Source organism: Enterobacter sp. EC_64, from assembly GCF_019584165.1.
In the GTDB taxonomy this organism is placed as follows: domain Bacteria; phylum Pseudomonadota; class Gammaproteobacteria; order Enterobacterales; family Enterobacteriaceae; genus Enterobacter; species Enterobacter roggenkampii.
Window position 1 is genome coordinate 1 of sequence record NZ_VDAS01000025.1, and the last position, 56,763, is coordinate 56,763.

A 56,763-nucleotide genomic window follows, 5' to 3' on the forward strand; every position below is an offset into this window, starting at 1 on the left:
GTCTAAATAGGCTGATTCAAGGCATTTACGGGAGAAAAAATCGGCTCAAACATGAAGAAATGAAATGACTGAGTCAGCCGAGAAGAATTTCCCCGCTTATTCGCACCTTCCCTAGATGCCGACCAAAATATAAAATGTGGGTATCATCATGCTAAGAAATATTAGTGTCCGAACCTTTATTATCGGGTTCCTTTTATCGCTATTTTTGGTAAACGCAGGTGTCGTTGTTCTAATTTCCAGCAAGCCCTCTCTCTTTATTTCCCTTAACGCTATCAATTTCGTTGCGCTATTTTTGCTTTGGGTCTATATGACCCGGTATCTTGTGACGCCGATCAATACGGTGAAGAAAAGTATTGAAGAGGTGACTGCCGGCAACCTGGGGGTTTCTATCCCGGAGTTTGGCAATAACTGTGCGGGGCGACTCATTCCCGGGATCAACAGCCTGTCCGGCAACATTGCGACGCTGGTGCGTGAGATCAGGGCGTCATCGCAAACCGCCATGACCTTATCGGATCAGCTCTCGACACGTAGCGCTCAGCTCTCGGTCAAAACCGAACAGCAGTCTGCGTCTTTAGTGCAAACCGCAGCCAGCATGGAGCAAATGGCGGCGAGCACTAAAAATAACGCCGATAACACCCGCCTGGCGAGTGAACAGGCGAATATGGCGACGCTGCAGGCGCGTAAAGGCGGGGAGCTGATGGGGCAGGTTGCCAACAATATGCAGTCCATTACCGAATGCGCCCAGCAGATGACGGAGATTATTTCGCTGATTGACGGCATTGCGTTCCAGACCAATATTCTGGCGCTCAACGCGGCCGTTGAGGCGGCAAGAGCGGGCGACCATGGAAAAGGTTTTTCTGTCGTTGCGGAAGAGGTCAGAAACCTGGCGCACCGCAGCGCAGAGGCCGCGAAGAATATCAAAGCGCTGATTGAAGTCACCAGCAGTAACGTCACGCAGGGCGCGACCGTGGTGTCGCAGGCAGAGAAGAATATGCATGAAATCGTGACGGGCTCGGGAAACGTCAGTCGCTTAATGGATGAAATCTCCGCGTCGACGTCTGAGCAGGAGAAAGGTATTTCCCAGATCACGCTGGCGCTATCGGAGCTGGAGCGGGTCACGCAAAGCAACGTGGCGATGGCGGAGGAACTCAACGGCTCCTCGGATGTACTGCGCAATCAGGTGATTGAACTCCAGGCCCGCACGCGGAATTTCAGATTGGATCACGGGTCTTCGTCTCCATTACCGACCGGCTCACCCTCCTTCCTCCAGCAGCCAGAGCACTCTCTCTGAAAGCGACACAAAGCCTGGCATGCCAGGCTTTTTTCATACATCTGCCCACCCAGCTCAATTCCCGAGCGATTTCAGCGCGATGGAATACATAGTTGTTGCTTAACCCCTCGTGAAAGCTAGACTGACACCGAAAGAGTTAAAAAGGTGGAGGTGCTGTGGAAAGCATTAAAGGATCTGAACTTAACGTTCCTGACGCAGTTTTTGCGTGGGTGCTGGACGGCCGCGGCGGTGCCCGACCGCTGGAAGATAATGATGTGATCGACAGTGCGCATCCCTGCTGGCTGCATCTGAACTATACCCATCCGGACAGCGCTGACTGGCTGGCGTCGACCCCGCTCTTGCCCAATAACGTGCGCGATGCGCTGGCGGGTGAAAGTCTGCGGCCCCGCGTAAGCCGCATGGGTGACGGGACGCTGATTACCCTCCGCTGTATTAACGGCAGCACGGATGAACGTCCGGATCAGCTGGTGGCGATGCGGGTCTATATGGACGATGGGCTGATTGTCTCCACCCGACAGCGTAAGGTCCTGGCGCTGGATGACATCGTCAACGATCTGAAAGAGGGCACCGGGCCGATCGACTGCGGCAGCTGGCTGGTGGACGTCTGTGACGCGCTTACCGATCACGCCAGTGAGTTTATTGAAGAGCTGCACGACAAAATCATCGACCTGGAAGATAACCTGCTCGATCAGCAGATCCCGCCGCGCGGTTTTCTGGCCTTATTGCGCAAGCAGCTGATTGTTATGCGCCGCTACATGACGCCGCAGCGCGACGTGTATGCGCGGCTGGCCAGCGAAAGGCTCGCCTGGATGAACGACGACCATCGGCGCAGAATGCAGGATATTGCCGACAGGCTGGGCCGCGGGCTGGATGAAATTGATTCCTGTATTGCCAGAACGGCGGTGATGGCGGACGAAATCGCGCAGGTGATGCAGGAGTCGCTGGCGCGAAGAACCTATACGATGTCCCTGATGGCGATGGTGTTTTTACCGAGCACGTTTCTGACCGGGTTGTTTGGCGTCAACCTGGGCGGAATTCCGGGTGGCGCTTATCGCTACGGTTTTACGGCGTTTTGCGTGATGTTAGTTGTTTTGATTGGGGGTGTTGCATGGTGGTTGCATCGTAGTAAATGGCTGTAAATTTACGCTTTTTTCATCTTTTTCCGGGATTAAAACGCTCTTTTAATTGAGCGAAGTCAATAAACATCTACCCCGTAAGGTGCAATATTACTCCCGCAGGTGAATGCAACGTCAAGCGATGGGCGTTGCGCTCCATATTGTCTTACTTCCTTTTTTGAATTACTGCATAGCACAATTGATTCGTACGACGCCGACTTCATAGTCGGCTTTTTTTTGCCTCCTGATTCTGAGCGTCTACCCTAAAAGGGATGACAGCAAATTATGGAGGGAATGATGAGCATCCTTAACGCTCTGCTACTGCCACAATCGCGTCAATCCGATCCTATCCCCAGCGATCCGGTACCTATGCCCGATCCCATCCCGCGTCCCCAGCCGATGCCCGACCCGCCGCCCGATGAAGAACCGATTAAATTGTCGCATCGGACCGCGAGATCTGCGAGGATACGCGCCATCTGACCGCAAAGATCACCACGAGAGACAATTGTGACCGCTTTTTCTACCCTGAATGTTCTGCCCGATGCCCAACTCGCTAACCTCAACGAGTTGGGATACCTCACGATGACGCCTGTTCAGGCGGCCGCCTTACCCGCCATTCTTGAGGGCCGTGACGTGCGCGTGCAGGCGAAAACGGGCAGTGGGAAAACGGCGGCCTTTGGCCTTGGCCTGTTGCAGCATATCGATGCGGCGCTTTTTCAGACCCAGTCTTTGGTGCTGTGTCCGACCCGCGAGCTGGCAGACCAGGTTGCGGGTGAACTGCGTCGCCTGGCACGTTTCCTGCCAAACACCAAGATTTTAACCCTCTGCGGCGGGCAGCCGTTCGGTGCCCAGCGTGATTCGCTGCAGCATGCGCCGCACATTATTGTCGCGACGCCGGGACGCCTGCTCGATCACCTGCAAAAAGGCACGGTCTCACTGGATGCGCTACAAACGCTGGTGATGGATGAGGCCGATCGGATGCTGGATATGGGCTTCAGCGAGGCCATTGACGAAGTGATCCGTTTCGCACCAGCCGATCGCCAGACGCTTCTGTTCTCCGCAACCTGGCCGGAAGCTATCGCCGCCATCAGCGGGCGCGTGCAGAAAAATCCTCTTACCATTGAAATCGACAGCGTAGATGCGCTGCCGGCCATCGAACAGCAGTTCTTTGAAACTTCGCAGCAGGGGAAGATCCCGCTCCTGCAGAAATTACTGAGCCAGCATCAGCCTGCCTCCTGCGTGGTGTTCTGTAACACCAAAAAAGACTGTCAGTCGGTTTGTGATGCCCTGAATGCCGCCGGGCAGAGCGCACTGTCGCTGCATGGCGATCTTGAACAGCGCGATCGCGATCAGACGCTGGTCCGTTTCGCCAACGGCAGCGCCCGCGTGCTGGTGGCGACCGACGTCGCCGCGCGCGGCCTGGATATCAAATCGCTTGAGCTGGTGGTGAACTTTGAGCTGGCGTGGGATCCGGAAGTACACGTGCACCGTATTGGCCGTACCGCGCGCGCAGGAAACAGCGGTCTGGCGATCAGCTTCTGCGCACCTGAAGAGGCGCAGCGCGCCAATATTCTCTCTGAGATGCTGCAGATTAAGCTGAACTGGATGAATCCCCCAACCGGCGTCAGCCTTGTGCCGCTGGAGGCCGAAATGGCGACCCTGTGCATTGATGGCGGTAAAAAAGCCAAGATGCGTCCTGGTGATGTACTCGGTGCACTGACCGGGGATGTAGGGCTGGACGGGGCGGATATCGGTAAGATTGCGGTCCATCCGGCGCATGTCTATGTCGCGGTTCGCCAGGCGGTTGCCCATAAGGCATGGAAGCAGCTGCAAAACGGGAAAATTAAGGGTAAAACCTGCCGCGTACGTCTGCTGAAATAAAGCATGAAGCGTCTCAGAAGGTGTCTCTGAGACGCTAACCGCTTACTTCACTTCAAGCACGTTCAGACGCAACGCTTCAAACTGATTGTCATCGTCTTCCGGCTGCCAGCCTGCTGGCTGCATCGGGATCTCTTCCCTGTCAAACGCAAGATCGCCGCCGTTCACGACTTCTGACTCGTGATTGATGCCTTTAAAGTCGAACAGTTCCACATCCGCGAGATGGGAAGGGACGACGTTCTGCATGGCGCTGAACATGGTTTCGATACGACCCGGATAGCGCTTATCCCAGTCTCGCAGCATGTCGCCAATCACCTGACGCTGCAGGTTCGGCTGAGAGCCGCAGAGGTTACATGGAATGATCGGGAACCCTTTCGCCTGAGAGAAACGCTCAATGTCTTTTTCACGACAGTAGGCAAGCGGGCGGATCACAATATGTTTACCGTCATCACTCATCAGCTTAGGCGGCATACCTTTCATCTTGCCGCCGTAGAACATATTGAGGAACAGCGTTTGCAGGATATCGTCGCGGTGATGGCCCAGGGCAATTTTGGTCGCGCCCAGCTCGGTCGCGGTGCGATACAGAATACCGCGGCGCAGACGAGAGCACAGAGAGCAGGTGGTTTTCCCTTCAGGGATTTTCTCTTTCACAATACCGTAGGTATTTTCTTCGACAATTTTGTACTCAACGCCCAGATTTTCGAGGTATTCCGGCAGAATGTGCTCCGGGAAGCCCGGCTGTTTCTGGTCAAGGTTGACCGCCACCAGGGAAAAATTCACCGGCGCGCTTTGCTGAAGATTACGCAGGATCTCCAGCATGGTGTAGCTGTCTTTACCCCCTGACAGGCAAACCATGATGCGGTCGCCTTCTTCAATCATGTTGAAGTCTGCAATGGCTTCGCCCACGTTACGGCGCAGTCGCTTTTGCAGTTTATTCAGGTTGTATTGCTCTTTTTTGTTAATCTCTTGATTCTGTTGCATTGAGTACTACCTTCGGAGCCAGCAGGGGCAAAAATTGTATGCCGCGTATGGTACGGATTCCGGCGGCGAATGCCAGCACGTTTTACTGCTGCGTGAAATCTGGCGCCGATGCGTGATAAAGGGTAGCGTTCAGACGTTTGGATACGATAGCGACTTTACGGCAAACGGCCCAGTTGTGGCGCAATCATCTCCGCCAGTATCAATGTTGAAGATTAGCAGTAAGCATGCTGTAATGAGCTTACGTAATTTGAGGGTAACTTGAGCTTAGATTTTAAAAATGATAAAAACTTCTACTCTTTTCCTTTGTATTTCCTTATTTTCAAGCATGGCTTTTGCAGAAAATCACTACATACCTCTACTTTATAACTTATCGACTATGTTTGATTTCAATCCAGTTAAGGGGGCTGTTAAATCCTTAGATACTGATGTTGAGGAGAATGGAAAAATTACTTATAAAATCTCCATCAGACTGAATAAAAATGGTTGTGTTGATAGCTTAAACCTTGATAATGTTTCTTCTGGGCATGAAACCATTCTAAAATATACAAATGGAAGTCTTATTGGCCATAGAGATGGCAAGCCTTTCTCAATACAACTTGATGAAAAGTGTCACATTTTGAGTAAAAATGAAAACGGTGACGAGTTGCGTTACACTCTTTACCCGAATGGATTAATTAAAGACACCTATTTTTTAGGCAAAAAAATATCTGAACATTTTTATGATGAAGACGATAATTTGACGCGCTCTGAATTTTATAGTTCAGAAAGCATTATGTCTAAAAATGAAATATCTTATGTTGATAAAAAAAGAAAGCCTCTTGATTATAAACTAATAAACTCATCAGTTTTCTCGGAGGGGTATACAGCAACCAGTTCTTGTCATTATAACGAAATGCTTGTGCCTGAAATATGTAATGCCACAGTACAGAACGCAGGTAATCCGGCGCCGAAACCAGTTTCAATGACAGCGCAAACGAAAGTTGAATTCTACTAGATTAAAACGATTCCAATAAGCTACCTCCGGCGTCAGGTTATTCAGGCATTCATGAGGACGCTCGCTGTTGTATTCATTCAGCCAGCGTTCAGTGATTTCCCGTGCTTCATTCAGCGTTCAGAACAGGTAAAAATCCAGGATTTCTGTCCGGTACGTCCCGTGAACCGTTCGATAAACGCATTCTGCGTCGGCTTACCCGGCTTGACTTGCTGATCGGATAAACCATTACAATGTTCATCTGCGGTTGGGCTTGATAATGGCTAACTCCATTTAAACGATGCGTTTTCTTTATTGAATGTTATTGATGCATTACTCCATTCCTTGCCATCAAGTAACATTTCCACACACTGGGTAGGGTAGAGGTCATCGGCTGGCTGGAACCGCTCATATTCGGAGTCAGGGTTAAGCATCACATCATGATTAACGTTGACTATCCATCCATCGGGGTTTTCAGGATCGGATTGGCGAGTGCATAGCAGTCTGGCCTGGTAGAAGTCATCCGGGAGCCCTTCCAGCATGCAACCGGTAGCCCACTGGATAAGCTGTTCATTTGAATATTTCTGAGGAGCGGTATGTGTTTCTTGCTGTTTGCTTATTAATCGCTTAAATGTGTTCAGAAAGGGGAACATGCCATTTTCCTTTAGCTTGTAAGTTAAGCATTGTAGGGCAATTAGCGAGATTAGATCCATTCAATGGTTAATATCACCGCTAGCGCATAACGCCATTGATTTTCCTTCCATGGGAGAAAGCAGTCATTATTTGATATAAAATCTTCGACAAGACGTAAACCAAAGCACAAGCCCTGCGCCACCCATGATCCCTGTGTGCCAGAGCGGAAGTAACTTACATTGTGCTAGGGTGTTTTATCGGGACGAGTTCAACGAAGGTCCTGGCTGAATGCAAGAGGAATTTAAGATGAATGTAGAAACGGTCCGCTTAATCCTGGAACCCTTTAATGATTCACATTATGAAGGCTTAAGGGTAATGGATAGTGATGCTGAGGTGATGCGCTATATCAATAAGGGTATCGTTAAAACGCCCGAAGAAACCTGGGAGGGCATCAGAAGGGTGCAGGCTCGCTGGGATAAGTATCACTTCTCGTGGTGGGCTATCAGAGAGAAATCTTCTGGTGCGATCGTTGGTGCAGCATGCCTCCAGCACCTGGCGAACGTGGAGGGGGCACCATTAGAGATTGGCTGGCGCCTCGTTCCTGAACACAATGGCAAAGGCTATGCTACAGAGGCAGCGAAAGCGATCGTTGATTACGCTGTAGAACGGGTGGGAGCATCTTATCTGGTGGCCTTGGCCGATCCAGAAAATATCGCATCGCAGCGTGTAATGAAAAGGTTAGGTATGTCTTATAAAGCCATAGAGCGGCATTACGATACGGAATGCGTTGTGTATGAGCTTAACATGAGTAAGCCTGCTTAATTTAGCGACATATCTCTGCCACTTTATCTCAGCTTACAGCACCTCAACCAATTCAAATTCTTCTGCGATCAGTTCCATATCTTCAGAAAAATGGCCTTCGCGGAAGAAAAATCGCTGATGCTCTTTCCGCCAGTATTCAAGGCTTAAATCACCTTCACCCTCTTTGCGAGCGAATTCCTCATTAACATCGCAAAAACGAACCAGCCGCATGGAAACCAGCCGGATCACACAGACCGGGACATTCTGACCATCAAGGATTATGTTGTAGCTTCCTATCCGTGGAGCAGATACATCCTGCGAGTGGCTTTGTTGAATAAATCAGATTTCGGGTAAGTCTCCCCCGTAGCGGGTTGTGTTTTCAGGCAATACGCACGCTTTCAGGCATACCTGCTTTCGTCATTTTGTTCAGCGCTCGTACCAGGGCCATAGCCTCCGCAACCTGACCATCGTAGTCACGCAGCGTCAGTGAACCCCCGAACAGCTGTTTTACCCGGTACATCGCCGTTTCCGCTATCGAGCGACGGTTGTAATCTGTTGTCCATTTCCACCGCGCATTACTCCCGGTCATTCGCTGATTAGCCACTGCACGGTTACGGTCTGCATATTCACCGGGCCAGTAACCCGCACCTTTTCGGGGAGGGATAAGCGCGCTGATTTTCTTACGCCGCAGTTCATCGTGACAGAGCCGGGTGTCGTAAGCGCCGTCTGCCGATGCTGCCCTGATTTTTCTGTGAGTCTGCCGGATAAGCCCCGGGAAGGCTTCTGAGTCCGTCACATTGTTCAGCGACAGGTCTGCACAGATGATTTCATGTGTGTTGCTGTCAACTGCCAGATGTAACTTTCGCCATATACGACGGCGTTCCTGGCCATGTTTTTTGACTTTCCATTCGCCTTCACCAAAGACCTTCAGCCCGGTGGAATCAATCACCAGATGCGCGATTTCACCCCGGGTAAACGTTTTGAAACTGACATTAACCGACTTTGCGCGCCTGCTGACACTGGTGTAATCCGGGCAGCGCAACGGAACATTCATCAGTGTAAAAATGGAATCAATAAAACCCTGTGCAGCCCGCAGGGTCAGCCTGAACACGCGTTTAATGACCAGAACGGTGGTGATGGCGAGATCAGAATAGCGCTGAGGTCTTCCCCGTGATGAAGGCGTTGTCGACTCATACCAGTCCTGAATAGCTTCATCATCCAGCCAGAAAGTTATGGAGCCACGGTTGATGAGGGCTTGATTGTAGGTGGGCCAGTTGGTGATTTTGAACTTTTGCTTTGCCACGGAACGGTCTGCGTTGTCGGGAAGATGCGTGATCTGATCCTTCAACTCAGCAAAAGTTCGATTTATTCAACAAAGCCCCTGCGAGTACGAGGCAAAAGATCCGCAGGTGGCCGTTTTGAGCCCTTTTTTAATCAGGTCCGCAAGCGCGTTCGCCAGTTCCGGGCTGTCACCCATTTGCCAGGCCGCTGCGCCTGGGTACTTCATTTTTAATTCCTCAACCTTAACCATTGAAATCCCTTCTCAACCCTTGACCATAAGAAACATAATAGCGGTTTTAGCATAAACTCCCTCGATATTTGAAGCGTAATCGGCTTTCCTTCTACTTTTGTACACAGGCTGGCTGGAATACATAGGGTTGCATGCATTGGTTGTGTAAATATATTCTTATGGGGGTATCTGTGTGGTGTATCTGCTGCCTGCACCCCGGCGCGTGACGTTATAATCAGTAACGAGTCATCGGGATGCTATCGGCACCACGCATTTTCTGTAACTTTTATCCCATTGGAAGGGGTTAGCGTGTTCAAGCTTAATACATCTCTACTGGCGGTTTTGCTGCTGTCAGGCTGTAGCTCCGATCTGGTTCTCAACCCACCTAAGCAACCTGAATACAAGTCGATGCCTGAAATAACGCAGTCTGTGACGCCATCACAACAGCGTGCAATCATGGCTGGCGAGCGGCCTGACTGGTCAGAAAGAACGCCGGTCAAGACAATAAAGCAATACTAATAAGCACTTAACAACCAGGGCTGCCGTTCGGCGGCCTTTTTATTTACCCATTTGAGAAGGTGCAAAGACGGAGCCTGGTTTGGGGAAAATTTCTGACGGCGGACATGGTATTTCTTTCTTTATCAACCATGCTTAAGGCGAAGATAATTCAATCACTTCAGCATCACCGAAGCGGCAACGTCACTCGAGTCGAGAACCCTGAATGCGCAATGCACCTATCTCCATAGCTGCAGCCACGGCAATTTTTGTGCTGGGCGTTTTTATCATCAATATCCAGGTCTGGTACTCGGCGCGGGCTGACAGCCTTGCCGGGGCGCACTACGTCGTCAGGAATATGCACGTCATTCTTACAGAAGCGCATCATGCGACCCAGGTTGCAATGCGGCTTGCTGAGAATGAGTGTGATGCTGAAGGACAGTATCGGCTCGGCACTGAAGCGGCATTACAACCCCATCTGAGAACGATCGTTATTCTGAAAAAAGATGTGGTCTGGTGTTCCTCCTTGCCGGGAAACCGCTTGTTGTTGGTTAACGGGTCAGCGCTGCCTGAAGCGCCATTGTTACTTGTTCCATCGAAAAGTACGGTCAACGGCCTGCCGGTTCTCTTATACCAGACAAATCATGCCGGAAGCCGAATCATGGTGAGCATCAGCGACAGCCATATCCGGGATGCGCTGAATATGCCACTACGTGGCGTGGCGTATTCGCTGCTGGTCGGCAATCGTCGTTTAGGCCAATCTGGCGATGTCTTGACGGCAGCCCATTCAAACAACGATGTTCTGACGGTAAAAGACGTTGATTATGCCTTCGCGATTCAATTTAACGCTCCGCCTCTTTTTAGCCTAACGCGATTATTCGACCAGGCCGGTGGAGTGGTGTTATTTCTACTGCTCGTTTCCTCTCTTTCTGCTTATCTTCTGCAGCGATATCTGTCTAAGGATATTTCACCGGAAGAATCGCTGCGTACCGCCATCTACAGAAATGAAATTATTCCCTATTACCAGCCCGTCGTGAGCGGAAAAGAGGGCACCTTGCGCGGTGTAGAGGTGCTGGCAAGATGGAAGCATCCGCAATCCGGGTTTATTTCTCCCTCGTCATTTATTCCTCTTGCTGAAAAAACAGGGCTAATAATTCCACTAACCCAAAGCTTAATGCGTCAGGTTGCAACGCAGATGAATGCAATTTCTACGCTGCTGCCGGAAGGATTTCATGTCGGGATTAACTTCAGTGCGTCTCATATCGTTGCCTCTACCTTTTTTGAAGAGTGTCTGAATTACAAGCGCAGCTTTGTTCAACAGGATCTTAATCTCGTTGTGGAGGTGACCGAGCGTGAACCTCTCCACGTAGATGAACATCTCGTTAAGACCCTGAATGGGCTGCATAACAAGGGATTTGCAATCGCGCTGGATGATTTTGGAACGGGATATTCTGGCCTGTCCTACCTGCAGGACCTGCATATTGATTACATCAAAATCGACCAAAGCTTTGTTGCCAGGGTTAATGCCAATGAGGATTCCACCCTGATCCTGGATTCGGTACTGGAACTGGCAAAAAAACTGTCAATCCGTATTGTGGCGGAAGGGGTTGAAACCCAGGAACAGCTTGATTACCTCATGCGCAATAACATCACGTTTTTACAGGGCTACTTCTTCTACAAACCCGTTCCTTTTAAGGAGTTGATAAAAATTCTGTTATCGAAGCCAAAGGTTAAAGTGAGGGTGGAGTGACGTTTGTCCTGTTGTCAGCCATTCCCGCCCGATACATTCATAAGTAGCGTATAATGCGGCGTCGAAAACCGCTCAACACTTCTCTGGCCAGTACTATGACCCTCAATCGCGTTTGTTATTTACTTCTGATCTTTGCTGCGATCGGCAGTCTTTTTACCTCGAGCCCTTTGGCTATGTGGTTTCTGCTGATCAATATGCTGACGTTGGTCATGTATGGTGCCGATAAAATGGCGGCGCGGAAAGGCATGCGCAGGGTTCCGGAAGCCACGCTGCTGGTATTTGGCGTAACGGGCGGCTGGCCTGGCGCGATTGTAGGCCAACAGCTCTTTCGCCATAAAACACAAAAGCAGCCGTTTAAAACCTACTTCTTCTTAAGCATTGTCGTTAGCATCGCCGTGATGGCGGCGGTTTACCATTTCTCGCCTGTTTCTTCTTTATGGCCGTTTTGACATCAAGTTAACCTGAGTTTTTCAGATGCCAGCACTACGTTGATAAGAACGGTCATTCGGATAGTGCGTCGTGAATAAATCCTCCATCACTGCCAATAGTAGTAGGACTATTCTTAAGTTGTTGCTGTTTTTTGCACAATCTGAATAATACGTGCAACAACACGGACGACAACATCCCATGAAAATAGTCTCTATTACGCTGGCAGCGCTGGTGCTTTATTCTGCACCTGCCTGGTCCGCTTTTCAGGAGCGGGAATATAATACCTGGTATATGAAAAATGCGGTGCTTTATGATATGACGCAGACCTCGGAAGGTTTTCCCGTCATGGTAAGCGTATCCCAGCCTGGGAGAAAATCCGCTAATTTGCTGGTGTCATATATTACGGAAGGCCGCTGTGGTGAGAATAATCTACCGCTTAATGTGAATGGTAAAGTGCTGCCCGCCAAATATAATTGTGTCCAAATAGGGAAGAACAGAATTGAACATTTTTCAGTGGTGGATGCGGACAGCGTCAATGGCATGGTGACGCATCTGAAATCTGATTTCACTATTCTCCTGCAAAACGATATCAAAATTTGGGCAGCAAATATCAAAGCGCCAAAATACGGGCTAACCCCGCGCTTTTAAAATCATGCTACGCTTGTTTGTTGTATCAGGAGCATGAGTATGAAGAACAAAGACGAACAAACAGGATTAGTGGGGCTGGCGATTGGGGCGGCCGTTATTGGGCTGGTTTCTGCCCAGAAACCAATCGATCGCGACAGCATTGTTGATGAGCTGGTCAGGCTCGGCAGGCAGAAAGGCGATGGTGTAGAAGATGAGGTTTTCGTCAAGGCTGCTGACCTGGTGAGGAAGGGGATCTAGCCATGGCTGATATTCGTCATGCGCAGTGCCATTGTGGCGCGGTGGCCTTTACCGTTGCGCTAACGGATGGCCTGAATACCGCGCGGCGCTGCAGTTGTTCCTTTTGTCGCATGCGGGGTGCGGTCGTCGTCTCTGCGCCGCTGTCAGGGATTACCGTGACCAAAGGTGAGGATAAGCTCACGGAGTACCGCTTCAATACGGGAACAGCACGACACTTTTTCTGCTCGGTGTGCGGAATTTACACGTTCCATCAGCGGCGTTCTAATCCAAACGAATACGGCGTGAATGTGGCCTGCTTTGATAACGTCTCACCGTTCGATTTCCCTGAAGTGACGGTGATGGACGGGGTTAACCATCCCTCGGATGGAGATAGCGGGGTGTTTGGCTACCTCTCTTTTCGCAAGAAAGGAACAGGTCAGGCGTAATTGCCGCCTGGCCACTCTGTAATCAGCCTGGCTATAGTGGAGGGTGGTTATCTGAAACAGGAGAAACTATGCTTTGTGTTGAAAAAGACGATCCGCGTGAGGCCCCTGAATCAGGTGATAAAAAGCCTCAACCCGTAAAAAAATAACGCAACCTGTGCGTTTTCCCGCCACCGGCACTGCTGGTGGCTTTTCATTTCTCAGGGAATACTGTTAACCGCCATCCAGGTGGTTCAACACAGCGCTGAGATGCCCGACAATATCAGCAAAATCAAAAATTAACGCCATCCAGATGAGCGCTAAAAGAGTTAGTACGACAACGGATACACGACCAAACAACGCTGTTATCCTTAGTGATGGAAAGGCTATCACCTGAGTTTAAACAGCTTTACCTCAACTTACCCTCAACCACGTGATTTCAGAACCTGCTTTTTGTGACGAACGTCAAGAGATGGGTGAGCCCGCATACTGATGCGGGCTCTGGCAATCAGAACTGGTAAACCAGGCCCAGTGCCACGACATCATCCGTGCCGATGCCGTTGTTTTTGTAGAAGCTGTCATCTTCATCCAGCAGGTTGATTTTGTAATCAACGTAGGTGGACATGTTTTTGTTGAAGTAATAGGTTGCGCCGACGTCAGCGTACTTAACCAGATCCTGGTCGCCCTGGCCGTTGCCAAGGTCCTTGCCTTTAGACTGCAGGTAGGAAAGGGACGGACGCAGGCCGAAGTCGAACTGGTACTGTGCGGTCACTTCGAAGTTCTGGGTTTTGTTGGCAATACCGCCGCCTGAAGTGCTGTCACTGGAACCGTATGGCGTCATATTGCGGGTTTCAGAGTACATTGCCGCCAGGTAGATATTGTTAGCGTCATATTTCAGACCCGCGGTCCATGCGTCCGCTTTATCGCCGCCAGCATATTGAGATGCTGCACCGGTGCCTGCGATCACCTGGTCATTAGTACGATCTGAAGAGGTATACGCTGCACCCGCAGTAATCCCCATGCCAAAGTCATAGGTTGTGGAGATACCGAAACCGTCACCGTTTTGGTTACGAATGTTGTTATCAGAACGGTTGTTCGTTCCTTCCTGAGAACAACCATTCTCGTCACAGTTGCTGCCTTCATTTTTGCCCTGATACTGCAGCGCAAAGTTCAGACCCTGCACCAGACCATAGAAGTCGGTGTTACGGTAGGTTGCTACGCCATTGGCGCGGCCGGTCATGAAGTTGTCGGCTTTGGTGTAGGAGTCGCCGCCGAACTCAGGCAGCATATCGGTCCAGCCTTCCACGTCGTACAGTACGCCATAGTTACGACCGTAATCGAAGGAACCGTAGTCACCCACTTTGATACCGGCGAAGGCCAGACGCGTCCAGGACTGGTTATCAGACCCTTCGGTGTTATTGGCCTGGATGTTGTATTCCCACTGTGCGTAGCCAGTCATCATGTCGTTGATCTGGGTTTCGCCTTTAAAGCCCAGACGCATGTAGGTTTGATCCCCGTCAGCGCCTTTATCATCGGAGAAATAGTGCAGACCATCTACTTTTCCGTACAGATCTAATTTGTTACCGTCTTTATTATAAATCTCTGCTGCATGAGTTGCGCCAGCCATTAACAGAGCCGGAATCATCAGGGCCAGTACTTTTCTTTGCATTTTGATATTCCTTTGCGGTTGTTTTTATTTAATTACCTGTTGAACTTTCCGAATGCGAAAGTTGTCTCATGCTAAATCACTCCCGTGTAAGAGTAATAAATTATAATTGTTACGAACTAAGTAAAATCTAAACTGAATACATCAACGGTAATGGTCATTGGTTTGGTGAATGCTTTAAGGCTAAACATAATAAATTAAAATTATTAATCAGGTATGAATTAAGCTATTCTTGATGGCGTTATATGCCTTTAAGATTTTTTATCCATAATTCGCATGAATAATATTTAGGGAACTAAATAGATATTTAATGATTATCTGGATTCGCCCGGTGTGAATACACCGGGTTTTTTTATGGCAAAAAAATGCCCGGACGCGCCGGGCAGAGAGACTAGTCGCTGGTCGATTTTTCGGCTTTACCCGCCAGCTGCGCCAGGAAGTCATACCGTTTTTGCAGATCCGCCGCAGCGTCTTTCCACAGCTGTTCGGCCACTTCCGGCTGCTGCGCGTTAAGGCGACGGAAGCGCTGTTCCTGCATTAACGTCTCGGCCAGAGCATCTGACGGCGGACGCGAATCCAGCGCCAGCGGTAATTTACCCTCGTCCGCACGGCGCGGATCGAACCGGTACAGCGGCCAGAAGCCGGTCGCGGTTAGCTGTCGCATCTGATCGTGGCTGAGTGCCAGGTCGTAGCCATGCTCTTCACACGGGCTGTAGGCAATGATCAGCGACGGGCCGGGATACGCTTCCGCCTCCTGGATCGCCTTCACCGTCTGGTTAAGCTGTGCCCCCAGCGAGATTTGCGCGACGTAAACGTGACCGTACATCATCATGCTCACCCCGAGATCTTTGCGTGCCTTGCGTTTCCCGTGCTCACCGAATTTCGTGACGGCACCCAGCGGCGTGGCTTTCGACGCCTGACCACCGGTGTTGGAATAACACTGCGTATCCAGCACCAGGATATTGACGTTTTCGGTCAGGCTTAGCACGTGGTCCAGCCCGCCAAAGCCGATGTCATAAGCCCAGCCGTCGCCGCCAATCAGCCAGATCGATTTTTCGACCAGGGCATCTGCGTCGGTCAGCAGCTGTTCAGCGCCCGCCACGCCCTGAAGCGCCTGACGCAGCTCTGCAACCTGCTCACGACGTACCTCTGGCGTCGCGTCGGCGTGAAGCGCGTCATTGAGCCCGGCGGGGATCTGCCCGGCAAACTGCTCCAGCAGGCGCATCACGCGCGCGCGGTGCTGGTCAACGGTCAGGCGGAAGCCCAGACCAAATTCGGCGTTATCCTCGAACAGCGAGTTGGCCCACGCGGGACCGCGGCCGTTGGCGTCAGTGGTATACGGCGTGGAGGGCAGGTTGCCGCCATAGATAGACGAACAGCCGGTGGCGTTGGCAATCAGCATCCTGTCACCGTACAGCTGGGTAAGCAGCTTGATATACGGTGTTTCACCGCAGCCCGAGCAGGCGCCGGAGTATTCAAACAGCGGCGTGATCAGCTGCGAAGTGCGAATATCAATGCGTTCCAGTTTGCTGCGATCGATTTCCGGCAGATTCAGGAAGAAGTCATAATTCACTTTCTCTTCTTCGACGTGCTCCAGACGCGACATCATATTGATGGCTTTAATCTCCGGGTTCTGCCTGTCTTTCGCCGGACAAACCTCGACGCACAGGTTACAGCCGGTGCAGTCTTCCGGCGCGACCTGCAGAACGTATTTCTGTCCGCGCATATCGCGGGATTTTACATCCAGGGAATGCAGGCTGGTCGGGGCGGCCTCCATCTCTTCCGGCGACACTACTTTGGCACGAATGGCAGAGTGCGGGCAGGCCGCCACGCAGTGGTTGCACTGGGTACACAGATCTTCTTTCCAGATGGGGATCGCTTCGGCGATGTTGCGTTTTTCCCAGCGGGTGGTGCCCATCGGCCAGGTGCCATCCGGCGGTAGGGCAGAGACGGGCAGGGCATCACCCAGCCCGGCCAGCATCGCCGCCGTCACGGTCTTCACGAAATCAGGTGCCGCATCAGACACCACCGGAGGGCGGTTCGGGCTTGCGGCGTTGACCGGCTGCAGCGGGACCTCAAACAGCGACTCGCGCGCCAGGGCCAGCGCCTGCCAGTTACGCTCGACCAGCTCCTGGCCCTTGCTGCTGTAGCTTTTGGCAATCGCGCCCTGCAGTTCCGCCAGCGCGCTGTCGCCCGGCAGGATATTCGTCAGATGGAAGAAGGCCATCTGCATAACGGTATTAATACGCGCGGCAAGGCCACATTCGCGGGCAATTTTCGCCGCGTTAACCACATAGAAACGGGCTTTTTTCTGGTTCAGCACCGCCTGCACTTCCTGCGGCAGGCGCGACCAGACTTCATCCGCGCTGTATGGCGTATTCAGGAGGAAAATACCGCCAGGCTTCAGGCGCTCGGCCATCTGGTACTTATCAATGAACTGCAGCTGGTGACAGCCAACAAAATCAGCCTGAGAAATTAGATACGCAGAGCGGATGGGCTGTTCGCTCACCCGCAGGTGGGAAACGGTCAGACCGCCGGCTTTCTTGGAGTCATAGACGAAGTACCCCTGGGCGTACCACGGCGTGGAGTTCCCGATGATTTTGATGTTGTTCTTGGTCGCGGAGACGCTGCCGTCACTGCCCAGACCATAGAACAGCGCCTCGAGTTTGGCGGTCGAGGGCAGGGTGTTTTCCGGCAACGTCAGGGACAGATTCGTCACATCATCATAAATGCCGACGGTAAAGCGCGGCTTGGGCTTCGCTTCGCTGAGCTCGTTGAAGACCGCCAGCACGCAGTCCGGTCCGAACTCTTTGGAGGACAAACCGTAACGCCCCCCGATCACGCGCGGCAGCGTTTCACGTTCGCCATGATTAAAGGCCTCGGCCAGGGCGGTCATCACATCCAGATACAGCGGCTCCGCCTGCGCGCCCGGCTCTTTGGTGCGATCGAGCACCGCAACGGTACGCGCGCTTTCCGGCAGCGCAGAGAGGAGATGTTTCGCCGAGAATGGCCGATAAAGACGCACTTTCAGCACGCCAACTTTTTCGCCGCGCGTCAGCAGCTCATCAGCAACTTCCTCGCAGGTGCCAATGGCCGATCCCATCAGCACAATGACCCGTTCCGCCTGGGGATGGCCGTAATACTCAAAGGGTTTGTATTCCCGACCCGTTGCGGCAGCAAAGTCATTCATCGCCTGTTCAACATGGTCGTAAACCGCGTTGTACCATGGGTTGGTGGCCTCGCGGGACTGGAAATAGGTATCCGGGTTCGCCGACGTGCCGCGAATCACCGGGTGTTCCGGATTCAGAGCGCGGGCGCGATGCGCGTCAATGTCCGCCTGCGGAAGCAGATTCAGAATTGTCTCGTCAGCCAGCGGAACGATTTTGTTAATTTCGTGGGACGTACGGAAACCATCAAAGAAATGAATAAACGGCACCCGGCTTTTGAGCGTGGCGATATGCGAAATCAGGGCAAAGTCTTGGGCTTCCTGAACGCTGCTGGCGCACAGCATTGCGCAGCCGGTCTGGCGAACGGCCATCACGTCAGAATGATCGCCAAAGATAGAGAGCGCGTGGGTGGCAACGGTACGCGCAGCGACGTGCAGAACGAAGGGAGTCAGTTGTCCGGCAAGTTTGTACAGCGTCGGGATCATTAATAACAATCCCTGGGAAGAGGTAAACGACGTGGAAAGCGCGCCGGTCTGAAGCGCGCCGTGGACCGTGGCAATCGCACCGGCTTCCGACTGCATTTCAACCACTCGCGGGACATCGCCCCAGACGTTTTTTAACCCGTTACCCGCCCAGGCGTCCGCCTGCTCAGCCATGGTAGAACTTGGCGTAATCGGGTAGATGGCGATAACTTCACTGGTGCGAAACGCGACTGAGGCAACTGCACCATTACCGTCAATAGTTTGCATAGGACAACACCCTTACATTGCGCAAAAAAATAGGGGTCTGTATTACGGCAACAAACCCTGAATATTATCTGTGTATTCTAGCAAACGGGGGATTTTTCGATTTTCGCTTTTGTGTCCTCGTTATTCCTGCCATCAATGAGTAGATCAAACTTTTGGCAGAAAAATTGCGAGAAATTGTTTCAGGAGCGCATAAATACGCACTTCCGCTCTCGACGACACGGGATGGGATGCCTATTATGCATAGGTTTCGCATTATTCATGGGGGAGAGAGCATGCGCTCAGCATTTTTGGTAGGGTGTGCCGCATTATTGTTGTCGGCATGCAGCAGTGAACCTGTCCAGCAGGCAACGGCCGCGCACGTGGTGCCGGGTATGAAAGCCGCGATGTCCAGCTCCGGTCAGGCCAACTGCGCGATGATTGGCGGTTCGCTGTCGGTAGCTCGCCAGCTTGATGGTTCAGCTATTGGGATGTGCGCCTTGCCAAACGGCAAACGCTGCAGTGAACAGTCGCTTGCCGTTGGAACCTGCGGTAACTACTGATTACTCTGCACGCTTAAACATCAGCGTTTTATCGGCTGTCGCCAGCGTTAACTGGTCTTCAGTCAGGTCGACCTGCGCGCCTTTGCGCAGCATGTCGCCGATGGCCTGATCCAGCTCGTTAAGCTGCCGCTCACTACAGAGCTTGCGCGTCATGGCCAGCGTTTTCACCTTCAGCTCGCCTTCGGACAATTTCCCCTGTCCGTTGAAGCGGTTACACATCTGACCAGAAACGCTCATGTTATTCACCTGGCTGATATCTGGCAGTGCGCTAAAACCGATCTCAGGTTGCGTTGTCGCGGTCTTCACGGCCTTACCGTCCACACTTTCCAGCACAAAGCGGTGGTTCTTAAGTTGCTCCGGCTGAACGGAGGCTTTACCCGGATTAACGCAGCCGGTAAGGACAAGACTGATAACACTTAACGCAATGAGCTTTTTCATTTTTCTTCTCAAACTATAAACACTGTGAATCTTTTTCCAGTGTAACGATACTCTGCCATGCGTTAATGGGGTTTATCTGAAAGTGCGGGGAGGAGCCGGGCAACGCAGCGGTTGCCCGGGATGACGTTAATGTGATTTAAACCCTGCCGCCGTCATCAGCATACGGAAGAGCATACTGACCGCAGCCAGCGCCAGTACGCTGCCGCCCCAGATAATGGCCAGCCACAGTAATCTTTTCCAGACCGGTTGTTGCATCAGTGATAACCCTCCCCATGCTGAACTTTGCCGCGAAAAACGTAGTAACTCCAGAAGGTGTAGACCAGAATAACGGGAATGATCAACAGCGCGCCGACCAGCATAAAGCCCTGGCTTTGCGTCGGTGCGGCGGCCTGCCACAGGGTGATTGACGGTGGAATGATGTGCGGCCAGATGCTGATCCCAAGCCCGCTAAAGCCGAGGAAAATCAGCCCCAGCGTCAGGATAAACGGTCGGCTATGGCTGTCGGGATTATTCAGGCAGCGCCACTGATACAAACTAAAAATCACCACCAGGGCCGGGACGGGCAGCAGATAGAACAGGTTCGGCAGCGTAAACCAGCGCGCCGCGATGGCCGGCTGCGCCAGCGGTGTCCAGAGGCTGATCGCCGCAACAAACGCCAGCAGCACGATTAACAGGGTCTTCGATACCTGACGCATCCGCTGTTGCAATGCATTTTCGCTTTTCATTACCAGCCAGGTCGAGCCTAACAGCGCGTAGGCCACCACCAGGCCCGCGCCGCAAAACAGATTAAACGCGGTAAACCAGTCAAAGGGGCCGCCGGTATAGGCCCGGCCGGTGACGCTAAAGCCGTTAATGACGGCGCCCACCGTCACGCCCTGGGTAAACGTCGCCAGAATGGAACCGCCTATAAAGGCCTTATCCCAGAAAGGACGGTGTGCTGGCGTGGCTTTAAAGCGAAACTCAAACGCTACGCCACGAAAAATAAGACCGATCAGCATTAATGTGAGCGGAATGGTGAGGGCATCGATAATCACGGCGTAGGCCAGCGGAAAGGCGCCGAACAGGGCGGCCCCGCCAAGCACCAGCCAGGTTTCATTCCCGTCCCAGACCGGCGCGACGCTGTTAACCATCACATCGCGATCGTCGGCGTTCTGCGTGGACGGGAACAGAATGCCAATCCCCAGATCAAAACCGTCCATCACGATATACATCAGCGTGGCAAAGACGATGATCACAAACCAGATAATGGAAAGATCGATACCCATTACGGCTGCTCCTTATGTTCAGTTGTGACGGCAGAAAGCGGGCGCGCCGGACGTCCGTCGGACTCGGTGGCGAAAGATTCATGCGGCTGCGGGCCTTTTCGGATGAGGCGCACCATATAGCTGTAACCCACGCCAAATACCGAGGTGTAAACGACGAAGAAGGCCAGCAGGCTCACGCTCATATGCAAATCGCCATGGGCAGAAACCGCATCCTTCGTGCGCTGGAGCCCATAGACCACCCACGGCTGGCGGCCCACTTCGGTGGTGATCCACCCGGCCAGAATAGCAATCAGCCCGGAGGGCCCCATCAGCAGGGCAAACCACAGGAAAGGACGGGAAGAATAAATGCGCTTTTTATAGCGCAGCCAGAGTGCCGTCACCCCAAGCAGCAGCATCAGCATGCCCAGGCCCGCCATAATGCGGAACGACCAGAAGACGATGGTGGAATTTGGGCGGTCTTCCTTTGGAAACTCTTTGAGCGCCGGAACCTGTTTATCCAGACTGTGTGTCAGAATAAGGCTTCCCAGCGCTGGGATCTCCAGCCCAAAGCGGGTGCGCTCCTGTTCCATATCCGGCCAGCCAAACAGCAGTAGCGGGGTCGGCTCGCCCGGTGGATTTTCCCAGTGCCCTTCAATGGCGGCAATTTTCGCGGGCTGGTGCTTTAAGGTGTTCAGCCCGTGCATATCACCCACCATGGCCTGGAGGGGCGCGACAATCAGCGTCATCCACAGCGCCATTGAAAACATTGCCCGGATGGCGGGGGTATTATTCCCGCGCAGCAGATGCCATGCCGCGGATGCGCCAACAAACAGGGCGCTGCTCAGGAACGCGGCTATCGACATATGCAGCAGGCGGTAAGGGAAGGAGGGGTTAAACACCACGGCGAACCAGTCCACCGGTACCACCTGACCGTTGACGATCTCATAGCCCTGCGGGGTTTGCATCCAGCTGTTGGAGGAGAGGATCCAGAAGGTGGAAATAATGGTCCCCAGTGCCACCATGCAGGTGGAAAAGAAGTGCAGCTTCGGCCCGACTTTATTCCAGCCGAACAGCATCACGCCGAGGAACCCGGCTTCGAGGAAGAAGGCGGTAAGCACTTCATAGGTCAGCAGCGGGCCGGTAATACTGCCCGCAAACTGCGAAAAGCCGCTCCAGTTGGTGCCAAACTGGTAGGCCATCACCAGCCCGGAGACCACGCCCATGCCAAAGTTGACGGCAAAAATCTTCGACCAGAAATGGTACAGCGAGCGCCAGACCGGATTTTTTGTTTTCAGCCACAGCCCTTCGAGTACGGCAAGGTAGCTTGCGAGACCAATGGTGATGGCCGGGAAAATAATGTGGAAGGATACAGTAAAGGCAAACTGTATCCGCGCAAGGTGAAAAGCATCCAAACCAAACATGCAAAACTCCGCGATGTAATTATGTCGATGCCATTCTAAGCCTCGCCAGCTCTGGGTTGCAGAAACAGACCCGGCATATTTACCTATAACAGTTTGCCCAGTGTATTATTTATAGATGTGCTTAAAGTCCGCTTTTCGCTAATGACTTTGCCCGAGTAATTGCTCCGGCATTAAATATGGGGTGCTCGTAGCGATCGGTTACGTCACTCACGCGGTAAATTTTCCACTTTCCGTCTTCACGACGCATATAGACTTCAAGATTAAGAAACCCGCCGTGCTCAATACCAATCCGGACAGGAAGAACTTCGCCATTGATGAATTGATGCGGCGCACCAACCTCGAGCCGCTTCACCCAAGAGGGATCATAATCCTGAACATAAGCGAAATAATCTGACCCCAGGATTTCCTGTTCAGGAATAGACTCTATCTCGTTAAGTCGGGATAGCGTATCTGCCGCAACGTACTCTCTAAGCTGAGGGTATTCCCCATCACTTTCCGCAAAAAATGTCAGATAGTTGGAGTAAAATTCTTCCGCCCGTTCGGCAGCACTCTGCTGAGGTACGCACGTACAAGCTGATAATAATAACGCCAGAGTAATTATAATCCCCTTCATCATCGACTCATCCTGTAAATCTTATAGGTTGGTTGTGCGCGGCGGTAACCCGGCCCGGGGTACATACTGAGCTGGGTAAAATCTGAGATCCACCGAGTGCCGTCGAACATTGTCATATGGCCGCTTGAGTTTCCCCCGGGATAGGGCTGAATTACAGCCACATCTCGGCTAAGCAACGTTGAACCAGGAGGAACCTCTTTAAATCCTGCACGCAAAAGTTTTGGTCCATAATCCTTTGCATCATGTGTACGTTCAAGCGTAATGCCGCCAGCGATTATGGCACGACGTGTAAACTTCGCGCATTCGTTATGAGAGTGTCCAAGCGCATGCGAGCGGAGGTAAGAAACAGCCGCGTCTTTATTCCAACTCATTGATAGTTCCTTTCTGTAAGGTAAGAGCGAAATTCCTGCTTGAGCAAGACAAGTAGCAGAGTGTTCATCAGCCTGTTGTTAATACTCTGTGGTTGATGATATGAGTAGGCAAAAAATGTTATATATTATATTTATATTTCATGTGGTTATGTATGTCTGGCCGGGGATTGTAAACATCAATTTTTAATAACATGGACGAGCATCAGGGAATAAAAACATTCTTTTTATGATTTTTCCGCATTAAACCGCTTGCTTTGTCGTCAGCGTCGTGCGTTAATGGCCTTCTGGTTTTGAGTCCAAATAAATATCTGACGTAGTTTTATAAAGCAGTTCTCATCACGTTGTGCCTCTCCGCAGCCTCTCTTGGGTCTTTATCTACATTCCGATTCGTTTTGTTTAAAACCATTATGCCCAATCGGCCCATTAGTAATTTACGTTTTTACGTTTCAGGAGAAACCTATGACTTCATATATCCATTTTCGCTGCCCATGCTGTCATGGCTCGCAGTACCGCACCTCAGCCTTTGACGTGTCTGAGAAAAACCCGTTTGGCGCGAAATGCATTTTTTGCAAATCGTCGATGATTACGCTCGACCACCTGGCCGCCGCGCGTTCCGCTCAGAGCCACGTGACCGAATACCGTAAGTAATTCATCTTCCAGACTATAACAGTTCGCTAAATCTTCTCTTTTTCTCCTGCTGATATACACTGTCGGTCTTAAGGAGAATCTGATGAAAAAATACCAGCGTCTGGCGCAACAAATTATCTCGCAGATTGAGCTTGGCGTATGGCTGCCGGGCGATAAGCTGCCTTCCCTGCGAGAGCAGGTGGCAAGCAGCGGCATGAGTTTTATGACCGTTGGCCACGCGTATCAGATGCTGGAAAGTCAGGGGCGCATTGTCGCCAGACCGCAGTCGGGCTATTACGTTGCCTCGCGCCCGACCGCACAACAGCCTGCGCCACCCGCTCAGGTGATGCGTGACGAAGCGGTGGATATCAATACCTACATCTTCGACGTCTTACAGGCCAGCCGCGACCCGTCCGTTGTTCCTTTTGCTTCCGCGTTTCCCGACCCCAGGCTTTTCCCGCTTCAGCAGCTCAACCGTTCGCTGGCAAACGTCAGCAAAACCGCGACGGCGATGAGCGTGATTGAGAACCTGCCGCCGGGAAACGTCGATCTCCGCCACGCCATTGCCCGCCGCTACGCGCAGCAGGGGATGAACATCTCCCCGGAAGAGATCGTGATCACCGCAGGCGCGCTCGAAGCGCTGAATCTTAGCCTTCAGGCGGTAACCGAGCCGGGTGACTGGGTGATTGTCGAAAACCCCTGTTTTTACGGTGCGCTGCAGGCGCTGGAACGCCTGAAGCTCAAAGCGTTGTCGATTGCGACGGACGTTCGCGAGGGGATCGATCTCAATGCCTTAGAGCAGGCGCTGAATGAATACCCGGTTAAAGCCTGCTGGATCATGACTAACAGCCAAAACCCGCTCGGCTTCACGCTGAGCGCGGAGAAAAAAGCCCAGCTTGTCGCCCTGTTAACCCAGCACAACGTCCCGCTGATTGAAGATGACGTCTACAGCGAGCTCTATTTTGGACGTGAAAAGCCGCTCCCGGCGAAAGCGTGGGATCGTCAGGACATGACGCTACACTGCTCGTCCTTTTCGAAATGTCTGGTGGCCGGTTTTCGCATCGGCTGGGTGGCGGCAGGAAAACACGCGCGGCGCATTCAGCAGCTGCAGCTGATGAGCACGCTTTCAACCAGTTCTCCCATGCAGCTGGCGCTGGTGGATTACCTGGCGACCAAACGCTACGACGCCCACCTGCGCCGCCTGCGGCGTACGCTGGCCGAGCGAAAGCAGCAGGCCTGGCAGTCACTTCTTCGCCATATGCCTGCGGGCGTCAAAATTCACCATAACGACAGCGGCTACTTTTTATGGCTGGAACTGCCGGCACAGCTGGACGCGGGGCTGCTGAGCGAAAAGGCCTTAACGCACCACATCAGCATTGCTCCCGGAAAAATGTTTTCCACCTCTGACGCGTGGACGCCGTTCTTTCGTTTTAATACCTCCTGGGCCTGGGGAGAGCGGGAAGAGCAGGCGGTCATTCAGTTAGGAAAATTAATTAGCACGATGCTGGAATAATCCTTTCTCCGTTATTTAAATAATCAATTCTTATCCTGATGACGGCGCTGCGACTATTTCGCGGTGACCCGTCATAGGAAATCTGCATACCGTCTCTCGCGCCTAACCCCTTGTCTATAATCCAGTTAACGGGGAATGCGCCCTCGGTCACACCTTGATGAAATTTCCTGAAGCCGAACGGTGCGGCGCATTTGCGCGGTCTACGTTTAATAAGGGAGATATTTTTACGGCACGGCTGCCGCTAAATTTCATTGCGACAGGAGTAACTCTTATGAGCAAAAAATTTGCCCGCAGCAGCCTGTGCGCGCTCGGCATGACTATCATGACAGCGCAAGCCGCAGAACCAGCAAAGGCCATTGGCGACGGGGAAGGTCGACTGGATATTATCGCCTGGCCGGGATATATCGAGCGGGGGCAGACGGATAAAAACTACGATTGGGTCACTCAGTTTGAAAAAGAGACCGGGTGTGCGGTCAACGTCAAAACGGCGGCCACGTCGGATGAAATGGTCAGCCTGATGGCGAAAGGGGGATATGACCTGGTGACCGCCTCAGGTGATGCCTCCCTGCGGCTGATCATGGGCAAACGCGTCCAGCCGATTAACCCCGATCTTATCCCCAACTGGAAAACCCTCGACGAGCGGATTGTGAAAGGGGAATGGTTTAACGTCGGCGGTAAAGTCTACGGCACGCCGTACCAGTGGGGGCCAAACCTGCTGATGTACAACACCAAAACCTTCCCGACGCCGCCGGACAGCTGGAGCGTCGTCTTTACCAAACAGGATCTGCCGGACGGTAAAACCAATCAGGGACGCGTGCAGGCCTATGACGGCCCGATTTATATCGCCGATGCGGCGCTGTTCGTCAAAGCGACCCAGCCGCAGTTGGGTATCAAAGACCCTTACCAGCTCACCGAAGCACAGTATGCCGCCGTGCTGAAAGTGCTGCGCGACCAGCATGCGCTGATCCACCGTTACTGGCATGACACCACCGTCCAGATGAGCGATTTCAAAAACGAGGGCGTGGTGGCCTCCAGCGCCTGGCCGTATCAGGCGAATGCCCTGAAGGCCGAGAACCAGCCCATTGCCACCGTCTTCCCGAAAGAGGGGGTGACAGGCTGGGCGGACACCACCATGCTGCACGCGCAGGCTAAACACCCGATGTGCGCCTACAAATGGATGAACTGGTCGCTGACGCCAAAAGTGCAGGGCGATCTGGCCGCATGGTTTGGCTCCCTGCCCGTGGTGCCGGAAGGGTGTAAAGCCAGCACGCTGCTGGGCGATAAAGGCTGCGAAACAAACGGTTATAATGAGTTCGACAAAATCATGTTCTGGAAAACCCCCATCGCAGAAGGCGGCAAATTTGTCCCTTACAGCCGCTGGACGCAGGATTACATCGCCATCATGGGCGGTCGTTAATTGCCCGGGAGCAGAACATGACGTACGCAGTCGAGTTTAACAATGTTTCCCGTCTGTACGGCGACGTCCGGGCGGTGGATGGGGTCACCATTGCGATCCGCGACGGAGAGTTTTTCTCCATGCTGGGGCCTTCGGGCTCCGGCAAAACCACCTGCCTGCGTCTGATCGCCGGTTTTGAACAGCTGTCAGGCGGGACGATTTCCATCTTCGGCAAAGAGGCGAGCGAACTGCCCCCCTGGGAGCGGGACGTGAACACCGTGTTTCGGGACTATGCGCTGTTCCCGCATATGTCGATCCTCGACAATGTCGCCTACGGGCTGATGGTCAAAGGCGTCGACAAGAAAAAACGCCATGCGCAGGCCCGCGATGCTCTGGAAAAAGTGGGCCTGAGTTTTGCCATCGCCCGTAAACCTTCGCAACTTTCCGGCGGCCAGCGTCAGCGTGTCGCCATCGCCCGCGCGCTGGTGAATGAACCGCGCGTCCTGCTGCTGGACGAGCCTTTAGGGGCACTCGATCTCAAGCTGCGGGAACAGATGCAGTTCGAGCTGAAGAAACTTCAGCAAGAACTCGGCATCACCTTTATTTTTGTCACCCACGATCAGGGCGAGGCCCTTTCCATGTCGGACCGGGTGGCGGTGTTCAATAACGGGCGCATCGAGCAGGTGGATACCCCACGCGATCTCTACATGCGTCCGCGCACGCCGTTTGTCGCCGGTTTTGTCGGCACCTCCAACGTTTTTGATGCGGGCCTTGCGCAGACGCTTTGCGGCATGGAGGGCACCTTTTCCCTGCGCCCGGAGCATATTCGCCTTAATGAACAGGGTGACGTTCAGGTTCAGGGCGTCGTGCAGGCCGTACAGTATCAGGGGGCTGCCACGCGTCTGGAGCTGAAGCTCGCCGATGGCGCCAAACTGCTGGTGAGCCAGGCTAACTTCAGTGACGCCTCGCCGCTGAGCGGCATTGCGCCGGGGCAGGCGGTCATGGCGTCATGGTCGCGCGAGGCGATGATCCGCCTTCACGAGGAGAGGTGAAATGGATATGAGCGTTGCGCATCCTCCCGCCCCGCGCGGCCGTCTGAGCCGCATGACGGCCCTGTTCTGGCGAAAGCCGTCGCTCGGTCTGTTCCTGCTTCTGCTTGCGCCGCTGATGTGGTTTGGCATCGTCTATTTAGGGTCGCTGCTGACGCTGCTGTGGCAGGGGTTTTACACCTTTGACGATTTCACCATGGCGGTCACGCCGGATCTCACGCTGGCGAACATTCAGGCGCTCTTCAACCCGGCAAACTACGACATCATCCTGCGCACGTTAACGATGGCGATTGCGGTGACCATTGCCAGCGCCATCCTTGCGTTCCCGATGGCCTGGTACATGGCGCGATACACCAGCGGCAAGTGGAAAGCGTTTTTCTATATCGCCGTGATGCTGCCAATGTGGGCGAGCTATATCGTTAAAGCCTACGCCTGGACGCTGCTGCTGGCGAAGGACGGCGTGGCCCAGTGGTTTCTCAGCCATCTCGGCCTGGAGCCGATTCTGACCTCAATCCTGACGCTCCCGGCAGTTGGCGGCAACACCTTGTCCACCTCCGGGCTGGGACGGTTTCTGGTCTTCGTTTACATCTGGCTGCCGTTTATGATCCTGCCCGTCCAGGCGGCGCTGGAACGTCTTCCGGCCTCGCTGCTGCAGGCCTCAGCCGACCTCGGCGCGCGTCCCCGGCAGACGTTCCGCTATGTCGTTCTGCCGCTGGCCATCCCGGGCATTGCGGCGGGTTCAATCTTTACGTTTTCCCTGACGCTTGGGGATTTCATCGTTCCTCAGCTGGTCGGCCCGCCGGGCTACTTCATTGGTAACATGGTCTACTCCCAGCAGGGCGCCATCGGCAATATGCCGATGGCCGCCGCGTTCACGCTGGTTCCCATCGTGCTGATTTCTCTTTATCTGGCGTTCGTGAAACGTCTGGGAGCATTCGATGCACTCTGAACGCGCACCGCTGTTCCTGAAAGTGGCAGCGTGGGGAGGCGTCATCTTCCTGCACTTCCCGCTGCTGATTATCGCGACCTATGCCTTCAACACCGAGGACGCCGCCTTCAGCTTTCCGCCGCAGGGGCTGACGCTGAAGTGGTTTAGCGTGGCGGCGGGGCGCGGCGATATCATCGAATCCGTGACGTTGTCACTTCAAATTGCCGCGCTTTCTACCGCGATAGCCCTTGTGCTTGGCACGCTTGCTGCAGCAGCGCTGTGGCGAAGCGCGTTTTTTGGCAAGAATGCGATCTCTCTGCTGCTGCTGTTACCGATTGCGTTACCGGGGATCATCACCGGCCTGGCGCTGCTGACGGCTTTCAAAACGATTAACCTGGAGCCGGGGTTTTTCACCATCGTGGTCGGACACGCCACCTTCTGCGTGGTGGTGGTGTTTAACAACGTGATTGCCCGGTTCAGACGCACCTCCTGGAGCCTGGTGGAAGCGTCGATGGATCTCGGGGCTGACGGGTGGCAAACCTTTCGCTATGTGGTGCTGCCCAATCTGGGTTCCGCGCTGCTGGCCGGGGGAATGCTGGCGTTTGCCCTGTCGTTTGACGAGATCATCGTCACAACGTTTACGGCGGGACACGAGCGCACGTTACCGCTGTGGTTGCTCAACCAGCTCGGGCGTCCGCGTGACGTGCCGGTCACCAACGTCGTGGCTCTGCTGGTGATGCTGGTGACAACTATCCCCATTCTGGGAGCCTGGTGGCTAACCCGCGACGGCGAAAACATTGCCGGCAGCGGGAAATAACAGTGAATTCAACAGGAAAATGCTATGCAAAAACATCTGCTGATAAACGGTGAGCTGGTTGTCGGAGAGGGTGAAAAACAGCCGGTTTATAACCCGGCCACCGGAGAGGTGCTGCTGGAGATTGCTGAGGCGTCAGCGGCCCAGGTCGACGCGGCGGTGCTGGCGGCTGACCGTGCTTTTGCGGCGTGGGGACAAACGACGCCGAAAACCCGCGCCGAGTGCCTGCTGAAGCTGGCGGACGCGATTGAAGCGCACGGTGAGGCGTTTGCCCGGCTCGAGTCCCTCAACTGTGGCAAGCCGCTGCACTGCGCGCTGGGGGATGAAATTCCGGCGGTGGTCGACGTTTTCCGTTTCTTTGCCGGGGCCGCCCGCTGCCTGAACGGTCTGGCAGCGGGCGAGTACCTTGACGGTCACACGTCGATGATTCGCCGCGATCCGGTGGGCGTGGTGGCCTCTATCGCGCCGTGGAACTACCCGCTGATGATGGCAGCCTGGAAGCTGGCCCCCGCGCTGGCGGCAGGGAACTGCGTGGTGATAAAGCCCTCTGAGATCACGCCCCTGACCGCGCTGAAGCTGGCAGAGCTGGCAAAAGATATCTTCCCGGCGGGCGTTCTGAACGTGCTGTTTGGTCGCGGGAAAACGGTCGGCGACCCGCTCACCGGGCACGAGAAGGTCCGCATGGTTTCGCTGACCGGTTCGATTGCGACCGGGGAACATATCATCGGCCATACGGCGTCCTCGATTAAACGCACCCATATGGAGCTGGGCGGCAAAGCGCCGGTGATCGTGTTTGATGATGCCGATCTGGATGCGGTGGTCGAAGGGGTGCGGACGTTTGGCTTCTACAATGCCGGGCAGGACTGTACGGCAGCCTGCCGCATTTATGCCCAGAAGGGAATCTATGCCCAACTGGTTGAAAAACTGGGCGCCGCGGTTGCCAGTCTTAAAATGGGTGCCCCGGAGGACGAGGCTACCGAACTCGGTCCGCTCAGCTCGGCCGCCCATCTGTCACGCGTCAGCCAGGCCGTCGATGAGGCGAAAGCGCTCGGCCATATCCGGGTTGTCACCGGCGGGAGCAAAAAAGAGGGGGCGGGCTACTACTTCCAGCCAACACTGCTGGCGGGAGCAAAACAGGACGACGCCATCGTTCAGCGCGAGGTGTTTGGCCCGGTGGTGAGCGTCACCGAGTTTGATGACGAGGCGCAGGTGCTGGCCTGGGCAAACGACTCGCAATACGGCCTGGCGTCATCGGTCTGGACCAAAGACGTGGGGCGTGCCCATCGCCTGAGCGCGCGCCTGCAGTACGGCTGCGCCTGGGTGAACACCCATTTTATGCTGGTGAGCGAAATGCCGCACGGCGGCATGAAATTATCGGGCTACGGGAAAGATATGTCGGTCTACGGGCTTGAGGATTATACGGTTGTCCGGCATGTCATGATCAAACACTAAGCCCGTCCAGCCTGGCCGCTTGCGCGGTCAGGCGTTCTCTTTGCCCGCCAGATGTGTTACGTAAGATACTCAATTGTTATTAGCCGTAATTTTTAAGTGGTTATTCTGTAACGAAAAAACTTGATCTGTGTCAACATATGACGCATATTGCGTGCGGTTATTTTTTCGGCTCTGGTATACAGAATGACGTTGTATCAAAAGATGTTGGTTTTTTACGCAATCATGGCTTCCATCTGCGCGTTAATCACCTGGTTCCTCTCAAAAGACCGCAAACGTATCCGCCTGCTGAGCGCTTTCCTGGTGGGGTCAACCTGGCCAATGAGCTTTCCCGTTGCGCTGCTGGTCTCGCTTTTCTGAAGCACGCTTCCAGTTTTAAAAGATGAACATAGCATTCCTGATGTGATAACTGTATAAATACACAGTGCATCATAAAAGGAGTGCTTATGAACAGTTTTTACTCGCAGCAGGCCGGTTGCACCGTGCGCTGGCACGACTTGCCCGGCTCCGGCGATCCCGTAGTGTTCATTCACGGGCTGGGCTGCGCCTCTTCCTATGAATATCCCCGCGTCGTTCGTGACCCGCTGTTTGGCGCACGCAGAGCCATTCTCATCGACTTGCCCGGCAGCGGCTACAGCGATAAGCCTGAGCACTACAGCTACAAAACCACCGACCAGGCGCACGTTGTGGCGGAGCTGATTGACCATCTTAAACTGGATTCCTTCTGGTTATACGGCCACAGCATGGGCGGCAGTATTGCTATCGAAACGGCGGGGCTTTTGGCTACGCGCGTGAAGGGGCTGATGGTGTCAGAACCCAATTTTCATGCGGGTGGGGGCATGTTCAGCCGGTCAATCGCGGCGCAAAGCGAGCAACAGTTTCTGGAGCAGGGTTACGACGCCATGCTCAGCGCAGAAAAAACGGCGTGGGCAGGGTGCCTGCAGAGCAATGCGGCTTATGCCGTCTGGCGCGGTGCATCCAGCCTGGTGGCCGGCGTTGAACCGGAATGGGAAGCGCAGTTCCTGTCACTTCCTTGCCCGGTAACGTTGATTTTTGGCGAGCTCTCTCTGCCGGATGACGATGTGGAAAATCTGCAACAGAAAGGCGTTGAGGTAAAAATTATCCCTGCGGCGGGGCACTCTATGTCGTGGGAAAACCCCTCTGCGCTGGCGCAGGCATTAGCCGGGTGTATGACGATGTGATTATTGTGCAATGTATCATCGTGGCGAAATGTAGGCCGGGTAAGCGCAGCGCCACCCGGCAAGAAGGCGGCTACATTATTAAAGCCCGTAGTGCCTGACGAGCGTCAGGCTGAACATCATGCGGGTGCTGGTAATCAATATTCTCGATCGCGCGGCTATAGAGCGCGACCAGCCAGTCGTAAACGTACGCGGTAGCGGCATGGACCGGCTGTTCACCCAGACGCGTCAGGCGGGGCTCGGCGCTGCTCACCACCGGGGTGACGAAGATGGCCTGCCCCTTGCGGATGCGGCTTGCCGGGCGCGTCGCCACGGGCGTCTTGTCGTAACCCAGCCAGCCAACGAAATTGCCCATCACGGCATGCAGTTGCGCAGCGCTACTCTTATCCGCTTCGACAATTCGCTGCAGCTGCTGAGGCAGATCCAGCCGGTAGCTGGTGACCACCAGCACATCCGCAATTTGCTGTAACACCGCAGGATCCAGCCCAAGACGGGCGGCTGTCGCCTCGTTGCGGCTCCACTGGCGCAGATGATTTGTCCAGACTTTGTGCGCCAGGCGCGCTTTGTCTTTGGTCTGGTACAGACCGGCGCTTTCCTGGGCGTTCTCGGCAAACAGGTCAATGGTATCCGTAAATAGCCCGTTAACCTGCTCCTCGCGCGGCTGCTGAACGGCCAACAGTGTTTCAAAGGCCTTCAGCGGCGGCAGCAGGCCTTCAAGCAGCTCGCCGTGGCGGGCGGCACTGCTTTGCAGCGTGCGCACCATGTTTTCTGCCTGAGTGCGTCGGATACCTGGCTCCTCAACCAGCGGTGCCAGGTAGCTTTGCATCATCGCCGAGAGCTCCAGACGCAGCGCGTTTTTGAGCGTGCCGAGACGCTTCTGTCGCTGCGCGGGCAGCGTGGCCTGAGACAGCCACTCAATGACGCGCTGCATGCTGTGGCTGTCCAGAGCCTGTAGCGTGCCCCAGCGCAAGCCCGGCTTTCCAAGCAGATGCTGTACGGCTTCATCGAGATTCTGCCGGGTGGTAAAGCGCGCGTCGTGCGGGGTGATCGCCCATACCAGACCCGGCAGGGCAGATTCTTCAGCAGGCTGCGTCTCCCTGACCCAGTTCATTAACACTTTTGCTTTTTTGGCCGTCTGTTCGTGCTGCGCCGTCGCGTTGCAGATGACCAGCACATCCGGCTGGAGCTGTTGACGGTAGTGCTCAAGCAGCCACTGGGATTTTGCCTGGCGTAGCGGATCGGCATGGCGCTCTTCAAACACAGGGATATCAATGATATCGACATTATCCAGCGCGCCGTTCTCAACCGGAAGCACCAGCTCGCGGGTCAGGAAGGCCAGCACATCGACGGGGAGGCTGATGGCGTTCAGCATCTCACCGTTGTTCAGCGGATGGAGAAGCGTCTCTTGCGTATTCTGCAGCGCTACCGAGCCGTCGTGCGTCAGGAACCCTTCGCCAGGCAGCCCGAAGCTGTCCACCAGCAGGCTAAGGGGGGCCGCAATCTCGCTGGCTTGGCTGGTCTGGTGCAGCACATGGGCCAGATTTAACCACTGCTGGGTCAGTTCCTGCTGCTCGCCCCACAGCAGCGACCACACGCTGGCGCGGGTGCTGAGATCGAGCGAAGGCACCAGTTGGGCGAACTCGTGCCACAGGGCATCATCAATTTGCTGTTTCGCGGCGGGTACCGTGCTCTGCCAGAAGCGGGCAATCGCCCCCACGTCCTGCGCCGTGATGCCGGGCACGCTCTGCGGCTGGCGCAGACCGCGCCATTTCTCCAGGCGGGTCTCAATGACCGCCTTATCCACCGCGCGCATCTGCGGGTGCAGCGTCGTGCGGGCAATAAACAGCTGCACCAGCTCGGCCTCGGTGACCAGGGTCAGGCGCAGCGGAAACGCCTCGTCAAGCGCTTCCGGGGTTTCCCGGGTGAAGCGGACGGCCATGTTGGTCAGGGCATGTCCCGGATTGATATGCGAAAAATAGTCAAAGGTGCGCTGGCCTGGCGTCACGTTCAGGCGTCCATTGCCGCTGCCGCACAGCGACAACAGCAGGTGCGCTTTCGCGCTCTGCGAATGGCCGTAAAGCCCGATGCTGCTCTGGCGGGTCATGGCGCGTTCAATGGCCTGCTCGCGCGCCTGCGCCGCGTTGATGCGGGCCAGCAGGGCGTCGGCATCGTTATCCAGCACGGGGGCGTTCAGGCGCGTCTCGTTGATCCACCCGATTAAGGCCTGAGTGGTGGTGGTCGTCGCTGTCATTTCAGGTATACGCTCCCGCTGTCGATCCAGTAGTGGCTGCCGCTGTGTCGGCGGTCGGCCAGGGTATTCAGTTTGAAGGTTAAGGCGTCAGGCGCCACCGGCGTGCCGTCCTGCAGCCAGGCATCGCTCAGCTCGAAGGCCTCCGGGCCTTCATGCTTGCTGCCGCCGCAGAGTTTGAGCCGCACGTTCAGCACGCCGTCGCCGGCAATCGCTTTTGCCAGTTCGGCCGAGTTAATGCTGAGCGTGTAGAGCGGCGTGGCCGGCCAGCGCGCGTTCGCCAGCTGGCGGAAGCCGAGGGTGACGTTACCGCGCAGCGGGAAGTGCAGACGCGCGTCAAGCTTCGCACCGGGTTTATCAAGATCGATATCCTGATACCAGACGTTTTCCTCGCGCAGGGTATTGACGGTGTTATCCAGCACGCCCAGATAGCGCACGGTGGAATACGCGCCAATGTCCGCGGCTTTAAAGTTGAAGCGCGGCAGACGCAGGTCAAGCGCCAGGCTGCAGAGCATGGCCCCCACGGCAGCGGTCGATTTCGGGTTGCCAATGCGCCCCTGCTGGCTGAACGGATACCACTCATGCACCTGGTATTTATCCAGCCAGACGATGCGGTTGACCGGCACCGGCTGCAGGTGGCGAATCAGCGCCTGAACGCCAGGCAGGCAGCCCGGGCGTCCGGTGATCAGCAGAATGTCGCAGCTATAATGGGAGATCGCCTCACACACCGCGTGGAGCGGGGAGGCTAGCGTAAACTGCCCGGCCAGCATCGCATCCTGCATTTCGCGGAAATTGACGTGCAGCGGCACGGCGAAGAGGTCAAAAGCGTCAGAACCCGCAGGCAGGGCATGGTCGATCGCCTGCTGCAGATAGTTCATCACGTTGCGGGTCGGCTTCTGCGGCAGGAGATCGCCAAAGGTGGCGTGCAGACCAGCCAGCGGATCGTCAACGTCGCTGGACTCCCACCCGGCAAGAATCGCATGGCCAAGCGGCATAAACAGCTGCAGCGCCGTCTGCTGGCGCAGTACGGCCTGGGTATCAATGCGCCCGGAGTCGCCGAACAGTGAAGCCATCAGCAGCGAGGCGTCTGCGATACCGGATTTTTGCAGCTGCGTTTGCAGGGCGGGCAATACGTAGCGCTGAATCACGTCCAGAAGCGTGTCGTCGCCCGCCACCTTAAAGCCTTCGCGGAACAGCAGCTGCGGAGTGATTTTGACGTTATTGCCGGAGCCGTCGTCCAGCTGGTAATGGGTGATCGCCATATCCGTTGTGCCGCCGCCGATGTCGATGGACGCGACGCGCAGCGCGCGTCCCGGCTGGCTGCCCGGCTCAGGCTCACGGTCCGGACGGGCAAGGGAGGCGAAGAAGGCTTCGGTCTGGCCGCCAAAGCGGGAGATGGCTTCGTTATACAGCCAGACCAGCTGACCGCAACTGGCTTCATCCCACTCCATCTGGATTTCCGGTACCGGCACCACGCTTTTTTCCTGCTGTTTGCGGGTGACAAAATCCTCATCCTGCGGGTGCCAGCCCATCGCTTTCCAGACAATGGCGATGGCTTCAAACATGCGGCGACGGAAGATCTCACGCTCCTGCTTTGGCATCGCGGAGGGCAGCGTCAGGATCAGCGTGCGCAGCTGGCGCGGCGAGGCAGGGAAGCCCAGGCGCAGGCGCGTGGCGACGCTGTTGATCTGCCCCAGCGCCTGTGCCAGCAGCTCGCACAGCATGTGGGTCATCAGGGTGCTGCGGCTGTATTGCGGCGAGAAGACCGGCAGGCGCTCGTCCTGCGGCAGCGTGAAGAGCGGCTCGCCGTCATCGTTCATCAGGTTCATCAGCGGGAACGCGGTGGCAAGCGGTTCACGCTGGGTCTTGCTGTTCATCTGGCTAAAGCGCCAGTCCTGCACGACCGGGGTTTCATCCCACAGGTAGCGACGCGGGCTGGAGATACCGCTGTTGCCCTCGGTGCCCAGACGCTGCATCGCCAGCTTGCGGGCTTCATCACCGACGCGGACAATCGACGGCCAGACGAAGGCATCTTCGCGACCGCTTTCCACCGAGAAGTGCTGCTTGCCAAAACGCGCTTCCGAAAACTCGAGACGGCTGGTGAACAGCGGTTCGTTCAGGAACTGCGGCTCGCTGAGCGAGCGGACCTGCAGCTCGGCGGTCTGGCGCAGCCCATCGTTGGCATCGCCGTGGTCTTCAATAATGACGCCGCAGGTGTGGGTATTGCCCACGTCGAGGATCAGGTCGACCGGAATGGCAGGCGTGCTGAGCGTATGGGTGACAAATTTTACTTCCGGCACGGTGAGCTGTTCACCGAGCATGGTCAGCAGGTTGAGCCAGTGGGCCTGATACTCAAAGCTGCGCATCGCCTGCTGCAGGTCGCGTTCAGAGCGGTTCTCAACGCCGTCGGCATACTGGGTAAACGCCTCGCGCAGCCAGCCGTCAATCCAGGTCTGGTCGAGGAAACTGTCTACCTCGCTATCGCGCCAGGCCAGCGCGAAGCGGGTGCCGTTCAGAATATCGTTTTCCACGGGAGAGAGCGCGGACGTGGCATGATCGGCAATCTGGCTGTCAAGCGCGAGGGTCACGCGGTGGGTATTGCCTGCCGTGTCGGGGGTCTCAAGCTTGCGCACCTGAACGCGGGCCCAGTTATCCGGCCCTTCCACAAACGTCCGCGGCGGGTTGAAGCGCAGGAACGGAACCGGAAGCCAGACGCCATCCAGTACCGCCAGCGACTGATGCAGCGGGATAGTGGTTTCCGGTTTGACCACTTCAGGCTGCCCGCCGTTCATGCCGGGCAGGGTATAGCGACCGTTGACCAGGTCGAAATCGAGGCGCAACAGCGGGCCGTTCGCGGTTTTACGTACGAAGCGCCCGTTGCTGGCGGAGTCCTGCGGCGTCAGACCGAAATCGAGGAACTGCACGCCGCTGTTGGCAATAAGCGTGACGCTTTGTTTATAGTCGCAAAGATTTACCAGCATAGGATCAGGCACCTGCTTTCTTGAACGTCAGTGGGACGACGGTGTTGGCATCATAACGGGCGCGACATTCTGCGATATCGCTGGTGCCTGCTTTACAGGCCACTTCCGGCATCGGGTAGCGGGAACCGTCGGTGCAGCGGGCAGTGCCGCGACTCTTAATCATCAGCTCGCCATTGCTGTGCAGCCCGGAGAAGACCTCCGCGCGGCAGACAATGTTGTCGCCATGGACAACGCGGGCGAAACCTTTATTGTTCTGGATCTGATAGCGCAGCGACGGCGGCTTGCCGGTAACCGGATCCTTCACGTCGAGGATGGCGCGCCAGGTGCCGTTCAGGAAGCGCGTCGATCCCGCTTTTACCTGATTCGCTTCCATCACCATGGCGTCTTTTGGGATGGCGACAATCACCACCGGAGCGGGCTGTGGCGCAGGAGCGGCCGGAGCGGCTTCTTTTTCTTTGCTGGCCACGACCTCCGCCTGATGCAGCGGTAGCTTCATCGCCAGCGGCTCAACCGCTTTGATCGGTTTTGGCGCAATCTCCACAGGTTCAGGTGTGGGAGCCGGGGCGGGCTCAGCGGAAGGTGCCTGTTTCGGCCACAGCAGCGGGGCGGCAATGGCGGCGACGATCACGGCGGCAACCGGCAGGGTCCACAGGGGAACGCGGCGCTTTTTCACGACGTTCGCCGGAGCAGGCGCCTGAACAGGTTGTGCAACGGCGGGGGCCGGTTCGGGCTCATACAGCTCCTCCGGCGTAATACGCACCACCGTGGAAGGGGCGATCAGCGGCTCGTCAGCATGCTCAAAGGTCATCACCGGCTCTGGCTCAGGCTCGGGTTCAGGATCGTCAATCACAACGGGGGCTGGCTCAGGGATCAGGGACTCACGCAGGCAGTCGAGGACATCGTCGCGCGCGTTCTCGTTGAGGTTTACAAATCCCCAGAAGCTGATGACCGGCTTTCCGTCCACCAGGAAGAGGAAGTTTTCGCCCGGGAACTGAAATGCCTTCGACAGCAGAGAGCCAAAGAGCTGTTGCGCGGTTTTGGGCGACTGCAGGCATTTCTTGCTTAATGACTCGACGCTGGCGAGCGTGTTTTCCAGATAGCGCAGGGCGCGATAGCGATCATCTTCATCGGCCGCTTTCCAGCTGGTTACGCTCCCTTCAACCGGGGAATACCAGTCCACGCGGTCGCCGCTGTCGTTGACCTGAGGAATCGCCAGACAGTCGACGATGGCCTGTTGTTTGCGCAACCGGAGCGCTTCCCGGATTTGCAACGCTGATTCGAAAACGGCTTGTCCGCCGCCGCCAACGGCCTGAAAATCATCCAGATTACCGCTGCGTAAAAGAGTTTTTGCCACGATTTGATCCCATATACTTCTTCACACCATTACTTTAACGAACCGAGGACGCAACCAAACGGAGGAAGAGACGCTAAAAGCGCCGATTTCTTGCGGCATAGAAAGTGACGGTTGTGCTTGACGAATAATGGCACTTAAGGCAAATCGTCTCTCTGGGCGCTGGCGGTTAAAACAGCAAAAACCGCAGCTTTAGAATAACCTGATAGTGTTTCGTTATTTGCCAGGTCAAAACGCCTGTGCTGTTATTACTGTCCTATATAATAAAACTGTCAGGGTTATAACCATGTCTACAGGGAAAACACTGCTCGCCCTTGCGCTGAGCGCGCTGTTACCAGCCGGTGCCGCATGGGCGGCAAATAACGACACCCTTATTTACTGTTCAGAAGCCTCCCCCGAGTCCTTCAACCCACAAATCGCCAGCTCTGGCCCGTCTTTTGTGGCCAGCTCTCAGGTGCTGTATAACCGCCTGATCAATTTCGATCCGGTGAAAAATACTCCGGTGCCGTCGCTGGCGGAGTCCTGGACAATCTCGCCGGACGGCAAGACCTATACCTTTACCCTGCGTAAAGGGGTGAAGTTCAACAGCAACAAATACTTCAAACCGACGCGCGATTTTAATGCCGATGACGTTATTTTCTCGGTCATGCGCCAGAAAGACCCTAAACACCCGTACCACAACGTGTCGCAGGGGAACTACGAGTACTTTAATGATGTCGGTCTCGATAAGCTGATCCAGGACGTTAAAAAGGTCGATGATTACCACGTTCAGTTCACACTCAGCGAACCCAACGCCGCGTTTCTGGCCGACTGGGGGATGGATTTCGCCTCGATTCTCTCCGCGGAATACGCCGACGCGATGCTGAAAAAAGGCACGCCTGAAAACGTGGATACCTGGCCGATTGGTACCGGGCCATACGTGCTGCAGCAGTATAAAGTGGATTCGCTGATCCGCTACGTCGCGAACCCGAACTACTGGGAAGGCGAAGTGCCGACGAAGCATCTCATCTTCTCCATCACGCCAAACGTGGAAACCCGCCTGGCGAAGCTGCAGACCAACGAGTGCCAGATCGTTCCTGCGCCATCCCCGGTTCAGTTTGACGCCATCAAGAACAACAAAGACCTGACGCTGCACGCCGTCGATGCGCTGAACGTCGGTTATCTGGCGTTTAACACCGAGAAAAAACCGTTTGATAACGTGCTGGTGCGTCAGGCGCTCAACTACGCGACCGACAAGAAGGCCATCGTTAATGCGGTCTTTATGGGATCGGGCACGGTGGCAAAATCGCCGATCCCGCCAAATATGCTGGGCTTTAATAAAGACCTGAAGGACTACAGCTACGATCCTGAAAAAGCGAAAGCCCTGCTGAAGCAGGCGGGTCTGGAGAAGGGCGCGGAAGTCACGCTGTGGTCAATGCCGGTGCAGCGTCCGTATAACCCGAATTCGCGTCGTATCGCGGAGATGATTCAGAGCGACTGGGCGAAAGTCGGCGTGAAGGCCAAAATTGTCTCCTACGAGTGGGGCGAATATCTCTCCGGAATGCGTAAAGGCGAACATGACTCCGCGCTGTTTGGCTGGATGTCCGACAACGGTGACCCGGACAACTTTGCCGACGTGCTGCTCGGCTGCAAGAGCATTAAAACCGGCTCAAACGCCGCGCGCTGGTGCGATAAGGGGTATGATGCCCTCGTACAAAAAGCGAAGCTGACCAGCAGCCCGGCCGAGCGCGCGAAGCTCTATGGACAGGCGCAGGAGATTTTCTACCAGCAGGCGCCGTGGATTGCGCTCGCAAACGGGAAAACGTTCTACGCGACCCGCAGCAACGTGACCGGGTACAGCGTAAGCCTGATGGGCAGCGATTTCTCAAAAGCGAAGCTGAACTAAGCCTTTTTAGCCGGGTGGCGGCTCCGCCTTACCCGGCCTACATTTGGCACCTGTAGGCCCGGTAAGCGTAGCGCCACCGGGCACATAACGAGGAGTGACAATGTCACATTTAAACGAAGTTATCGCCCGCGTCGATGCCGCCATCGAAGAGAGCGTGATTACCCACATGAACGAACTGCTGATTGAATTAAGCGATGATGCGGAGCTGAGCCGTGAAGAGCGCTACACTCAGCAGCAGCGTCTGCGCACCGCGATTTCGCACCACGGCAAGCAGCATAAAGAGGAGATGGACGCGCGTGAGGAACAGCTGACGAAAGGCGGCACCATACTGTAACCATCAAAACTGGCGTCGCGCCACCAGCCAGGCCCCGACCACCAGCATCACCGCGCCGCACACCGGGCCGATCAGGGCGCGCAGCGGGATGCCCTGGCTCCTCAGCACGTCCAGCACCAGCCCGCCAATCAGCTGGCTTGCCACCAGCACGGCGATGGTCGTCGCCGCGCCAACGTTCTGATAGCCGCTGATGCTGGCAAACACGAAAAACGACCCCAGCAGCCCCGGGATAAGGGTCCACCAGCGCACCGTTGCGGCGAGCTCGCTGAACCCGGCGACGCCCTGTTTCAGCAGCAGAATGCTGACAAACAGCACGATGCCGACCAGCGAATTCAGCAGCATCGCGATAAGAATGGTGGAGGAGGACTGGGTGATACGCACCATCAGGGTGTTTTGCACCACCAGGCCAATGCCCGCCGCCACCAGAAACGCCAGCGTCAGTGACTGATTCATGGGATCGCGTCCGGGTCGCTGCGCTCGTCCAGCTGCAGCTGCATAAAGGTTAAGTCCAGCCAGCGGCCAAACTTGGTTCCCACCTGCGGCATTTGTCCCGTCGTCACAAAGCCGAGCGTTTCGTGGAGGTGTATCGAGGCATGGTTTTGCGCTTCAATCCCGGCCACCATCACGTGTTTACCGATGGCGCGGGCCTCGTTAATCAGCGCCTTCATCAGCGTGCGGCCAATCCCTTTGCCCTGATGGGCCGGGTGGACGTAAACCGAGTGCTCAACCGTATGACGGAAACCGTCAAAGGCGCGCCAGTCGCCGAAAGAGGCGTAGCCGGTGATTACGCCGTCTTCCTCGCTCACCAGAACCGGGTAGCCCGCAAGCGAGCGCGCCTCAAACCAGGCGATTCGGTTATCGGTATCGACGGTTTTATCGTTCCAGATTGCGGCAGTGTGCAGCACCGCGTGGTTGTAAATCTCGCCTATCGCAGCGCAGTCTTCTTTGCAGGCATGACGAACGATCATGATGAAGCCTCTGTGTGTTGTTCACTATAGTATTACGTTATCGCTACGATATTACACAACTGTATCGCCCGATCGCTACGGCATAAGCCATATTTTTTTGTTATCAAAAGCCCATTGAATTGCCGTTCATACACTATAGTATGACGTCATGAACACCATAACAGACACAATGAATCAACGGATTAGCGCAAGAATTCGCCTTGAACGCGAGTCTCGCGGGTGGTCCCTGAGCGAGCTGGCGGACCGGGCAGGCGTCTCCCGCGCCATGATCCATAAAATAGAGCGCGGGGACAGTAGCCCGACAGCCACCTTGCTTGCCCGCCTGTCGGGCGCGTTTGGCATCAGCATGTCAACGCTGATTGCCCGGGCCGAAATGCAGGAGGGCAAGCTGCTGCGCCTGGCAAATCAGCCCGTCTGGCGCGACCCGCAGACGCACTACCTCCGCCGCCATGTTTCTCCCCGTACCGATCTGCCCATCGACCTTGTTCAGGTGGAACTGCCTGCGGGCAGCGATGTTCCGATGCCGGCCTCTTCTTACGCGCTGGCGCGTCAGCTTATCTGGCTGCAGTCCGGTGAGCTGGTGTTTCAGGAGGGCGACACCCGCCACGAGATGCACGCCGGAGACTGTCTTGAGCTGGGGCCGCCTAATGACTGCCGGTTCATCAACGAGACGAACGAAACCTGCATCTATCTGGTTGTACGGCTTAACCAGTCTGGCTCGTAATGCTAATGCGATAACGCCGAACGTGAGCCAGGCTGTAATGACATTTGTACCAGAAGGAGATCCTGATGAATCACTCTGTTTCGCATAACCGCCGCTGGGTGCTGGCCTCTCGTCCACAGGGCGCACCGGTCGCGGAAAATTTTCGTCTGGAAACGCAGCCTGTTCCGGAACCGGGTGCGGGGCAGCTTCTGCTTCGTACCGTCTGGCTGTCGCTGGATCCTTATATGCGGGGTCGCATGAGCGACGCGCCATCCTATTCACCGCCGGTTGAGCTCGGTGCGGTGATGGTGGGGGGAACGATCAGTCGCGTTGAACAGTCAAACCATCCCGACTTCAAAGCCGGTGAATGGGTGCTGGGCTACAGCGGCTGGCAGGAGTATGAACTCTCGGACGGCAGCGGCCTGGTGAAGCTGGGCGAAAATCCGTCTCATCCTTCCTGGTCGCTGGGCGTACTGGGTATGCCGGGCTTTACCGCCTATATGGGGCTGCTGGATATCGGGCAACCGAAAGCGGGTGAAACGCTGGTGGTGGCGGCGGCGACCGGCCCGGTTGGCGCGACGGTTGGGCAGATCGGCAAAATCAAAGGTTGCCGGGTGGTCGGCGTCGCCGGTGGCGCAGAGAAATGCCGCCATGCCGTTGAGGTGCTCGGGTTTGACGAGTGTCTGGATCACCACGCCGCGGATTTTGCCGACCAGCTCAAGCAGGCCTGCCCGAACGGCATTGATGTCTACTATGAAAACGTCGGCGGGAAAGTGTTTGACGCCGTGCTGCCCCTGCTGAACACCTCCGCGCGCGTGCCGGTGTGTGGCCTGGTGAGCGGCTACAACGCGACGGGCTTGCCTGACGGGCCGGACCGCCTGCCGCTTCTGATGGCGACCCTTCTCAAGAAACGCATTCGGATGCAGGGCTTTATCATCGGCCAGGACTATGGACATCGCATCCATGAGTTCCAGGAAGAGATGGGGCGCTGGGTGCAGGAGGGAAAAATCCACTATCGCGAACAGGTCACGGACGGGCTGGAAAACGCCCCCGAGGCGCTCATTGGCCTGCTGGAAGGACGAAACTTCGGCAAAGTCGTGATTCGCGTCGCGAGTGACAATAAATAAAGCGCAATATGGCGGGGTTTCCCGCCATATTTATTTGTGAAGATACGATATATTGTCTTTAATTACTGGACATGACTTTTCGCGCCATCATCCCCGATGAGCCCGAAAACGATAAAAAAATGACGTTTACTTTTTTTGCTGTTTTTTGTACCTCCCACCACCAGGCATGACGATACAGGATATATCGTACCGGCGCCGTTTTATTAAAACTGGCGTTTAAAAATAGCATTAAGTTTTAGCTACAGGAATTCCACATGCTTGATTTGGATCACTTAGAAAAAGCCCAAAGGGTTAGCCTTACCATGCAGGTTGAACACAGTTTGAAAGGGGCGTTAATTACAGGCTCTCTCAAACCAGGAGCACGACTGATTACGAAAGAGATTGCTGATAAATTAGGCACCAGTATTACGCCGGTCCGCGAAGCGCTGCTGCGCCTGGTCTCCTCAGGTGCGCTTCACGCCACGCCCGCACAGGCATTCCTGGTCCCTGAAGTGACGCTGGAGCGTTATAACGAGATTAACGCCATCAGAAAACAGCTTGAGCCAATGGCGGTCGTCGCAGCATGCCAGAAGATGTCAGACGGCAAGCTGGAGGCGTTGCGCAAAATGTCAGAGGCTTTCCATGAGGCCATGCGCAATGGAAACGTTCAGCAGGCATTGCATGCGAATCGTATCTTCAGGTTTACGCTTTATCAGTATGCGGAAATGCCTACGCTCAATGCCTTAATTGAACAGCTATGGGTCCGCATCGGGCCCTGCATGAACTACCTTCATCACGAACTTAACGACATCAAAACGGCAACGTATCACTATGACGAGCTGCTTTCGGCCCTTGAGCGGAGAGATGTTGATGCGAGCCAGAAGGCGATTGATAAGTTGATTGATGAAGCAGATTCTCTTTTACAGCGACAATATTTTAACTGAGAGATTATTTATTAGAGCGACTATATACCGCCGCTAATTATTTATCTGGTGAATAACTCCTGATGGCTTAATGCCATCAGGAGGGTTATTTCATTTATAAAATAAACTTTTCTTTTTGCTTACTCGAAGCGATAAGAGACCGACAGCCCGACGCCATAGTTTCGGCCTGGTGCAGGCTCGTAATAACGACCGTTGGACTCGTTGACAATTACCGAGCCCGCGTACTCTTTGTCGAACAGGTTATCGACGCGGCCAAAGACGTCCATTCCCCAGTTGCCGTAGTTAAATTTATACCCGGTATTCAGCCCGACTACCGTATAGGACGGCGCTTTCGCGGTGTTTTCGTCGTCGGCCATGATATCGCTCATGTAGCGCACGTCTGTCCCCGCATACCAGCCTTCCTCTGGCTGCCAGCCAAACGAGGCGAAGCCCATGTTGCGCGCAATCCCCGGCATTCGGTTACCGTTACAATCTGCGTCGCTGCAGACGTTAGTCCGGTAGGTGGCATCCAGGTACGTCCAGGCCATCTTCAGCTTCCAGTTCTCAGCGAACTGCTGATCCAGGGAAACTTCGACACCCTGACGACGGGTTTTCCCGGCATTTTTATAGGTTGTACGGCCGCCGGAACTGGAATCCACCACGATCTCGTCATCCGTGTCGGTGCGGAACAGCGCCGCCGTCAGCAGGCCGTTGCCGATGCGGGTTTTGCTGCCCACTTCATACGTATTATTCGTGGACGGCTTCAGGCCAATATTCAGACCGCCCTGGTTATCGGCGCGATAGGAGAGCTCGTTGATGGTTGGCGTTTCAAAGCCACGCCCTGCGGCAGCGTAGAGGTTCCACGCATCCGTCACCGCATACTTCACGGCGCCCGCCGGGAGCCACTTGTGGTAGCTCGCGTCACCGCTGTCATCGCCGTTGCCCGGCGTAACGTAGTGGTCGTTGGAATCAAACCAGACCGAACTGTAGCGGACACCCGCGTCGACAGAGAGTTTCTGCGTCAGCTGCCAGCTCGTTTGCAGATAAGGATCGACGTTCCACATCAGGTTGCGTTCGTCACGACGTTTATCGCCTTTGACGCCGTAGTCCGGCACGCCGTTGCGCATCACGAAGTTCTCGTAGCCGCGACGGTCTTCGCTCATGTTTTCGTAGTTCAGACCGGTGGTGAAGGTCACCGGAACCAGCAGCTCGCCGCGGTGTGTCCAGCGAGTGTCCACGCCCTGATAGTGGCGCTGCATATCAATCACCCCGCCGGAGTGAGTGGCTTTTAGCTGCGGCTGATACGGAATCGACTGGTACTGCGTCATTTCACGCTCGCCGGCGTACATCATCACGCTGAGGTCGTCCTGAGCGCTGAGCTGGCGATCGTAGCGCAGGCCGGCCTGGGTCTGCTTGATGGTCTTACGGGTGTTGTACTGATCGCCGCGCGGCGACTGACGCGGGTTGTCACGCCACTCCTGATAATTCAGTCCACCCGGATCGTTGGCCTTCATGTCCACGCTGTTGAAAATCAGCGTCAGCTTGCTGGCGTCGTCAATCCGTACACCCAGTTTGGCGTTAGCGAGATTTTTCCGCGCGCCGCTGTGGTCGCGGTAGCCTTTGGTGGTGAAGCGGGTGGTGGAGACGGTGTAATCCACGTCCCCGGCGTGGGTGCCGTCACCCATCGCGCCGGTGGCTTTCATGCCATAGCGCCAGGTCCCGTAACTGCCGTAATAGCTGCTGGCTTCAATGGTTGGCGGCTGCTGCCCGGTCTGGGTGTTGATGTTGATTACGCCGCCAGAGGCGTTGCCGTACAGGGCAGAGAAGGGACCGCGCAGGACTTCAACGCTCTCCACGCTGGAAAGGTCGATGTTGGAGGTCTGACCCTGTCCGTCCGGCATGGTGGCTGGAATACCATCGACGTACATACGGATACCGCGCACCCCAAAGGTTGAGCGGGCGCCAAATCCGCGCATCGAAAGCTGGAGATCCTGGGCGTAGTTTTGACGGTTCTGAATTTGCAGCCCGGGTACGCTGCCAAGGGATTCAGACAGGTTAATGCGGGGCGCGGCCTGGCGCATATCGTCGCCATTGACGACGCTGACCGCGGCCGGAGTATCGAGCTCCGATACGGTTTGCGGCGTGGCGCTGACGATCATGGTCTGTTCCCCTGCGCTCGCGGCGGTGAGCGGCGCAAAAATAACAGGAACCAGCAGCAGCGGGAGAGAAGCCTTACGGGCAGAAATGATTTTCATGAATAAAACCGGTTGTGGTGTATAAACGAACCAAATGGAACATGTCCATATATGTTAAAGGTTTTGTAAAAGTTTTGAAAACTATAACCGCACATTGCGTTAATGGAAGGCGAAGCGGGAAAGAAAAACTCCACATTTAACACATTAATGATTACTATTCTCATTATCAAAAGGCAATGCCATGACGTTGTCTGCCGGAAGTGATGTCAGCCCAACCCCACTTTTCAGAAAAGGAATTGATATGTCTTTACGTCAACTGTGCTCGCCGCGTCTGAGCCTGTCGCTGCTGTCTGCCACTTTACTGCTTGCCGGGACGTTCCAGGTGCATGCCGCCGAAGAGGTGCTGCGTAAAGCGGTGGGCAAAGGGGCGTATGAAATGGCCGTGAGCCAGCAGGAGAATGCGCTGTGGGTGGCCACCTCGCAAAGCCGTAAAACCGACAAGGGCGGGGTTGTCTACCGTCTTGATCCGGTCACGCTGGACGTGACGCAGGCAATCCATAGCGATCTGAAACCCTTTGGCGCCACCTTTGACAAGGCGACTCAAACGCTGTGGTTCGGCAATACGATCAACGGCGCGGTAACCGCGATTGATGCAAAAACGGGTGACGTAAAAGGGCGGCTGGTGCTGGACGGGCGTCAGCGCAGCGAAACCGTCAAACCGCTGCAGCCTCGCCAGCTGGTGGCAGATGACGCGAGCAACACGATTTACATTACCGGTGTCGGTAAAGAGAGCGTGATTTGGGTCGTGGATGGCGCCACGCTGAAGCTGAAAGAAACCATTGCCAATACGGGCACCTACAGCACCGGCCTGGCGCTGGATGCGCAGGCGAAACGTCTGTACACCACGAATGCGGACGGCGAACTGGTGACGATTGATACGGCCAGCAATAAAATTATTGCCCGTAAAAAGGTGCAGGATGACGGGAAAGAGCACTTCTACCTGAACCTGAGCCTCGACACTGCCGGTCAGCGCGCGTTCCTGACCGATTCAAAACAGCCGGAAGTGCTGGTGGTGAGCCTGAAAGACGGTAGCGTGATCGAGAAAATCGCCGCGCCGGAATCCCTGGCGGTCCTGTTTAACCCGGCCCGCAATGAAGCCTACGTGACGCACCGTGAAGCCGGCAAGGTGAGCGTGATTGACGCGAAATCCTATAAGGTGACAAAAACCTTCGACACGCCGGTCTACCCGAACAGCCTGGCGCTCTCTGCGGATGGCAAAACCCTGTACGTGACGGTGAAACAGAAATCCACCCGCCAGCAGGAAGCCACCCAGCCTGACGATGTGATGCGTATTGCTCTGTAAGATGGGATTGCCCGGTGGCGCTGCCGCTTACCGGGCCTACAAAACCATGAAATGTAGGCCGGGTAAGGCGAAGCCGCCACCCGGCTTTTTTATTAACGCGAGGTTTCTTCTACCAGCGGGGCGTCGTGTTTTTCATCGTCAGGATGAACCGGCGCGGTGCTGTGAATTTCATGAACGCGTTTACGCACGCCGAACCAGCCCGCAATCAGCAGCACGGCCAGCAGCGGAATGGTCGCGATGGTGTAGGTGCCGTTCGGGTAGTCGAACGCCATCAGCACCAGCACGCTGAACAGGAAGAGCAGGGTGAGCCAGGAGGTCACCGGCGCGCCAGGCAGCTTAAAGCTGACGTCAGCGGCTTTTCCTTCTTTAATCGCTTTGCGCAGACGCATCTGGCAGACCACGATAAAGCCCCAGGACGCAATAATCCCGAGTGCCGCCACGTTCAGAACGATTTCGAATACCTGAGACGGCACCAGATAGTTCAGGAACACGCCGAAGACATAGACCACCAGCGTCGCCAGAATACCGGCGTACGGCACGTGCTGCTTGCTCATCCTGGACATGAACTTCGGCGCAGAACCGCCCATGGACATGGAGCGCAGGATACGGCCGGTAGAGTAAAGACCTGAGTTCAGGCTGGAGAGCGCTGCGGTCAGGACCACGATGTTCATGATGCTGCCCACGTACGGCACGCCCAGCTTCGAGAAGAAGGTGACGAACGGACTCTGACCCGCCTGATAGGCGTTCCACGGCAGCAGCAGCACCAGCAGCACCACGGAACCGACGTAGAAGAGACCGATACGCCAGATCACGCTGTTGATGGCTTTTGGTACCATCGTCTGCGGATCTTTACATTCACCTGCTGCGGTGCCCACCAGCTCGATGGAGGCGAAGGCGAACACGACGCCCTGAACCAGCACCAGCGCAGGCAGCAGACCGTGCGGGAAGAATCCGCCGTTATCGGTTATCAGGTGGAAGCCGGTGGCATTGCCATCCAGCGGCTTACCGCTGCCGAGGAAGACGGTACCCACGACCAGGAACACCACGATGGCCAGCACTTTAACCAGCGCAAACCAGAACTCCATCTCCGCGAACCACTTCACGCCGATCATGTTCATGGTGCCGACAATCGCCAGCGCGCCAAGCGTAAAGACCCACTGCGGCACATCGCCAAACGCGCCCCAGTAGTGCATATACAGCGCAACGGCGGTGATGTCGACGATACCGGTCATCGCCCAGTTGACGAAGTACATCCAGCCCGCCACGTAAGCGGCTTTTTCACCGAGGAATTCACGGGCGTAAGAGACGAAGCTGCCGCTGGAAGGGCGATGCAGTACCAGCTCGCCCAGCGCGCGGAGAATGAAGAAAGAGAAGATCCCGCACACCAGATAGACCAGGGCGAGAGCCGGGCCAGCCATCTGCAGACGTGCACCCGCACCTAAAAACAGACCCGTTCCGATAGCGCCGCCGATGGCGATCATTTGAACCTGACGGTTGCCCATCGCTTTGTGGTAGCCCTCTTCGTGGGAGTTCAACCAGCGACGTTTAGCAGCGTGATGATCGGCTGCGCTTTTATTGCTTGTTTTCATTGAGTTACCTGTTTGCCTGTCTGAACCATTATCGTGATAGTCCTGCCTGGCAGAGCGCAATACAAACGATTGCTTCTGCGCAAACACATGTCGCCTTCCCAGTCATTCTGCGTATGGATAAGGCGAAACATGGCGAGGCATCCTACCTGCAATTCATAAGCGACGCAAAATATAACCGTGCCGAAAGTGATGCACGTCGAAGGAAATCGTGTGGTCAGAGCAGACGGGGATCACAACACGCTGAAACGTGATGAGTTTTTAGTCAAAACAATGGTGGGGTTGATTATTTAATCATCAGATTCTCTTAATTATTACCAGATGGTATAAATTTTTGCTGCTGCAGGGCATCGAGAAGTAACCTGAACGCGGTTGTGTGCTGCCGACGGCTCGGATAATAGAGGTGGTATCCTTCAAACGTGGGGCACCACGATTCAAGGACCCTGACCAGCCGTCCCTGATTCAGAGCGTCCAGAACCGAGGACTCGGGCACGTAGGCTAATCCGAGACCATTCTCCGCAGCGTCGATGCGCTGCGACAGGTTATTCAGCGTAAGCTGTCCGTCAACCCGCACGCGAAGCTCGCGCCCGTCGCGCTCAAATTCCCAGTCATACAATCCCCCTCGGGTGGGCAGGCGGAGATTGATACAGCGATGTTCACCCAGCTGCTCCGGCACGAGCGGCACGCCAAAACGAACCAGGTAATCCGGGGAGCCGACAACCGCCATGCGCATGTCCGGCGCAATCCGCACCGCAATCATGTCTTTTGCCACCTGTTCACCTAGGCGAACCCCCGCGTCGAAGCGGCCATCGACGATATCTGTCAGGCCATTGTCGACCGTCACTTCGACGTTAATGTCAGGATATTGCAGCATAAAAGCCTTCAGTACCGGCCAGAGCACGGCGTCCATCGCGTGCTCGCCGGCGACGATGCGGATAGCGCCTGCGGGTTTGTCGCGGCTGCTGCGAAGCGCCGTGAGTTCCTGTTCGATCTCCAGCAGATGCGGGCTGAGGCGCGAAAAAAGCTGCTCACCCGCGGGTGTCGGAACCACGCTGCGGGTTGTGCGGGTTAAAAGGCGAACGTCTAATCGTGCTTCAAGCTTGCGCATCGCATGGCTCAGTGCCGATTGCGAGACGCCCAGCTGCGCCGCTGCGCGCGTAAAGCTGCGCTCGCGGGCCACCACCATAAAGGAGAGCAGATCGTTGAAATTATCTTTTAGCATCGCGGTTCTATTTATGAGTTTCAGTCATGTGTCCTATCTGATTATGCACCCTAATGCTGCGGAGTGCTTTGCGCTACTGTTAACGCAACAGTCAACGAGGAGCAAAAGATGAAAATTATCCGCAGCGGTTCATTACCGTCAGTACGAGGACCGGAAGCCTGGTTCACCGGGGCTGTTCGCATTGACGCGCCCTTTCAGGCGACCGAACCTGCCAGCGTCGGCGGGGCAACCGTAACCTTTGAGCCGGGCGCGCGCACGGCCTGGCATACGCATCCCCTGGGACAAACGCTGATTGTGACGCAGGGTCGCGGCTGGCTACAGGCGTGGGGCGAAGAGGCGGAAATCCTGAATCAGGGCGATATCGCCTGGATCCCACCCGGCGTGAAGCACTGGCACGGCGCAAGTGCGCAAACGGCGATGAAGCATCTTGCCATCGCCGAAGCGGTAAACGGCAGCCCGGTAACGTGGCTGGAAAAAGTGACCGACGAGCAGTACCCGAACGGCTAACCGCCAAAAACGGCAATCGCCTGCTGCAGGCGCGTCGTCCGCTGCGTCAGGTGATTCGCGGCGTGAGTGACGTTATCCACCATCCCCGTATTGCTCTGGGTCATTGCGCCGATACGGGAGAGGGAGGCGTTGATGAGCGTCAGCGCCTGGGTTTGCTCCTGCGTGGCGAGGCCAATCTCCTTAATCAGGGTGGAAACCTGCAGAACATGGTCGATCATAACCGTCAGCTGTGATTCGGTTTGTCCCACCTTCTCCACGCCAGCGTTGACGCTGGCAACGTTTTTCTCGATCAGCGCTTTGATCTCTTTCGCCGCCGTCGCGGAGTGCTGCGCAAGATTGCGCACCTCAGCCGCGACCACGGCAAAGCCGCGGCCGGCTTCACCCGCGCGCGCCGCTTCCACGGCGGCATTCAGCGCAAGAATATTGGTCTGGAAGGCAATACGATCGATAACGCTGATAATATCGACGATCTGGCCGTTATCCTGCGAAACGGACTGCATCATACCGATGGTCTCTTTCATCATCGCTTCACCGCAGTGGGCGCTGTCGCGGGTGCGATCCGCCATCTGAATCGCCTCGTTCGCGGTTTCGGCCGTCTGCTTCACGGCGCTGGCGATCTCTTCCACCGCAGATGCGGTTTGCTGCAAGAAATCGGCGGTTTCTTCAGAACGCGCCTGCAGCGCCGCGCCTTCTTTCGCGACCTGCTGGCTGATGGTGCCAATACCGCTGATTTGCGCCCCGACATCATCAACCAGCGAGTTCAGGTTTAAACCAGACTGATTCACCAGGCGCATTATCAGCCCGATGTCATCGATCCTGTCAAAATGGTAATAGTCCGTTTTACGTCCTGAAACCACGCGCTGCATCTGTTGAACAATGGATTTTACCGGCCGGGCGATCTGCGCATGAAGATAACAGGACAGCGCAGAAAAAAGCAGCACCAGAGTGGCGGCCTGAACGAGACGATCGCGGAATAAATACATCGCCAGGCAGGAAAGTAATGCTGTCACAGTAATACCAAGCTGAATTCGTTTTCCGGTACTGAGACATTTAAAGAGCGACAAAAAGGAAAATATACCGCGCCGAACGAACAGTCCTTTATAAAAACGATGATGTTTTAATTCGTTATTACGCACTTTTGCATACAGATTTTCACTGGCCGCGATCTCCTCCCGTGAGGGGATATTGCGCACCGAAATATAGCCGGTCAGGGATTCCCCCTGCCAGACCGGCGTCACGTTGGCCCGCACCCAGTAGTGATCGCCATTATGACGACGGTTCTTCACCAGACCTGTCCAGGTCTCACCCTGCTGGAGGGTAAACCACATGTCGCCAAACGCTTCGGCAGGCATGTCGGGATGGCGGATGAGGTTATGCGGCTCTCCCAGAAGATGCTCTTCTTTATATCCGCTGGCTTCTATAAAAGCCGAGTTAGCATAGGTAATATGACTTTTTGTATCGGTGGTGGACATTAACGTCGAACCAGCGTTAAGCAAATACTCGTTTTGTGTAACGGGGGTGTTACGCCTCATGAGTAACTCCATGATGTTGTGCAAGAATAAAAATCCGGAAAGCGCTCCGGCAAGATAAGTATGATTATTTTAATAACGGCCTGGATATATTCTCGCTGAAATTGAGACTCCCCGAAATACCCGGCATTCATTATTTTTAATCTGTTAATGTTGTCGAATGTAATAAAATTGAAAATATTTTAGTGAGTGTTATTTTGAACCGGCTTAAATAAATGACATAAGCCAAACTGCAAGAGGGAGATCGTCTCTCTGGAAAAATTGTTATGCTGAAATAGCGTTTCATTAACAGGATGAAAACGCTATCATTTGGTCACATTTTCGTAAATACAGGGAGGTTGAGGTGAAAATTAACGTCATCGGTACCAGCGGGAGCGGAAAAAGCACGCTGGCGAAGCAGATTGCGACCGCGCTGTCTATTCCCTGTATCGAGATGGACAGACTCTACTGGCAGGCTAACTGGCAGGGCACGCCGGACGACGAGTTTCAGGCAAAGCTGGCGCAGGCGCTACAGGCTTCGCCAGACTGGGTGCTCGACGGTAACTACAACCGCACGCGACCGCTGAAATGGCGCGATGTCGATGTGGTGGTGTGGGTGGATTACGGGTTTACCCGCACCCTCTGGCAGGCCGTCACCCGAGCAATAAAGCGGGCCTGGCATAAGCACGAGCTTTGGCCGGGAACGGGAAACAAAGAGAGTTTCCGGCGCGCGTTCTTCAGCAGAGAATCCATTATCATCTGGACGATGAAAACCTGGCGTAATAACCGCACGCGCTATGAAGCCGACCTGCAAAACCCGCAATATAGCCATATTCGCTTCGTCCGCATTACCCGTCGGGAGCAGGTGGAATCGCTGATTGCCTCCTTAAAGTCTTATTCTTAGCAGGGTTTTATATATCTGTTTTCCGGCAAACTAAATGTAAATTAATTGTTTCTCAGTGGTGAAATGCGCCTTTAATAATGTCGACATGTTAAGTCAAACGAGAACGCAACATGTCATGGCGAATCAGCATTCTGGATAAAAGCCCCATCGCTGAAAACGAAACGGCTGCCGATGCACTGGCGCGTACCCTGACGCTGGCGCAGCAGGCAGAAAATCTGGGCTATCACCGCTTCTGGATTGCCGAACACCACAACACCCCACAGCTTGCCAGCCCCTCGCCGGAGCTGCTGATTGCCTGGATCCTCGGGCAAACCACGCGCATCCGCGTCGGGTCTGGCGGCGTAATGCTTCAGCACTACAGCCCCTATAAAGTCGCCGAGAACTTCAACGTGCTGGCCGCGCTGGCGCCTGGCCGCGTCGATCTCGGCGTCGGGAAAGCCCCCGGTGGATTACCGCTCTCAACCCGCGCGCTGCAGCAGGGCCTGAATCAACAGGAAAAGGGCAGCTTCGCCGAACAATTGGCCCAGCTCGACCGCTGGATCCGTCCTGAGCATCACGCTATTGAAGAGGCCGTCCGCGCCACGCCGCTGCCGCCGTTGCCTGCTGAGGCTTTCCTGCTGGGCGCGAGTACCGAAAGCGCGCTGCTGGCCGCCAGGCTCGACTGGCACTTTGTGTTTGCCGCACACCTGAACGGTGACCCGGACCTGCTGCGCGAGGTGGTATCGACCTGGCGTGAGAACAGCGCGCGGGACGTGATAGTGGCGGTGCAGGCGATTGTCGCGCCGACGCAGGCCGAGGCAGACGCGCTGGCGCAGAAGGTCGAAGTGTGGGGCGTTGAGCTGGCAAACGGGCAGCGTGTCACCGTGGCCAGCGAAGAGCAGGCCTACGCGTTTGCGCGCCAGGCGGGCAGTGAGCCGGTGCGCATTGCACGCCGGGCGCAGTCGCTGCTGGCGGGCACCGCTGAGTCGGTAGTGGAACAGCTCAACGCGCTGCACCAGCAGTGGGGCATTGACGAATTTATCATCGACACGCCGGTGGCGGAGGGGGCTACGCGCGTCGCGTCGCTGCGTCTGCTTGCCGGGGCGCGTCTTTACAAGGAGGTCACCGTATGAGTTTTGGCGAACAACTGATTGCCTGGCGCCGCGAACTGCACCAGAACCCGGAGCTGTCCGGCCAGGAGGTCGAAACCACCGCGCGCCTGCGCCAGTGGCTGACGAATGCCGGGATCGCCCCGCAGCCTTACGACCTGTCGACCGGGCTGGTGGCGGAAATCGGGACGGGCAGCAGGCTGGTTGCGCTGCGCGCCGACATTGACGCGCTGCCGATCGAGGAGCGCAGCGGCGTACCGTTTAGCTCACAGCATGCCGGGGTGATGCACGCCTGCGGACACGATATCCACACCAGCGTCATCCTCGGCGCCGCGTTAAAGCTGAAAGAGCGGGAGGCCTCGCTTAACGGCCGGGTGCGCATCCTGTTTCAGCCTGCTGAAGAGAACTTTGGCGGTGCGAAGAGCATGGTGCGGGCCGGTGCCCTGCGCGATGTCAGCGCGATTTTCGGTATGCACAACGAGCCTGGCCTGCCGGTTGGTGAGTTCGCCACCCGCGGCGGGCCGTTCTACGCCAACGTCGACCGCTTCGTGATCCGCATTACCGGTAAAGGCGCGCACGCCGCACGTCCTCATGAAGGCAACGACGCCATCGTGCTGGCAAGCCAGCTGGTAACGGCGCTGCAAAGCGTCGCCAGCCGTAACGTCAACACGCTGGATTCGGTGGTGCTGAGCGTCACCCGCATTGCGGGCGGCAACACCTGGAACGTGCTGCCGGAAAGCGTCGAGCTGGAAGGCACGCTGCGTACCCATCGCACGGAAGTGCAGCAGAATGTGAAAGCCCGCGTGGGTGAAATTGCCGCCGGGTTTGCCAGCGCCTTCAGCGCGCAGATTGACATCACCTGGTATGCCGGGCCTACCGCGCTGGTGAATGACGAACGCTGGGCCGACTTCGCCACCTCGGTCGCGCGTGAGGCCGGTTATGAAACCCGGCACGCGGAACTGCATATGGGCGGGGAAGATTTTGCGGTCTATTTGCAGTCTGTTCCCGGCGCGTTTGTCAGCATTGGCAGCAACAGTCCGTTTGGTTTACATCACCCGGCCTTTAACCCGGATGAAGCACTGATTGAGCCCGCCGCCCGCTATTTTGCACAGCTTGCGGAAAAAGCCCTGCAACACGTTTAATTCAGGAGAGGTAAAGATGTCAGCAACCCGACAACTGCGGCTGGGCACCATTCTGCATGGTGCATCCGGGAATATGTCCGCCTGGCGCCATCCTGCGGCGATCGCCGACGCCAGTATTAACTTTGACTTCGTGAAAGCGACGGCGTTAAAGGCCGAGGAAGGGAAGCTCGATTTTCTCTTCGTGGCCGATGGTCTCTATATCAACGAGAAATCGATCCCCCATTTTCTGAATCGGTTTGAACCGTTAACCGTGCTTTCCGCACTGGCCAGCATTACCTCGCGCCTGGGGCTGGTGGGAACCTTATCCACCTCCTACAGCGAGCCCTTTACCACGGCGCGCCAGTTCGCCAGCCTCGATCACCTGAGCAATGGCCGCGCGGGCTGGAACGTGGTGACCTCACCGCTGGAGGGGTCGGCGAAGAACTTT

At 55.5% G+C, this 56,763-nt stretch carries 53 protein-coding genes and 5 pseudogenes (1 of these 58 only partly in view); 34 read left to right on the top strand and 24 right to left on the bottom strand.

Annotation, left to right across the window (positions count from 1 at the left end):
• Window positions 1-148 precede the first annotated feature (148 nt).
• The 4 genes from FHC52_RS17935 (at window position 149) to dbpA (ending at window position 4,287) form a co-directional block, all read left to right on the top strand.
• Window positions 149-1,291, top strand: a complete 1,143-nt coding sequence (locus FHC52_RS17935; protein WP_023292274.1) for a methyl-accepting chemotaxis protein — start codon at window positions 149-151, stop codon at window positions 1,289-1,291.
• Between the two features lie 155 nt (window positions 1,292-1,446).
• A complete protein-coding gene (gene zntB / locus FHC52_RS17940; RefSeq protein ID WP_023292275.1) occupies window positions 1,447-2,430 on the top strand; it encodes a zinc transporter ZntB in 984 nt (327 codons plus the stop codon).
• A gap of 291 nt (window positions 2,431-2,721) precedes the next feature.
• Window positions 2,722-2,886: a hypothetical protein gene (locus FHC52_RS22800; RefSeq protein ID WP_304665500.1), complete on the top strand. Its 165-nt coding sequence runs from the start codon at window positions 2,722-2,724 to the stop codon at window positions 2,884-2,886.
• A 27-nt stretch (window positions 2,887-2,913) separates the two neighbouring features.
• A complete protein-coding gene (gene dbpA / locus FHC52_RS17945; protein WP_220420171.1) occupies window positions 2,914-4,287 on the top strand; it encodes an ATP-dependent RNA helicase DbpA in 1,374 nt (457 codons plus the stop codon).
• Between the two features lie 42 nt (window positions 4,288-4,329).
• Here the strand turns inward: dbpA and ttcA are convergent, their stop codons facing one another.
• Both ttcA and FHC52_RS22805 read right to left on the bottom strand, forming a co-directional pair.
• The gene (gene ttcA, locus FHC52_RS17950) at window positions 4,330-5,265 is read right to left on the bottom strand and encodes a tRNA 2-thiocytidine(32) synthetase TtcA (RefSeq protein ID WP_008501267.1); all 936 of its coding nucleotides are present in this window, start codon (window positions 5,263-5,265) and stop codon (window positions 4,330-4,332) included.
• A 35-nt stretch (window positions 5,266-5,300) separates the two neighbouring features.
• Window positions 5,301-5,390, bottom strand: a pseudogene (locus FHC52_RS22805) (hypothetical protein); the annotation flags it as partial.
• A 152-nt stretch (window positions 5,391-5,542) separates the two neighbouring features.
• Between FHC52_RS22805 and FHC52_RS17955 the strand changes: the two are divergent.
• Entirely contained in the window at window positions 5,543-6,259 is a 717-nt protein-coding gene (locus FHC52_RS17955; RefSeq protein WP_220420172.1) for a YnfC family lipoprotein, read from the top strand.
• On the opposite strand, the pseudogene FHC52_RS17960 reads toward FHC52_RS17955, so the two are convergent.
• Window positions 6,224-6,465 (bottom strand): annotated as a pseudogene (locus FHC52_RS17960) (transposase); the annotation flags it as partial. The gene FHC52_RS17955 and the pseudogene FHC52_RS17960 sit on opposite strands and share 36 nt — an antisense overlap.
• Window positions 6,466-6,519: 54 nt before the next feature.
• Entirely contained in the window at window positions 6,520-6,888 is a 369-nt protein-coding gene (locus tag FHC52_RS17965) for a hypothetical protein (protein ID WP_084832007.1), read from the bottom strand.
• Between the two features lie 286 nt (window positions 6,889-7,174).
• Here FHC52_RS17965 and FHC52_RS17970 point away from each other — a divergent pair, with 286 nt between their 5' ends.
• Entirely contained in the window at window positions 7,175-7,690 is a 516-nt protein-coding gene (locus tag FHC52_RS17970; RefSeq protein ID WP_220420173.1) for a GNAT family N-acetyltransferase, read from the top strand.
• Between the two features lie 33 nt (window positions 7,691-7,723).
• Here FHC52_RS17970 and FHC52_RS17975 read toward each other — a convergent pair.
• From FHC52_RS17975 to FHC52_RS17985, 3 genes and pseudogenes are all read right to left on the bottom strand, one after another.
• Window positions 7,724-7,996: pseudogene (locus FHC52_RS17975) on the bottom strand (ASCH domain-containing protein); the annotation flags it as partial.
• Window positions 7,997-8,048: 52 nt separating this feature from the next.
• A complete protein-coding gene (locus FHC52_RS17980; protein WP_080940268.1) occupies window positions 8,049-9,017 on the bottom strand; it encodes an IS5 family transposase in 969 nt (322 codons plus the stop codon).
• A 33-nt stretch (window positions 9,018-9,050) separates the two neighbouring features.
• Window positions 9,051-9,200 (bottom strand): annotated as a pseudogene (locus FHC52_RS17985) (ASCH domain-containing protein); the annotation flags it as partial.
• Between the two features lie 288 nt (window positions 9,201-9,488).
• Here FHC52_RS17985 and FHC52_RS17990 point away from each other — a divergent pair.
• The 7 genes from FHC52_RS17990 (at window position 9,489) to FHC52_RS22810 (ending at window position 13,309) form a co-directional block, all read left to right on the top strand.
• On the top strand, window positions 9,489-9,698 hold the full coding sequence (locus FHC52_RS17990; protein ID WP_126287803.1) for a hypothetical protein: 210 nt from the start codon (window positions 9,489-9,491) through the stop codon (window positions 9,696-9,698).
• Window positions 9,699-9,900: 202 nt separating this feature from the next.
• Window positions 9,901-11,424 carry a cyclic diguanylate phosphodiesterase gene (locus tag FHC52_RS17995; RefSeq protein ID WP_220420174.1) on the top strand — a complete coding sequence of 508 codons (1,524 nt, stop codon included), beginning with the start codon at window positions 9,901-9,903 and terminating at the stop codon, window positions 11,422-11,424.
• A 95-nt stretch (window positions 11,425-11,519) separates the two neighbouring features.
• Entirely contained in the window at window positions 11,520-11,873 is a 354-nt protein-coding gene (locus FHC52_RS18000; protein WP_021240259.1) for a DUF1294 domain-containing protein, read from the top strand.
• 178 nt (window positions 11,874-12,051) lie between these two features.
• Window positions 12,052-12,501, top strand: a complete 450-nt coding sequence (locus FHC52_RS18005) for a hypothetical protein (protein ID WP_021240258.1) — start codon at window positions 12,052-12,054, stop codon at window positions 12,499-12,501.
• Window positions 12,502-12,540: 39 nt separating this feature from the next.
• Window positions 12,541-12,738, top strand: a complete 198-nt coding sequence (locus FHC52_RS18010; protein WP_008501277.1) for a hypothetical protein — start codon at window positions 12,541-12,543, stop codon at window positions 12,736-12,738.
• A gap of 2 nt (window positions 12,739-12,740) precedes the next feature.
• Window positions 12,741-13,163: a GFA family protein gene (locus tag FHC52_RS18015; protein WP_008501278.1), complete on the top strand. Its 423-nt coding sequence runs from the start codon at window positions 12,741-12,743 to the stop codon at window positions 13,161-13,163.
• A gap of 68 nt (window positions 13,164-13,231) precedes the next feature.
• Window positions 13,232-13,309 carry a hypothetical protein gene (locus FHC52_RS22810; RefSeq protein WP_223239581.1) on the top strand — a complete coding sequence of 26 codons (78 nt, stop codon included), beginning with the start codon at window positions 13,232-13,234 and terminating at the stop codon, window positions 13,307-13,309.
• Window positions 13,310-13,647: 338 nt separating this feature from the next.
• On the opposite strand, the gene ompC is transcribed toward FHC52_RS22810, so the two are convergent.
• On the bottom strand, window positions 13,648-14,808 hold the full coding sequence (gene ompC / locus FHC52_RS18020; RefSeq protein ID WP_008501279.1) for a porin OmpC: 1,161 nt from the start codon (window positions 14,806-14,808) through the stop codon (window positions 13,648-13,650).
• Window positions 14,809-15,196: 388 nt separating this feature from the next.
• Window positions 15,197-18,721 (bottom strand): pyruvate:ferredoxin (flavodoxin) oxidoreductase, encoded by a 3,525-nt coding sequence (nifJ, locus tag FHC52_RS18025; RefSeq protein ID WP_126287805.1) that lies wholly within the window; start codon window positions 18,719-18,721, stop codon window positions 15,197-15,199.
• Window positions 18,722-18,993: 272 nt separating this feature from the next.
• On the opposite strand from nifJ, the gene FHC52_RS18030 reads away from it, so the two are divergent.
• Window positions 18,994-19,260 carry a DUF333 domain-containing protein gene (locus tag FHC52_RS18030; protein ID WP_008501281.1) on the top strand — a complete coding sequence of 89 codons (267 nt, stop codon included), beginning with the start codon at window positions 18,994-18,996 and terminating at the stop codon, window positions 19,258-19,260.
• On the opposite strand, the gene hslJ is transcribed toward FHC52_RS18030, so the two are convergent.
• The 6 genes from hslJ to FHC52_RS22815 form a co-directional block, all read right to left on the bottom strand.
• The gene (gene hslJ / locus FHC52_RS18035) at window positions 19,261-19,698 is read right to left on the bottom strand and encodes a heat shock protein HslJ (RefSeq protein ID WP_220420175.1); all 438 of its coding nucleotides are present in this window, start codon (window positions 19,696-19,698) and stop codon (window positions 19,261-19,263) included.
• 126 nt (window positions 19,699-19,824) lie between these two features.
• Window positions 19,825-19,953 carry a DUF2474 domain-containing protein gene (locus FHC52_RS18040; protein WP_008501283.1) on the bottom strand — a complete coding sequence of 43 codons (129 nt, stop codon included), beginning with the start codon at window positions 19,951-19,953 and terminating at the stop codon, window positions 19,825-19,827.
• Complete coding sequence (cydB, locus tag FHC52_RS18045; protein ID WP_126287807.1) at window positions 19,953-20,963, bottom strand: cytochrome d ubiquinol oxidase subunit II; 1,011 nt, start codon at window positions 20,961-20,963, stop codon at window positions 19,953-19,955. The genes FHC52_RS18040 and cydB overlap by 1 nt, the downstream gene beginning before the upstream one ends.
• On the bottom strand, window positions 20,963-22,363 hold the full coding sequence (locus FHC52_RS18050) for a cytochrome ubiquinol oxidase subunit I (protein ID WP_126287809.1): 1,401 nt from the start codon (window positions 22,361-22,363) through the stop codon (window positions 20,963-20,965). Before FHC52_RS18050 ends, cydB begins: the two co-directional genes overlap by 1 nt.
• A gap of 121 nt (window positions 22,364-22,484) precedes the next feature.
• Complete coding sequence (locus FHC52_RS18055) at window positions 22,485-22,979, bottom strand: YbjP/YqhG family protein (RefSeq protein ID WP_227157079.1); 495 nt, start codon at window positions 22,977-22,979, stop codon at window positions 22,485-22,487.
• Entirely contained in the window at window positions 22,976-23,347 is a 372-nt protein-coding gene (locus FHC52_RS22815; RefSeq protein ID WP_126287811.1) for a hypothetical protein, read from the bottom strand. Before FHC52_RS22815 ends, FHC52_RS18055 begins: the two co-directional genes overlap by 4 nt.
• 459 nt (window positions 23,348-23,806) lie before the next feature.
• On the opposite strand from FHC52_RS22815, the gene FHC52_RS18060 reads away from it, so the two are divergent.
• The 9 genes from FHC52_RS18060 (at window position 23,807) to FHC52_RS18100 (ending at window position 32,325) form a co-directional block, all read left to right on the top strand.
• On the top strand, window positions 23,807-23,995 hold the full coding sequence (locus FHC52_RS18060; protein WP_008501286.1) for a hypothetical protein: 189 nt from the start codon (window positions 23,807-23,809) through the stop codon (window positions 23,993-23,995).
• Window positions 23,996-24,077: 82 nt separating this feature from the next.
• The gene (locus tag FHC52_RS18065) at window positions 24,078-25,487 is read left to right on the top strand and encodes a PLP-dependent aminotransferase family protein (RefSeq protein ID WP_021240253.1); all 1,410 of its coding nucleotides are present in this window, start codon (window positions 24,078-24,080) and stop codon (window positions 25,485-25,487) included.
• 271 nt (window positions 25,488-25,758) lie between these two features.
• The gene (gene ydcS / locus FHC52_RS18070; protein WP_126287813.1) at window positions 25,759-26,904 is read left to right on the top strand and encodes a putative ABC transporter substrate-binding protein YdcS; all 1,146 of its coding nucleotides are present in this window, start codon (window positions 25,759-25,761) and stop codon (window positions 26,902-26,904) included.
• A gap of 17 nt (window positions 26,905-26,921) precedes the next feature.
• Window positions 26,922-27,935, top strand: a complete 1,014-nt coding sequence (locus tag FHC52_RS18075; RefSeq protein WP_220420176.1) for an ABC transporter ATP-binding protein — start codon at window positions 26,922-26,924, stop codon at window positions 27,933-27,935.
• 1 nt (window position 27,936) lies between these two features.
• On the top strand, window positions 27,937-28,881 hold the full coding sequence (locus FHC52_RS18080; RefSeq protein ID WP_008501290.1) for an ABC transporter permease: 945 nt from the start codon (window positions 27,937-27,939) through the stop codon (window positions 28,879-28,881).
• A complete protein-coding gene (locus FHC52_RS18085; RefSeq protein ID WP_023292290.1) occupies window positions 28,871-29,677 on the top strand; it encodes an ABC transporter permease in 807 nt (268 codons plus the stop codon). The genes FHC52_RS18080 and FHC52_RS18085 overlap by 11 nt, the downstream gene beginning before the upstream one ends.
• Before the next feature lie 24 nt (window positions 29,678-29,701).
• Window positions 29,702-31,126, top strand: a complete 1,425-nt coding sequence (gene patD / locus FHC52_RS18090; protein WP_126287815.1) for an aminobutyraldehyde dehydrogenase — start codon at window positions 29,702-29,704, stop codon at window positions 31,124-31,126.
• A gap of 183 nt (window positions 31,127-31,309) precedes the next feature.
• Entirely contained in the window at window positions 31,310-31,483 is a 174-nt protein-coding gene (locus tag FHC52_RS18095) for a GhoT/OrtT family toxin (RefSeq protein ID WP_013096478.1), read from the top strand.
• An 86-nt stretch (window positions 31,484-31,569) separates the two neighbouring features.
• Window positions 31,570-32,325 carry an alpha/beta fold hydrolase gene (locus FHC52_RS18100; RefSeq protein ID WP_023327589.1) on the top strand — a complete coding sequence of 252 codons (756 nt, stop codon included), beginning with the start codon at window positions 31,570-31,572 and terminating at the stop codon, window positions 32,323-32,325.
• A 70-nt stretch (window positions 32,326-32,395) separates the two neighbouring features.
• On the opposite strand, the gene FHC52_RS18105 is transcribed toward FHC52_RS18100, so the two are convergent.
• The 3 genes from FHC52_RS18105 to FHC52_RS18115 are packed head-to-tail and all read right to left on the bottom strand — an operon-like array spanning window position 32,396 to window position 38,905.
• Window positions 32,396-34,573, bottom strand: coding sequence for a virulence factor SrfC family protein (locus tag FHC52_RS18105; protein WP_126287817.1), 2,178 nt, complete (start codon window positions 34,571-34,573; stop codon window positions 32,396-32,398).
• On the bottom strand, window positions 34,570-37,551 hold the full coding sequence (locus tag FHC52_RS18110; protein ID WP_032652048.1) for a virulence factor SrfB: 2,982 nt from the start codon (window positions 37,549-37,551) through the stop codon (window positions 34,570-34,572). The genes FHC52_RS18105 and FHC52_RS18110 overlap by 4 nt, the downstream gene beginning before the upstream one ends.
• A 4-nt stretch (window positions 37,552-37,555) precedes the next feature.
• Window positions 37,556-38,905, bottom strand: a complete 1,350-nt coding sequence (locus FHC52_RS18115) for an SrfA family protein (RefSeq protein ID WP_032652045.1) — start codon at window positions 38,903-38,905, stop codon at window positions 37,556-37,558.
• A 283-nt stretch (window positions 38,906-39,188) separates the two neighbouring features.
• On the opposite strand from FHC52_RS18115, the gene FHC52_RS18120 reads away from it, so the two are divergent.
• A complete protein-coding gene (locus FHC52_RS18120) occupies window positions 39,189-40,787 on the top strand; it encodes an ABC transporter substrate-binding protein (RefSeq protein WP_220420177.1) in 1,599 nt (532 codons plus the stop codon).
• Window positions 40,788-40,887: 100 nt separating this feature from the next.
• Window positions 40,888-41,121, top strand: a complete 234-nt coding sequence (locus tag FHC52_RS18125) for a YdcY family protein (protein WP_023292296.1) — start codon at window positions 40,888-40,890, stop codon at window positions 41,119-41,121.
• Between the two features lie 3 nt (window positions 41,122-41,124).
• Here the strand turns inward: FHC52_RS18125 and FHC52_RS18130 are convergent, their stop codons facing one another.
• Together FHC52_RS18130 and FHC52_RS18135 are read right to left on the bottom strand one after the other, a co-directional pair.
• A complete protein-coding gene (locus FHC52_RS18130; RefSeq protein ID WP_023292297.1) occupies window positions 41,125-41,574 on the bottom strand; it encodes a DMT family transporter in 450 nt (149 codons plus the stop codon).
• The gene (locus tag FHC52_RS18135) at window positions 41,571-42,089 is read right to left on the bottom strand and encodes a GNAT family N-acetyltransferase (protein ID WP_023292298.1); all 519 of its coding nucleotides are present in this window, start codon (window positions 42,087-42,089) and stop codon (window positions 41,571-41,573) included. The genes FHC52_RS18130 and FHC52_RS18135 overlap by 4 nt, the downstream gene beginning before the upstream one ends.
• Before the next feature lie 148 nt (window positions 42,090-42,237).
• On the opposite strand from FHC52_RS18135, the gene FHC52_RS18140 reads away from it, so the two are divergent.
• The 3 genes from FHC52_RS18140 to FHC52_RS18150 all read left to right on the top strand — a co-directional run bounded on the left by FHC52_RS18140 (window position 42,238) and on the right by FHC52_RS18150 (window position 44,842).
• Window positions 42,238-42,813, top strand: a complete 576-nt coding sequence (locus FHC52_RS18140; protein WP_008501301.1) for a helix-turn-helix domain-containing protein — start codon at window positions 42,238-42,240, stop codon at window positions 42,811-42,813.
• 65 nt (window positions 42,814-42,878) lie between these two features.
• Window positions 42,879-43,919, top strand: coding sequence for an NADP-dependent oxidoreductase (locus tag FHC52_RS18145; RefSeq protein WP_126287825.1), 1,041 nt, complete (start codon window positions 42,879-42,881; stop codon window positions 43,917-43,919).
• A 254-nt stretch (window positions 43,920-44,173) separates the two neighbouring features.
• Window positions 44,174-44,842, top strand: coding sequence for a GntR family transcriptional regulator (locus tag FHC52_RS18150; RefSeq protein ID WP_126287827.1), 669 nt, complete (start codon window positions 44,174-44,176; stop codon window positions 44,840-44,842).
• Window positions 44,843-44,961: 119 nt separating this feature from the next.
• Here FHC52_RS18150 and pqqU read toward each other — a convergent pair whose 3' ends face one another.
• On the bottom strand, window positions 44,962-47,076 hold the full coding sequence (gene pqqU, locus FHC52_RS18155) for a TonB-dependent receptor PqqU (RefSeq protein WP_220420178.1): 2,115 nt from the start codon (window positions 47,074-47,076) through the stop codon (window positions 44,962-44,964).
• A gap of 241 nt (window positions 47,077-47,317) precedes the next feature.
• Between pqqU and FHC52_RS18160 the strand changes: the two genes are divergently transcribed.
• Complete coding sequence (locus FHC52_RS18160; RefSeq protein ID WP_069598359.1) at window positions 47,318-48,379, top strand: YncE family protein; 1,062 nt, start codon at window positions 47,318-47,320, stop codon at window positions 48,377-48,379.
• 92 nt (window positions 48,380-48,471) lie between these two features.
• On the opposite strand, the gene ansP is transcribed toward FHC52_RS18160, so the two are convergent.
• Both ansP and FHC52_RS18170 read right to left on the bottom strand, forming a co-directional pair.
• Entirely contained in the window at window positions 48,472-49,968 is a 1,497-nt protein-coding gene (ansP, locus tag FHC52_RS18165) for an L-asparagine permease (protein ID WP_220420179.1), read from the bottom strand.
• A gap of 304 nt (window positions 49,969-50,272) precedes the next feature.
• Window positions 50,273-51,187 carry a LysR family transcriptional regulator gene (locus FHC52_RS18170; RefSeq protein ID WP_220420180.1) on the bottom strand — a complete coding sequence of 305 codons (915 nt, stop codon included), beginning with the start codon at window positions 51,185-51,187 and terminating at the stop codon, window positions 50,273-50,275.
• A gap of 108 nt (window positions 51,188-51,295) precedes the next feature.
• On the opposite strand from FHC52_RS18170, the gene FHC52_RS18175 reads away from it, so the two are divergent.
• Complete coding sequence (locus FHC52_RS18175) at window positions 51,296-51,694, top strand: cupin domain-containing protein (protein WP_220420181.1); 399 nt, start codon at window positions 51,296-51,298, stop codon at window positions 51,692-51,694.
• Here the strand turns inward: FHC52_RS18175 and FHC52_RS18180 are convergent.
• Window positions 51,691-53,226, bottom strand: a complete 1,536-nt coding sequence (locus FHC52_RS18180; RefSeq protein WP_220420182.1) for a methyl-accepting chemotaxis protein — start codon at window positions 53,224-53,226, stop codon at window positions 51,691-51,693. The two genes, FHC52_RS18175 and FHC52_RS18180, sit on opposite strands and share 4 nt — an antisense overlap.
• Window positions 53,227-53,566: 340 nt before the next feature.
• Between FHC52_RS18180 and FHC52_RS18185 the strand changes: the two genes are divergently transcribed.
• The 4 genes and pseudogenes from FHC52_RS18185 to FHC52_RS22820 all read left to right on the top strand — a co-directional run.
• Window positions 53,567-54,106 carry an AAA family ATPase gene (locus FHC52_RS18185; RefSeq protein ID WP_047748842.1) on the top strand — a complete coding sequence of 180 codons (540 nt, stop codon included), beginning with the start codon at window positions 53,567-53,569 and terminating at the stop codon, window positions 54,104-54,106.
• 110 nt (window positions 54,107-54,216) lie between these two features.
• Complete coding sequence (locus FHC52_RS18190; RefSeq protein WP_220420183.1) at window positions 54,217-55,218, top strand: LLM class flavin-dependent oxidoreductase; 1,002 nt, start codon at window positions 54,217-54,219, stop codon at window positions 55,216-55,218.
• Window positions 55,215-56,336 carry an amidohydrolase gene (locus FHC52_RS18195; RefSeq protein WP_021240231.1) on the top strand — a complete coding sequence of 374 codons (1,122 nt, stop codon included), beginning with the start codon at window positions 55,215-55,217 and terminating at the stop codon, window positions 56,334-56,336. Before FHC52_RS18190 ends, FHC52_RS18195 begins: the two co-directional genes overlap by 4 nt.
• 16 nt (window positions 56,337-56,352) lie before the next feature.
• A pseudogene (locus FHC52_RS22820) lies at window positions 56,353-56,763 on the top strand (NtaA/DmoA family FMN-dependent monooxygenase) (it continues 1,853 nt past the right edge of the window).

Excerpts from the sequence above, each read along its gene's own strand:
- FHC52_RS17935 (WP_023292274.1), top strand. The coding sequence starts at position 149 with ATGCTAAGAAATATTAGTGTCCGAACCTTTATTATCGGGTTCCTTTTA.
- ttcA (WP_008501267.1), bottom strand. The coding sequence starts at position 5,265 with ATGCAACAGAATCAAGAGATTAACAAAAAAGAGCAATACAACCTGAAT.
- FHC52_RS17955 (WP_220420172.1), top strand. The coding sequence starts at position 5,543 with ATGATAAAAACTTCTACTCTTTTCCTTTGTATTTCCTTATTTTCAAGC.
- FHC52_RS17965 (WP_084832007.1), bottom strand. The coding sequence starts at position 6,888 with ATGTTCCCCTTTCTGAACACATTTAAGCGATTAATAAGCAAACAGCAA.
- FHC52_RS17970 (WP_220420173.1), top strand. The coding sequence starts at position 7,175 with ATGAATGTAGAAACGGTCCGCTTAATCCTGGAACCCTTTAATGATTCA.
- FHC52_RS17995 (WP_220420174.1), top strand. The coding sequence starts at position 9,901 with ATGCGCAATGCACCTATCTCCATAGCTGCAGCCACGGCAATTTTTGTG.
- FHC52_RS18000 (WP_021240259.1), top strand. The coding sequence starts at position 11,520 with ATGACCCTCAATCGCGTTTGTTATTTACTTCTGATCTTTGCTGCGATC.
- FHC52_RS18005 (WP_021240258.1), top strand. The coding sequence starts at position 12,052 with ATGAAAATAGTCTCTATTACGCTGGCAGCGCTGGTGCTTTATTCTGCA.
- FHC52_RS18010 (WP_008501277.1), top strand. The coding sequence starts at position 12,541 with ATGAAGAACAAAGACGAACAAACAGGATTAGTGGGGCTGGCGATTGGG.
- FHC52_RS18015 (WP_008501278.1), top strand. The coding sequence starts at position 12,741 with ATGGCTGATATTCGTCATGCGCAGTGCCATTGTGGCGCGGTGGCCTTT.
- FHC52_RS22810 (WP_223239581.1), top strand. The coding sequence starts at position 13,232 with ATGCTTTGTGTTGAAAAAGACGATCCGCGTGAGGCCCCTGAATCAGGT.
- ompC (WP_008501279.1), bottom strand. The coding sequence starts at position 14,808 with ATGCAAAGAAAAGTACTGGCCCTGATGATTCCGGCTCTGTTAATGGCT.
- nifJ (WP_126287805.1), bottom strand. The coding sequence starts at position 18,721 with ATGCAAACTATTGACGGTAATGGTGCAGTTGCCTCAGTCGCGTTTCGC.
- FHC52_RS18030 (WP_008501281.1), top strand. The coding sequence starts at position 18,994 with ATGCGCTCAGCATTTTTGGTAGGGTGTGCCGCATTATTGTTGTCGGCA.
- hslJ (WP_220420175.1), bottom strand. The coding sequence starts at position 19,698 with ATGAAAAAGCTCATTGCGTTAAGTGTTATCAGTCTTGTCCTTACCGGC.
- FHC52_RS18040 (WP_008501283.1), bottom strand. The coding sequence starts at position 19,953 with ATGCAACAACCGGTCTGGAAAAGATTACTGTGGCTGGCCATTATCTGG.
- cydB (WP_126287807.1), bottom strand. The coding sequence starts at position 20,963 with ATGGGTATCGATCTTTCCATTATCTGGTTTGTGATCATCGTCTTTGCC.
- FHC52_RS18050 (WP_126287809.1), bottom strand. The coding sequence starts at position 22,363 with ATGTTTGGTTTGGATGCTTTTCACCTTGCGCGGATACAGTTTGCCTTT.
- FHC52_RS18055 (WP_227157079.1), bottom strand. The coding sequence starts at position 22,979 with ATGATGAAGGGGATTATAATTACTCTGGCGTTATTATTATCAGCTTGT.
- FHC52_RS22815 (WP_126287811.1), bottom strand. The coding sequence starts at position 23,347 with ATGAGTTGGAATAAAGACGCGGCTGTTTCTTACCTCCGCTCGCATGCG.
- FHC52_RS18060 (WP_008501286.1), top strand. The coding sequence starts at position 23,807 with ATGACTTCATATATCCATTTTCGCTGCCCATGCTGTCATGGCTCGCAG.
- FHC52_RS18065 (WP_021240253.1), top strand. The coding sequence starts at position 24,078 with ATGAAAAAATACCAGCGTCTGGCGCAACAAATTATCTCGCAGATTGAG.
- ydcS (WP_126287813.1), top strand. The coding sequence starts at position 25,759 with ATGAGCAAAAAATTTGCCCGCAGCAGCCTGTGCGCGCTCGGCATGACT.
- FHC52_RS18075 (WP_220420176.1), top strand. The coding sequence starts at position 26,922 with ATGACGTACGCAGTCGAGTTTAACAATGTTTCCCGTCTGTACGGCGAC.
- FHC52_RS18080 (WP_008501290.1), top strand. The coding sequence starts at position 27,937 with ATGGATATGAGCGTTGCGCATCCTCCCGCCCCGCGCGGCCGTCTGAGC.
- FHC52_RS18085 (WP_023292290.1), top strand. The coding sequence starts at position 28,871 with ATGCACTCTGAACGCGCACCGCTGTTCCTGAAAGTGGCAGCGTGGGGA.
- patD (WP_126287815.1), top strand. The coding sequence starts at position 29,702 with ATGCAAAAACATCTGCTGATAAACGGTGAGCTGGTTGTCGGAGAGGGT.
- FHC52_RS18095 (WP_013096478.1), top strand. The coding sequence starts at position 31,310 with ATGACGTTGTATCAAAAGATGTTGGTTTTTTACGCAATCATGGCTTCC.
- FHC52_RS18100 (WP_023327589.1), top strand. The coding sequence starts at position 31,570 with ATGAACAGTTTTTACTCGCAGCAGGCCGGTTGCACCGTGCGCTGGCAC.
- FHC52_RS18105 (WP_126287817.1), bottom strand. The coding sequence starts at position 34,573 with ATGACAGCGACGACCACCACCACTCAGGCCTTAATCGGGTGGATCAAC.
- FHC52_RS18110 (WP_032652048.1), bottom strand. The coding sequence starts at position 37,551 with ATGCTGGTAAATCTTTGCGACTATAAACAAAGCGTCACGCTTATTGCC.
- FHC52_RS18120 (WP_220420177.1), top strand. The coding sequence starts at position 39,189 with ATGTCTACAGGGAAAACACTGCTCGCCCTTGCGCTGAGCGCGCTGTTA.
- FHC52_RS18125 (WP_023292296.1), top strand. The coding sequence starts at position 40,888 with ATGTCACATTTAAACGAAGTTATCGCCCGCGTCGATGCCGCCATCGAA.
- FHC52_RS18130 (WP_023292297.1), bottom strand. The coding sequence starts at position 41,574 with ATGAATCAGTCACTGACGCTGGCGTTTCTGGTGGCGGCGGGCATTGGC.
- FHC52_RS18135 (WP_023292298.1), bottom strand. The coding sequence starts at position 42,089 with ATGATCGTTCGTCATGCCTGCAAAGAAGACTGCGCTGCGATAGGCGAG.
- FHC52_RS18140 (WP_008501301.1), top strand. The coding sequence starts at position 42,238 with ATGAACACCATAACAGACACAATGAATCAACGGATTAGCGCAAGAATT.
- FHC52_RS18145 (WP_126287825.1), top strand. The coding sequence starts at position 42,879 with ATGAATCACTCTGTTTCGCATAACCGCCGCTGGGTGCTGGCCTCTCGT.
- FHC52_RS18150 (WP_126287827.1), top strand. The coding sequence starts at position 44,174 with ATGCTTGATTTGGATCACTTAGAAAAAGCCCAAAGGGTTAGCCTTACC.
- pqqU (WP_220420178.1), bottom strand. The coding sequence starts at position 47,076 with ATGAAAATCATTTCTGCCCGTAAGGCTTCTCTCCCGCTGCTGCTGGTT.
- FHC52_RS18160 (WP_069598359.1), top strand. The coding sequence starts at position 47,318 with ATGTCTTTACGTCAACTGTGCTCGCCGCGTCTGAGCCTGTCGCTGCTG.
- ansP (WP_220420179.1), bottom strand. The coding sequence starts at position 49,968 with ATGAAAACAAGCAATAAAAGCGCAGCCGATCATCACGCTGCTAAACGT.
- FHC52_RS18170 (WP_220420180.1), bottom strand. The coding sequence starts at position 51,187 with ATGCTAAAAGATAATTTCAACGATCTGCTCTCCTTTATGGTGGTGGCC.
- FHC52_RS18175 (WP_220420181.1), top strand. The coding sequence starts at position 51,296 with ATGAAAATTATCCGCAGCGGTTCATTACCGTCAGTACGAGGACCGGAA.
- FHC52_RS18180 (WP_220420182.1), bottom strand. The coding sequence starts at position 53,226 with ATGAGGCGTAACACCCCCGTTACACAAAACGAGTATTTGCTTAACGCT.
- FHC52_RS18190 (WP_220420183.1), top strand. The coding sequence starts at position 54,217 with ATGTCATGGCGAATCAGCATTCTGGATAAAAGCCCCATCGCTGAAAAC.
- FHC52_RS18195 (WP_021240231.1), top strand. The coding sequence starts at position 55,215 with ATGAGTTTTGGCGAACAACTGATTGCCTGGCGCCGCGAACTGCACCAG.